We start from the raw sequence: 57,671 nt of genomic DNA on the forward strand, positions 1-57,671 counted from the left end.
GTGGGTTAGAAGTGCTTCCGGGGGCCGGTCTCACGGATTCAGGAAAAATACATCAAGCACCCGCTGCTGAGTTTTTTTTCCAGCTGAGCCCTGTAGTACGTCCACTTTTTATTGAGTTCGAAAAAAATCGTTTTAAGGGGATGGTGAATCAAACGATTTCTAATCTTACTGAACCGCAGCGAAATTTTTTGGAGCTTTTTTGGCAAGAGCCGATAATTCATGGCACAAGGGAAAGCCAAAATTCAATGCCTTACAAAATCTACCATGCTGGCTTGGGATTAGTCACTGTACTTGGACTTTCAAAATCAGAATGGCGAGAAGGTGGACACCTGTGCGAGCGATTTGCACTTAATAACTATGCAAAGTCGAGATTGGAAGATGAGGTTTATGGTATTCCTCCTGTTCGGATTGAAGTTGATCTGAACCTCGAATATGTAGAAGGTCCCGGTTCCTCAGGTGGTGGAGCGCGAGGTCGGATTTAACAATCACAGGCATCAGTATTGACCACTAGAGCGAATAGCCAATTTGATGCGAATAAAAAAATGGCAAAGGTGTGGCAGCCTGTCAGCGATAACAAATGGTTATCATGCGAATTATCATAGGGCTCACATTGGCCAAGCTCTACACCTTACATTCCTATTTGCGCTTCAAGCTTTTTTACATGGTACCGCACAGTTCCCGTGCTCATAGGCTGCATACGGCTTCTGCCAGCAAAGATAAAAGCCTCAGGGTCGATTCCCAACTGATCTACCTTCATTAAATGAGGCAGCGGCCCGAGGAGCTCGTAGCGCTCATCATCCACAGTAATGAACACCTTTCGGCTGGATTGCACAACGTGTGCACAGCGAAGCATAAGTACCTTTTTTAATGGCAACTGATAAAGCATTGAAATTGCTGCAGGCATTAAAGCTTTAGCTTCGCGCTCGTTCGGTGTTGAAACAAGCTTTTCCATTACTGCCTTAATTTTTTTAACGTGTTGCTTATTGCTTATCCCTTTATTTTTTTTCTCAGGTAACACGAGATTAACGGCGTATTTATCTTTGGCAAAGGTTCTGAAAACAGCTAAGGAAGCACAATGCCCTGGCTTTTTCTTAGCATGAGATACGATAGCTTCTTCGGGAAGTTCCTGAATGGAAGATACCTTGGCTGACATCAATAGCTCTATAGCTGCTCGCAGATAGTTCCTAACAGTCAAAGGTTTGATTGGTGTCTCTTTGTAAGTAACTCTCTCACTCAATTCTTTTGCATAGTCGACGACCTCACGATGCCAAGGCTGCTTCTCATAACATTGCAAAATATCATTAATCCTCTTATTTTCAATCGCTTGCTCTTTCTCTTCGTTATCCCACTCTATGCCTAGTTTTTCTACTAAGAAATTCACCACATGAAAAGAACGGCGAAGCTTTTCAGCTCCAAATAAATTGAATAAGTGTTGCTGATCAATATCTCTGACGGACAAAGTATTCCGTTCGAGTATGACCAAAAAACGCGCATAACTATCTATTCGCGTCGTCATATTTCCCGCTTGCCTAGGAAGCCTTTCCCAAGAGCAAAACTCAAGAAATAGCGCTCTACACCAAGAAGCTTCAAATAACTCAAGGTTCAGCATTATTCGTCGGTCTAAACGGCGTTTTAAAGAACAGTCTTGGCAAGGGGCGTTGCCACCACCGGGAGTATCTGCTCCACAGTCAGGACATGAGTGAGTTTTTGGATATGGCCCGCTGCAATCTCTACAAACAGCTCGTCCTTCAACATCATATTGATGGAGCTGACGATATTTCCGACAAACCGAGCAGGTTACAAATGCGCAGGCCTTCCTTTCGCATGCCTGGCAGATAATCTCTGAAAGTTCACCATTAGTGATGCGTGAATATCTGCTAGAAAGACATCCACAACGGGAACAGGTATGTTCCTCTCGCCCATGCGGAGCGCAGCTTTTGCAAAACGCAGCGTGACCAATAAGATAACCGGCTCTCGGCAGCGGCTTATCGCAGCGCGCGCAGACACGGTGCAGCCTGAGGCACTCACCGCAGACCGGGTTCTCTTCATACTTATGGGCTCGCACTGACTCGCCGCATTTAGTGCAAGTCTTCTTCTTAAACTCACGGGCATAACATGTCGAGCAGTAAGCGCTCCCTTTGTAGCGCCTTTGCGCCTTAAGCATGGATCGACCACAGTCATCACACTGCAAGTGGGGCTTATGACTCACAAAAATGGGTATCCTAAAAAACTTAATATATGTCGAGCTCTTTCCTGGCGGAACTGTACAAGCTCAGTTCGTCGGCACCGATTTAGACAAGGGCCTTTTGGCTGCTGATTCGTGCTGCGCGTTCTTCGTACCCCCACAGGCAGATATGACAACTGCTCAGCAAAAAAAGCAGGCATTATAGATTTTATGAATGTCCTCTGAGTTAGACCAAGCACACTTGAACCTTCTTGGAATGACGATGGCCAATCAAGAAGCCAATATGCCAAGGTTTCCAAAATTGCAGTCCTATAGGCAACACGCTGATGCTCATACAAGCAACGCTGATTTGAAGGACGATGGAAGGGTTTCAAGTCGTAATGATGCCTCAGTCGATCATGCTGTAGCGAATTAGCGAGCACGCCTGCCATTACCCGAATGACACTCAGAGCTTCCGGACTGGTGGACGCTTGTGGGAGCAAGTTAGTCGGAGTTCCATTCGCTAATTTCAGTAGCTGGGATTGAAGAGCTAACACTAATGGAGAACAGCACAAGGTTGGTAACTTGCGAGAAAGAAGCGACACCCCACATACCGTACAGCGATCCATTCTTTGCACGGTACTTAGATGTGGCATCAATGGCGCATCACAACGTGGGCAAGCATCGCTCATCATGGCGCCATGGTAAGGACAAACAACCATAAACCCTAAACGCCAGTCACGATAATAGATGGCCCCATAATCCTTGAAGCATTCGGAACAATATTGGAGGCCGTGCTGGGTACGTACCTTGTTAGATATCCCCGCTGACAGAAGAAAGGGGACATTTCCCTGACGATGAATTTTTACCAAACTCTGCTCAATTGAACGTAATGTCATCCTTTCGACTGACGCAACATCAAAACCTGAGTGGCGCGACACGGTATAGAGCAGCTCATCACTGGCACTACGATCAATGTCACGGCTCCAGATAGGAATAGATGGAGCCCAGTAATTAGCAAACCGATAGGGGGTCAGGCCGTGAGCAAAGGCGCTACGCATCAACCACGAAGTAAACAGCTCATTCTTAGCTGGTGATAGCATGATCGCCCAGCTTCCTCTGATCACAGTTTAAGCGCCTCCTTGCCATAATCAGAGAGTTTAACCCAGCCGATGTTATCAAGAAGCTTAGCGTCTATATGCTCTTTACCATCTCGGATCGCTTTAACGGTCGCTCTTTTAAGCACGGTCGCTACGCCGCCGATGGTGCCCCCACTCATACTATGTAGCTTTATCGCGATATCCTGACTAGACAGCTGAGAGGGCTCAGCTAATGGCAGTAAGCGTTCAAAGCTGGCCAAGAGGCGCAAGAAGCTAACATCTAACTGCCATCGAGGTAGTGCCAGCGGCTCAAAGCGACTTGAGAGTTGAGTATCGGTGTGCAGCGCGAGAATGGAGTCACGCGTACCGACGGCTACAAGCGGAAGCTGTAGCTTATTGCTCAATCTTTTAAGCATTCCTAGAAAATGCCTCTGTTGTCTTGCACTTCCATGTAGCACATTGTGGATTTCATCAATAATGAGCATCCTGGCTTGTACGTAAGTTAATACCGAAATAGCTTGGTTCTCCTTACGCTGCACGGGATCCGTATCTCTGTGGGCTATCTTTAATGACAGAAGTAACTCAGTCCAAAAACGCCCCTCATTTGGTTCGGAGGGCATTTCCATAACAATGACAGGTGCTAATGGCTCTCCAGAGGGAAGAATCTTCACAGGATGCTTTTCTCTGAAACGGTCGATTAATGTACTTTTTCCATTCCCGCTTTCTCCGACCAGCAACGTGTTGGGCATCCGCTGTACACGGGGATGTGCTAATTGATCCTCAAGCCGGGTCATGATTTCTTTGGCCCTAGGATAGGAAATCCAATGGTTTTGCTGAGCGAAATAAATGCGGTCTTCCGTCGTCCAGGTGAGTGTCTCAGCAATCTCTGGCTTGAGGTGATCAAAATGGGCCATATTCATTCCCTAGGCATCGTCATCGAATGGTTCTATAGGCAGTGCGAATATATCAATCTCACTTTGCACCTCTGTTTGAGGTGGAGCAGGAAAAACACTCTTAGCAGGCGCTTGTGTTTCAACAGATTCCGTTTTCTTGGCGAGTTTCTTCGTCGTATTGATACGAGCCATCTGACGTCTTGCTTGCTTCGTTTTCGTGACGGCCTGTTCAACACGATGACGCATCTTGAGAATGGTCTCAAAAATCACATCCTCATCAACATGCCGCAGTCCTTCCTCTCGAATGCGGCGAGTTGCTTCCCGTAACTCCCACACACTAATCGCTGGTCGAGTAGGATTCCGATAAGGAACCATGTAATAGATCTCACTTTCAGGGTCGTAGAAATAGACTTTACTGATATCGCGTGGATCACGACGGATAGTAAATGAACGAGCCTTCGTTTGATTTTCGGGGTCTTTTGAACCAATCCAAGGGTTCAACACTTCATGGTAGTAATTAATTTCATCCAGCTGGACGCCGTAGCGCTGCACAGTGCGTGAATAAAGAGGAAGGAAGTCTAACTTCAAACGCGTGGGGTCAGTTGGTATAGGCGGCATCCCCAAGCCCGGCTGTGTTGAGTCTCCTAATATACCGAGTTGCCACTTGCGCATTGGTGGCATGTTCAATTCAGAATGCTTGCGACGGTGATACACCCCAACAATAAATTCAACTAAATGCTGCTCAAACTCACGAAGGGTGAGCGCTGATTCTTTTTCTGAGTCATATCCTTTCCGTTGCTCAACGTTGGAAAATGTTGTGCCAGGTAAGGTGTGTATCTCATTTGCAGCAGTACCCATATAACGCTCTATATGTCCGCCGTAGTGGGGAAGCTTTACCGGACGTAATTGCAGGTCGATACCGTATTGTTCACAAGCCCGGCGCAGCATTTTCCCCCGGAATTCTTTCGCGTTATCAGCATGCAGAACACGCATTTTCCCCCAGACTGGCCACTCTTGCCCCACCCCCAGGTTTGCAAGATATTCATGCTTAGGCAACATGGCATTGGAGACACACAAACCCACTGAGATAGCACTGGGCTTTTCCATGCTAACCGCAATCCCCACCACCATTCGTGAAAAGACATCAATAGCCAGAGTTATCCACGGTCGGCCAAGCGCCAGACGATGCTCTTCATCAACTAAGATGACGTCAGCAGGCGTATGATCTATTTGAACAACAGCAAGAGGGAAATCCGCATTTGGAAACTCTCCCCTGATAGGAGCAAAGGTGTCACGCGCCTTATCTCGTAGCCCGCGGCGTCTCATCGTTTCACGTGTCGAAATCTGTTTTATGCGGTTACGGATTGTATTGGAGTGAGGAGGAAGTAAACCGGCCTGTTTGCAATGAGCTTTGACAGTGATAATTACGTCACTGGGCTTATATCGTTGACGACTTAGATATAAGTCATTGATCGCCCCTTCGATTATTGCCTCGACTTTCTTATCGAGCTTTTTCGTACCTGGCTTGCGGCCTCGCGGGGCTGGTATCAATGCTGAAATATGGCCAGCCTCGTGATAGTCCTTAACCCATTGGTATAAAGTGGCAACGTGAACACCGGCTTCTTCTGCTAACTGCTCTGCCTTTGCACGAGTACGAAATGGATCGTCAAGTAGAGGACGGATTGCTGCAAACCGCTGCTGAGCAACTTGCCAGTCTTCGTCTTCGATCTCGGATAAATCCTTTCCTTCAGCAACACCACCTTCTCCAAGCTCTATATCCGTTACGGGACGAAGCTGATGCGCAGACAGACGGTGCACCTCTCCAGTGTCGGTATCTTTAGCAAGGAGGGTTGCTGTATCCAACAAGTGCGAAACTCTATAGGTACGACCATTGGCTGTTATCACAGACCCAGTAGTTACCGATAGAAAAGCGGGCTCTGTAGCCATAAGAAACCTTCTCCGTTAGTAATCCATATGGGGCTGGACATGTTTAATGGGCGTATGAGGTCAGCATGAACACGGCCTATAGCGATCATTTGCCATAAACAACTAAGCGCACACATACGCTTTTCCTCATTCGCATAAGCAGCTGTAAGTAGAATTTCAGGTGTTGTTTCACCGAGCACGGCAAGGGTTCTAGCCAAGTGAGTAGCGGTAGCCGAGTCCTCTGCCAAGTCCCTATAGGCCCTTAGAAATCGTGCATTGTTCAATAGGCCAGTGCCTCTAATCTCTCGCTCAGTCACAATGCGAAAGCCCCAACCTTGCTGCTTGCAATAGCGTATAGCTGCCTGAAATTTAGGCTTCATAATGTGCCAATTTTCTCTCAAATCTTCGCGATACTTAACCTCATACAGAATCGGCGCCGCTTCATCCGAGTAAGTCACGAGCATATCGGGCGTGTACTGACGCCTTTTTCGATCATCATCTTGATACTTAAGGGTTAGCGGCTGCTCACAAACCGTAGCGACCAACGGATCAAAATCGAGGATCATCAGGAAATCGCGCTCTAATGATGACTCAAAATTGCAAGTGCTTCCTCGTAAGAAAGAAACCTGCCCAGTAAGGCTCCTTCGGTTAGTTCCAATAACTCTAACAGGCCGATTCATATTCAGTCGCCTATATATTTGTGATTTTAACACCCAGTCGCTTATATTGGTGTCAATTAGTAGCGTATTTACTTGTCGAAAATAACGTAAGATATTGTTCCAGTATAGCATTAGTAGCTGTTTTTAGTGGAATTCACAGAGGCTCAAAGCCCAAACCTGGGGAAATCTCGCTTGCTCACCACGGTGTTCTATTTTTAGACGAGCTGCCGGAGTTTTCGCGCAACGTCTTAGAAGTGTTAAGGCAGCCACTGGAAACGGGGGAAATTCACCTCTCACGCGCCAGCCATGAACGCCGTTATCCAGCGCAGTTTCAACTCGTTGCCGCCATGAACCCCTGCCCCTGTGGACACTTGGGCGATCCGCGTCAGCGCTGCCAGTGCAGTTCCAGTCAGATTCAGCGCTATCAGGCACGGCTTTCTGGCCCGCTGCTAGACCGCATTGACCTGCAAGTGGAAGTGCCCGCCCTGCCGCCCGAGCAGCTTACCGCCCAAACTCAAGGCGAACCTTCCAGCGCCGTGCGCGAGCGAGTGATGGCCGCCCGAGAGCGCCAAATGGCGCGAGGCGCACTCAACAGCCAGCTAAGCGGCAAAGCCTTAGAAGCCGCCTGCGCGCTGAACGATGAAGAGCGCGCCTGGTTGGCAGGCGTGCTGGAAAAACTCAAGCTCTCTGCCCGTGCTTACCACCGCGTCCTGCGGGTCGCGCTTACCCTGGCCGATCTGCAAGGCGAACCCAAGCCTACCCAGCCGCACTTTATCGAGGCGATCGGCTACCGGCAGTTGGATAGGCTGTTGAAAGGTGCCTAGCGATGGTGATTGGCCATTACATCGACAAGCCGTTGGCATAGGGCGTCGAGCTTTCCACCCGTCGCTTCATCCTTGAGCGCGCCTGACTCGTTAAACGCACTGCCTGCCTTCGGCAATGATAGTGGCTGCGGCAGTACGGTCAAACTCAGATTGGCCAACAATTGCTGTCCAAGGGGCAATGCTCGAATACCGCCCAGCCCACCAGGGGATGCCGCTACCAGCGCAGCCCACTTACCGGCAAATAACTTGAGCCCCGGCGTATCCTGGTAGGGTCGTGACAGCCAGTCCAGTGTGTTTTTCAGCAGCGGTGTGATAAAGCCGTTGTACTCTGGCGAAGCGATCATCACTGCTTGGTGATCGGCCAGTATTTCGCGTAGCTTCAGTACATTATCAGGCATGCCCTGGGCTTCAATATCTTCATCGAACAGCGGGCAAGGGTAGTCTTTTAAATCGATAAAGGTAGCCTTTCCACCCAAGGCCTCAATGCGCTTGGCGGCAAGCTTCGCGAGCTGTTTGTTAAGCGAACCTTCACGGGCACTGCCCGCTAATACGAGAACTTTTGCTACTGATGATGCCATTACCATTTCCTCTTTATAAGAACGTGTTTGAAAGCCTCACCATTTAACATTTGTGTCTTTTGAGCAAGGCGTTTTTTGCTGATGAGCGGCTAGGCTCGATATGCAAGCTTGCCGCCATTAAAACGTCTGCACGCTGTCATTCAACTTTCACTATTACGGGTGAAAATTAGCAAAAGCTGAAACTGCTCTACTTTTTCTTCCTAAATAGTGAAACCGTGATGACTAAGCCGTTACTAGCGACCGCCCTATTCGCCTTTGTATTTACCAGTGCGGCGCACGCCCAGCAGGATTTTAGCGCCACATTGTCCGGCCATGCCCAGCTACCCGGCAGCAGCTTTGTGGCGGCGCCTTCCGGCGCCGCTGAGCACTACAACGTTTCAGGCCGTTTTACTGGCCCAGAGGGCCGTGCTGAGCAGTTGTATACCAACATGCAAGCCACCGGCTTAGCGCTACCCTTCCCCAGCCAGCCATTGCAGGGGTTTTCAGGTATTCGCTCGTTAGGCGATGATCGTTTCTTGGTATTAACCGATAACGGCTTTGGCTCCAAAGCCAACTCCTCTGACGTCATTCTGATGTTTAACATCATAAAGACTGACTGGGACACCGGGCGTGTCATCATCGAGGAGACCGTTCAACTATCGGACCCAAACCGCAAAGTGCCCTTCCCGATTATGAATGAAGCCACGCCTGGTCGCTTTTTAACCGGCGCTGATTTCGATATTGAATCGATACAGCCGGTGGGCGATAGCTACTGGATTGGCGATGAGTTCGGCCCCTGGATTATCCAGGTCGATAATCAGGGTGAAGTGCTGCAAGTGCTGGCCACTAACCCTAGTGGAACGCTGATGCGCTCACCAGACAATGCCTTTGCCCTCACCCCGAACCCTGGCGCGTCTCTCGCTGATGAGGTGGTAGTGTTTCGCTCCGGCGGCTATGAAGGCATGGCGCTCTCCGAAGACCAAACAACGCTCTATCCCTTGCTGGAAAAACCGATCTGGGACAGCAACGCCAACGCCCCGGAAACGATTGATGGCACCCCCGTGTTAAGAATGTTCGAGCTCGATACTGAAACCGGAGAATGGGGCGACACAACCCGCTACTACCCCTTGGAGTCTGCGGATCATGCGATTGGCGATTTCAACCTCATTGGCGGAACACGTGGCCTGATTATCGAGCGTGATAGTCGCCAGGGCGACCCGCGAGAAGCGTGGGCAGACAACCCCGCTGAGTTCAAACGTATCTACCTCATCGACCTCGACCGTACAGACGAGCAGGGAGTGCTTGAGAAAATCGCCTATATAGACCTGATGAACATCCAGGATCCAGATGGCATCGCGCCCCGCGGCACGATCAACGGCACCTTTAACTTTCCCTTCGTGACCATTGAGAATGTCGATCGCGTCGATGAGAGCACCATCGTGGTCGCCAATGACAACAACTACCCTTTCTCGATTGGCCGCCAGCAAGGACGCGCTGATGATAATGAGCTGATACTGCTCGATGTGGAGGACTTTCTGAACGCTCAGTAACGAAACTCAGTAGCGAAAATAGGCCTGAGGCAGGGCGCGCGCAAGCGCCCTAGCCTCAGCTTGCTCCTCCCAGTGCTTTAAACATTTACGTTATTGCCCACGCTCAACAACGTTGTCTACGAAACCATCCAGAGCTTCAAACAACACTTCACGAATGGGATCGGCCTCGTTAACTAAGTGGTGCCGTGCTTCTGGGTGGCGGTGGACCTCGGCATTGGGAAACTTCTCCTCCAACACCGCCAAATTCCACTCCCAATCGACGGTAAGATCTTGCTCACCCTGTAAAATAAGCGTCGGCAGCGGGTTAGGTTCCAACGCTAGCAAACGCGGCATCCAACGCCGCATCGCGGTTATCCAGGCGACGCTTAAGCGTTCCGGTTGCAGCGGGTCTTGGTCACGTAGGAACGCCGTAAACTGCTCATCGGTGGAGTTGGGGCGATACTTACGTGGTAGCTCCTTTAGAAAAGGGCTGGCAATCAGGTGCAGCCAACTAGACTGGCTCCAGCGCCAGGGGCGTACCAATGGCGCTAGCAGCACAATACCGGCCCAGCCTGCCGTTTCACGACGAGTGAGCGCGTCAGTCGCCAAGATGGCCGCCCCCGTACTCTGCCCAACACCTAGCCACGGCGTAGGGGCCATGCCCTGGCATTGTAATGTTGCCTGTAAATGCGCAAGGCAGTGCTGATAGTCGTCAAAATCGTCAATATCAGCGCGTGGGCCGCTGGAAAGACCGTGACCAGGAAGATCCCACAACACCACTCGCCACCCTTTGGCCAGCAGGCAGCCGAGCAAATGGCGGTAAAGGCCTAAATGGTCAAAGTAACCATGAATCACAAACGCAGTGCCCGTGGGCACAGGCGGGCTCCATACTTGGCACCACAGAGCAAAGCGTCCAGTATCAATAAATCCCGCGTGCACTTCGCTGGTATCGTTTAGTAGCGTTTCTAAACCGTAGTGGCGAAAATAGTCATGCACAGCGTCCGTTAGCGTGTCGCCCGGCCTAAGCTGGGAGAGCGATGACTCGCCTGCTGCTTGTCTAAACAAGCCTTCCAGGTGTTGGAAATTATGCATTAACGTCTCTCCGTGAACGCCACCTATCCATTGGCTGAATGATAGCGGAGACCACTACCGCTCTCATCATTTGGTCGAGCATTTTGCTGCTTTACGGCATCGGCTGTTTACATGCCCGCGCAGTTGTGGAAGTATTTTCCACAAATATACATTTACCCTGGCCGTGGCACGATAATATCCCACGGGCACCTTTACAGGAGAACCCCATGAGCGAGCGTATCACGCGTCACCGTTTACAGGTGTCAGCAGACCTGGACCGTTTCATCAATGAGCAGGCTTTACCGGGCACTGGTGTCGACGAAAGCACCTTTTGGGCTGGCATTGACGCCCTGTTCCATGATTTGACACCGAAAAATCGCCAGCTGCTTGAAGAGCGCGACACGCTCCAAGAAAAACTGGATGTCTGGCACCGTGAAAATCCGGGCCCGGTTAGCGATATGCCGGCTTACCGCAGCTTCATGAAAGAAGCTGGCTATCTGGTGGATGCACCCAACAGTGTTAAAACCACCACGGCCAATGTAGATCGTGAAGTGGCTGTTCAAGCAGGCCCGCAGTTGGTGGTGCCTGTGAGCAATGCCCGCTATGCACTGAACGCCGCTAATGCCCGCTGGGGTAGTTTGTACGATGCCCTATACGGCACCGATGCGATTTCAGAAGAAGATGGCGCTGAAAAAGGCACCAGTTTCAACCCGAAGCGTGGCCAAAAAGTTATCGCTTATGCCCGTGGTGTGCTTGATCGCGCTGCCCCACTGGCCACCGGCTCTCACCGCGATGCGGTGAAATACGCTATTCGTGATGGCCACTTGGTCGTTAGTCTGGAAGGCGGTCGTGAAACCGGCCTAAAAGATTCCGGCAAGCTGATCGGCTTTAACGGCGATGCATCCGCGCCTGAAGCAATCCTGCTTACTAACAACGGCCTGCACCTGGAAATCCAGATCGACGACAGCCACCCGATCGGTAAAACCGACCCCGCTCACGTGAAAGACGTGGTGGTGGAAGCGGCGCTGACCGCTATTATGGATTGTGAAGACTCCGTTGCTGCTGTCGACTCTGAAGATAAAGTCGGTGTTTACAGCAACTGGCTTGGCCTGATGAAGGGCGACCTGGAAGAGAGCATCGACAAAGGCGGCAAAACCTTCAAGCGGACGCTGCACGCCGATCGTACTTGGCAAACCACTGATGGCAGCACCGTTACACTGCCGGGTCGTTCGCTGATGTTCGTGCGTAACGTTGGCCATCTGATGACCACGCCTGCCGTCCTGGACGAAAATGGCAACGAACTGCCGGAAGGTATTCTGGATGCGGTAGTGACCTCGCTGCTGTCACTGCACGATCTGAAGAAAGACGCCGATCAGCCACGCAACTCCCGCGCTGGCTCAGTGTATATCGTGAAGCCGAAAATGCACGGGCCGAAAGAAGTGGCGTTCGCCAACGAACTGTTTGGTCGCGTTGAAGACATCCTGGGCATGAGCCGCGACACCCTGAAAATGGGCATCATGGATGAAGAGCGCCGCACTACTGTCAACTTGAAGGCGTGTATTGCTGAAGCGGCTTCTCGCGTTGTGTTCATCAACACCGGTTTCCTTGACCGCACCGGTGACGAAATGCACACCGCCATGGAAGCAGGCCCGATGGTTCGCAAAGGCGATATGAAGAGCGCTGCGTGGATCACTGCCTACGAGAAGAACAACGTGCAGGTAGGCTTAGCCTGTGGCCTGCGTGGTCGTGCTCAAATCGGTAAAGGTATGTGGGCGATGCCGGATCTGATGCATAGCATGCTAGAGCAAAAAATTGGTCACCCGAAAGCGGGTGCTAACACGGCATGGGTGCCTTCTCCAACGGCGGCTACGCTACATGCGCTTCACTACCACCAAGTCAACGTAGCGGACGTACAGCGCGAACTGGAAGCCCAAGGCGAACCCGACTTTTTAGATGACCTGCTCACCGTGCCAGTAGCCGAAAACGCCAACTGGTCGGATGAAGAGATTCAGCAAGAGTTGGATAACAACTGCCAGGGCATTCTGGGCTATGTGGTGCGCTGGGTTGAACATGGCGTGGGCTGCTCGAAAGTGCCGGACATTCATAACGTTGGCCTAATGGAAGACCGCGCTACGCTGCGTATTTCCAGCCAACATATCGCCAACTGGCTGCACCACGGCATTGTCGATGCGCCGCGAGTGGAAGAAACGCTTAAGCGTATGGCTAAAGTGGTTGATCAGCAGAACGCTGGCGACCCCACCTACACGGCCATGAGCGCCGACTTCGAAGGCTCAACCGCCTTTAAAGCAGCCTCTGACTTGGTGTTCAAAGGCCGCGTACAGCCTTCTGGCTACACCGAACCGCTACTTCACGCGTGGCGTCAGGTGCATAAGGCGAAGTAAACGCGCTTTGCGGTATCATCAGCCTCGAGGCGCATGCCTCGGGGCTTTTTTATAAAGGACAATAATAATGACCGTAATGACTGCCGAGCAGATTGAGCACTTTTTAGATGAGGTGTTTCCCCAGCGGATGGGCAGAATTGAAAGCGTTGGTGCGATGAGTGCCACCCTGCGACTAACCATCGGTGAGCAACACCTTCGCCCTGGCCCCAGGGTGTCTGGTCCGACCATGATGGGCTTTGCCGATGTGGCGTTGTATGTGGCCATTTTGGCGCAAATAGGCCCCGAAGCCATGGCGGTCACCAGTGACTTGAACTGCCATTTCTTACGCGCCGCTTCCGGCGAGCACGATATTGTTGCTCACGCCAAACTCATCAAGTTAGGCCGCCGTTTAGCGGTCGGCGAAGTGCAGATTTTCTCTGCCAGCGATGACACTAAACCGGTTGCGCATATTACCGCTAGCTACGCGCTGCCAGACAGCCCAACTGGCTAACCACCGCGCTAACGGCTGAGCAGCGCAGTGACGGCTAAGCCTAACCAGCCTGCCATCAGCAGCAAACCACCGATGGGCGTTACAATACCAACGCTAAGCCCTACTAGGGCCATTAGGTAAAGCGAGCCCGAAAATGCGGTGATACCCAACGCCCATAGCGCTAGCACGATGCGCTGCCCTGGCTGAGGGCACTGGCTGCGCCAAGCCAGTACCGCTAACATAGCCAACGTATGCCACGCTTGGTAACGCACGCCAGTTTCAACGATGTCGACCATGGCAGCAGTGGTACGCGATGCCAACCCGTGAGCCGCATAGGCCCCGAGTATCACCATTAATGCTCCTGAGAGTGCGACTAGGCACCACCAGGGTTTGTCTGCTCGCTGCATGCGTTACTCCTGTTTATAAATACTCGTTATAAATACTTGAGATAAGTACTCGACATACGCACTCGATATTTCACTGAGATGATTAACGTTGTCACATACCTTGAGCGGTGCGAAACCGCTACAATAGACAATGTTTTGCCTCACCGAATGGGACACTTACCGTTATGCCTACTCCTAATGAGTCGATACAACTGACGCTCAATGGCGAATCGCATACGCTGGCAGCTGGCCTTAGCGCCGCTGATCTAATTGAGCAATTAGGCCTGACCGGGCGCCGTATCGCTGTGGAAATTAACGAACAGATCGTGCCCAAAAGCCAGCTTGCTCAAACGCATTTAGCCAATGGCGACCAGATAGAAGTCGTTCACGCCATTGGCGGCGGCTAGCGTAGCCCATCACCGTTTTTGCTTTCAAAAGGAACCGCTATGACGCCACTGATTGATACACCGTTTACCGTTGCTGGACGCGAGTTCAGCTCCCGCCTGCTGGTGGGTACTGGCAAATACAAAGACTTTACCGAGACCGGCGCGGCCATTGCCCAAAGCGGCGCGGAAATTGTCACCTTTGCTGTGCGCCGCACCAACTTAGGCCAGGATGCCGACGCGCCTAACCTTCTCGATGTCATTTCCCCCCAGCGCTACACCTTGCTGCCCAACACCGCTGGCTGCTACAACGCCAAAGACGCTGTGCGCACCTGCCGCTTGGCGCGTGAGCTGCTAGACGGCCATAACCTGGTCAAGCTGGAAGTGCTCGGCGACGATCACACTCTCTACCCCAATGTGGTCGAGACGCTAAAAGCTGCTGAGACACTGCTGGCTGATGGCTTTGACGTCATGGTGTACACCAGTGATGACCCCATTGTGGCACGTGAACTAGAAGCTATGGGCTGCTGCGCCATCATGCCGCTAGGTTCGCTGATTGGCTCGGGGCATGGCATTCAAAACCCGCATAATGTACGCCTGATTGTTGAGCAAAGCAGTGTACCCGTGCTGGTCGATGCGGGCATCGGCACCGCTTCTGACGCCGCCATGGCAATGGAGCTAGGGTGTGACGGCGTGCTGCTCAACACGGCGATCGCTCACGCCCGCGACCCGCTGCGTATGGCTAACGCCATGAAGCTGGCCGTAGAAGCTGGCCGCGATGCCTTCTTAGCAGGCCGTATGCCACGCCGCCAGAGCGCCGATCCCTCTTCGCCTTTTGCAGGCCGAATTAACGGCTGATACAGAGACACCATGACCGATACGAACGACACCACGCCTGAAAGCAACAACACTGCTGGCGCTGAGAGCAACACCACAGGCCCTGAAAATGCTGATGCCCCGCTACACCGGCGGGGGATTAAGAGCTACGTGATTCGCGCAGGGCGCATGACCCCAGCGCAAAGCCGCGGTTTAGAAGACGTTTGGCCACGCTTAGGACTGACGATTGCCGATGGGCGTCAGGATCTGGACACCCTGTTTGGCCGCCAAGCACCGCGCGTGGTGGAAATTGGCTTTGGTATGGGCAACTCACTCATCGAGCAAGCCGAACGCCACCCAGATACCGACTTTATCGGTATCGAGGTTCACGCGCCGGGTGTGGGCAAGCTGCTGGATGAGGTAGATAAACGCGGCCTAACTAACCTGCGCGTTTACCGCGAAGATGCCTTAGCGGTGCTGGAGCAGTGTCTGCCTGAAGACTCATTAACCACGCTACAGCTCTTTTTCCCCGATCCATGGCCGAAAAAGAAGCACAACAAGCGGCGTATTGTGCAACCTGCGTTTGTTGAGCTGATTCGTACGCGCTTAAAACCTGGCGGCACCTTCCACCTGGCGACCGACTGGGAAGCCTATGCCGAGTGGATGGCTGAGGTTATGGACGCCGCACCCGGCTATACGAATACCGCCAGCGCCGACACAGCGCCCTACGTTCCACGCCCAGACTTTCGCCCGCTAACTAAGTTTGAAGCCCGCGGCGAGAAACTTGGCCACGGCGTATGGGATTTGATTTACCGCCGTGACGTTTAAACACAGCGACTAAAGATAGCTCAGCGTCGTTTACGTTCGCTTATCGTAAACGACGCGATGCAGCGTACCGCTACCGCTTTCAAAGGCATCAATATTCGCCAGTGTGGTCTCGGCGATATTGGTCAACGCCTCGGTGGTAAAAAATGCCTGATGTCCAGTGATCAGTACGTTGTGAAAGGTCGTCAGGCGCATGAACTGGTCATCATCGATCACTTTGTGCGATAGATCCTCGAAAAACAGCTGCTCCTCTTCTTCGTAAACATCTAGCCCTAAGCGGCCAATTTTGCCGCTTTTCAGACCAGCGATCACCGCTTGGGTGTCAACCACTCGCCCACGTCCGGTATTAATCAGCATCACACCCTGCTTCATTTGTGCAATGGCCGCGGCGTTAATCAGGTGATCAGTATCGGGTGTTAACGGGCAGTGCAGCGAGATAATATCTGCCTGAGCATAGAGCGACGCCAGCGGCACGTACTCCACAAACGGCTCGGCATTCGGATTTGGAAAAGGATCGCTGGCAACTACTCGGCAGCCAAAGCCATGCATGATATTGGCAAAGATCAAGCCAATCTGCCCAGTGCCAATCACGCCCACGGTTTTGCCATGCAGATCGAACCCCAGCAGTCCGTCTAGGGCAAAGTTGCCCTCGCGCACTCGGTTGTAAGCGCGATAGGTCATGCGGTTCAGGCTTAACACTAAGGCCACCGCGTGCTCTGCTACGGCATGAGGCGAATAAGCGGGCACCCGCACCACGGTAATTCCCAACCGTTCGGCCGTCGCCAAGTCAACATGGTTAAAGCCCGCCGAGCGCAGTGCTACCAATCGTATGCCGCTCGTGTGTAGCTGCTCTAAAACGTCCGCATACAGATGGTCATTTACAAAAGCGCATACAACTTCAAACCCTTTCGCGAGAGGCGCTGTATCGACGTTCAAGCGCGCATCAAAAAAGCTTAATTCGTGCCGATTCGAGGCATTAGCACGAGTAAGGAAGGTTTCGTCATAAGGCTTAGCGCTAAAAACGGCAACGCGCATGGCATGTCTCCTGGCTCTGGATAGATGATCAGCATAGGCAATTCGCCTATTGTCTGCCCAAACGTCACAAGAGGTATTCACCGAGATCAAAGAAAGATGCCGCTATAAAAAAAGAAAGCCGCTCCAGGGGAGCAGCAAAAGACCGTGACTAGCAAGGAAAGTGGAACCATGACAGGAAACTGGCGCTGATCTTTGAAATAGCGTCGTGGTTGCCAATGTTTCAGCAAACACGGTCACTAGAAAAAAAGAAAGCCGCTCCAAGGGAGCGGCAAAAGACCGTGACTAGCAAGGAAAGAGGAACCATGACAGGAAACTGGCGCTGATCTTTGAAATAGCGTCGTGGTTGCCAATGTTTCAGCAAACACGGTCACTAGAAAAAAAGAAAGCCGCTCCAAGGGAGCGGCAAAAGACCGTGACTAGCAATGAGAGGGAGAAACCATGACAGGAAACTGGCGGTTTCTGTCGTGGTTGCCAACGTCTCATTAAACGCTGACAATCACAATATAATCATTCTCATTTACCACGTCAACCTAAATGCGAATACTTTTTATTTATTTTTAAGACAGTTTTTTTACACTACCCCACCAGCTGCAACCAAACGGGCAACGTCAGCATCGCTAACAGCGTCTGGCCGGTAATAATTGCCGCCATAAGCTCTGCATCACCCCCCAACTGCCGAGCAAGAATGTAAGCAGATGTGGCGGTAGGCAGCGCTGCAAACAGCAGCGCCACATCACGGCTGATAGGGTCCAGCCCCACCAGCCACGCTAATAGCAGCACCACCGCAGGCATTAACAGCAGCTTGATGCTATTCGTCGCTATCACGCCACGATCAAGCCGTAGCAGTGCTGCGGGGCGCAGCGCCACGCCCACGGCAATGAGCCCTAACGGCAGCGCCGCACCTCCCAATAACCCTACGGTATCCTCGCTCCAACCGGGCAAGCCAACCCCCGAAAGATTGAGTCCGATACCTGCTAGACAGGACAAAATCAGCGGATTTTTAGCCAGTGCGAGGGCACTTTGGCCAAGGCTTCCACTGCCTAGCGTCCCTGCCGCGACAAAGCTTGCGACGCACATTACGTTCACCACCGGTACCATGAGTGCCACCGCCACAGCGGCGGTAGTCGCCCCCATGCTGCCATGCAGTGCCGCAGCGCCCGCGACACCCACGTAGGTGTTAAAACGCACGGCGCCTTGGAACACCGACGTGAACGCCGCAGGCGTTAAGCCAAGGTAACCACGACAGCGCCATAGCAACAGGCCCAAAACCCCCATCGTGCCGAGCAATACCAGCGCTATGCGCCCAACCGGTACTTGGCTGACATCAGCAGTAGCCAGCGTACCTATCAGCATGGCTGGAAATAGCACAAAGTAGATCAGACGCTCCATTTGCGGCCAGAACGTAGCACTTGGCCAACGGCCATAGCCAATGGCAGCGCCCAGTAAAATCAATAAAAACAGTGGCCCAAGTGCGCCAGTAATGCTCTCCATTGTTATTCCTTGTTAACTGCGACATCCCAGCACAGCGACATCCGTGCGATTACTGTTACCATGAAACTAACTTCCATCTTACGGCCTGCGTAGTGACCATTCTGCCATGAAGAACTTGCCTAAACCTGGCTACTTTACGGGTTTTCCAGCACTGAAAGTGCTTATCCTCATCACGGGCATCTCACTGGCCGCCTGCACGTGGTACGTGTTTGCCAATTGGCTGCGCGATGATGGTGATATTGCATGGTTTACACCAGATGCCAACTGCAACCTACACACCAGTACGTGCTCGGCAGTACTGGGCGATAAAGGCCGCCTAACACTCACCGTTGATGCCGATGGCCGTATCGATGCGCTGGATATTCTGCCACTGGATGTAGAAGTCGAGGGCCTCAACCCAAGCCATGTAACGGTCGACTTTATCGGGCGTGATATGGATATGGGCTTACACCGTTTTGGGTTAACCGCCTCTGCGCCCGGTCACTTTCATGGCCAAGGGCAAGTCGGTATCTGCACGCAAGACGTGATGCCCTGGCGAGCACGGGTTATCCTGGAAACACCGGAAGGCAAGCTGGGCAGTTGGTTCGACTTTGACGTGATTAGGAGTTAGTACGTATGGCCGCTAAACCAAACAATCGTAAAGCACTCTGGCTGGGACTAGTGCTAATACTTGTCTTGCTGACCATTTCGGCTATCGGCCTTTACCAGTTTGCTTTCCAGCCAGACAGCGATGACGTGACGGGGGGACCAATAGAAATGCCCTCTACTCAAGGTGATTTCTCTCTCGCCCAGCTAGATGAAGACGACATTGCGATTGTTTCATTTGGCTACACCTACTGCCCAGACGTTTGCCCAATGAATCAGGCTGTTAAACGTCAGGCATTGGCCCAGCTAAGCGATGCACAGCGCGAACGCGTGGTGCCGATAATGATAACGGTTGACCCTGAACGCGATACGCTGCCGCGCATGGAAGAGTATATGCAGTTCTTTGGTGATACGTTTATCGGCTTGGTGGGTAGTCAAGAGCAGCTTGCAGATGTAGCGGCACGCTATGGCGTGATTTGGCGGCGAGTGGAGGCGCCCGATTCAGCCATGGCCTACACCATTGACCATAGCGCTTCGCTTTTCTTGGTTAACCGCAACGGTGAGATTTTACAGAGAGTACTCTACTCCCCAGCACCGCACGGCTTAGTGTCAGCGCTGGAGAATGAGTTAGGTAGCTAGCCGAAATACACGGTGAAGTCTCTGGTTTTAGGATGTACTTGGAATTAAGGCGTGCTTTGTAGGTGTTCAAGCATCTCCATTAGCGCTCTGGCTTGAGTGCCATCACGCGTGTCATGCAGCGGGTTGAGCTGCCAAGTACTTTCGGCAAAGCCCCACCAATCCCAGCACCCCTGAGGATTAGCCATACTGCTTTCCGCCTGCGGGTATAGCACCACTTGACCATGGTCTGCTGCCCAACGGTTCAAACCACTGTGGCGTACAAACGTATCGCCAATGGCATCAACGCTCATTTGACAACCATGCAAGGCTATTGTGACAGGACACCCTCCCGCCTCACACGCCTCAGGAATAAACAGATATCCCACATCAGCCAAGCCTTTAACCGCGAACTCCGACTGATCAAAGGCAATCACTTCGCCCTCGCTAGCATTAGCCTCACGCTCAGGGTAAAGCCATGAGAGCATATCGCCAGCCACGTTCTCATCACAGGCAAGTACATGGCTACCACCGCCCTGGCGACAGTCGCCAAGTGCCTGGGGGCTAGCGTTGGCCTGCTTCGGCAGTTTGATGGGCCAGCCATGGCCTGTGTTCTCACTGCGCACGAAACGCAGCTGTTCTGAAGATGCCAGCCAGCGCTGCCACTGTTCTGCTAACAAACTCCCTAGCTCTGGAGAAACCGTGCCATCTTCATCACCGTGCCATACATAGGCACGCAGCTGGCTTAATGCGTCGCGCTCCCCCACCTGCTCAAGCGACTCGTAACGCTCGCGCCGACGGTCCAGCTCATCCAAGGAAGGCAACCCACGGCGGGTGCTCATGCACTGGTTAAGCGCCAAACTGAGCGCGCCCTGGGCACAGCTCCAAGGGCCCGCCGCTAATACACCTACACCACTAAAGCGCTCAGGCCAAGCAACCGCCAACTGTGCGGCCATGTAACCGCCAGAAGAGACACCTACCACGCTCGCGTGATCGCTCGCTGCGCTTAGTGCAGGTAAATCACCAGGCACGGTATCTGCTTCAGCGTGAACAGCCGTGCTGCCCAGCAGTAACAGCGCACCCAAAAAACAAGATGTAGAAGCGGCGGGACGTGTCATTTACTCTACGCCTAACAGTTCAACACGGAACGTCAGCATTTCATTTGGGCCAATAGGGCCTTGGCCGCCTTCACCATAAGCCAGCTCAGCAGGGATATATAGCATCCAGCTGTCGCCAACGCTCATCAGTTGAAGCGCTTCCTGCCAACCTTCAATGACTTGATTTACCTGGAAACTCACCGACTGACCACGCTCAAAGGAACTGTCGAATACGGTGCCATCTAGCAGCATGCCTTCATAGTTCACTTCAACGGTGTCTTCAGCGCCAGGCGTTGCGCCGTCACCGGACTCAAGCACTTCATACTGCAAGCCAGACTCAGTCACTTCAACTTCTTCACGCTCAGCGTTTTCCGCTAGGTAAGCTTGGCCTTCCTCTAGATTAAGCTGGGCAATTTCAGCGGCTTCTTGCTCGCGCTCTGCCATAGAACGCTCTTGGAAAGCGACCAGCGCCTCCATCATTTCTTCCTCGCTTAACGCCAACTCGTTGCCATCAAAGACATCGCGCATGCCGTCCGTAAATGTATCTAGATCGAGGTCTTCAATATCAGCCTGCATGCTCTCGCCTAGAGTGACGCCTAAGCTATAGGCAAGACGCTGTTCGTCGGTTTCAGGAGCCGCTGCCGCGAACGGAGCAACCAGTAACAAACTCGCCAAGGCGGTGGAAGAAAACAATACTTTCATGTAAAGAACCTTATCCAACGGCGCAACGCGCCAAATGTTTGAGTAGCTCAAAGACTAACACCCGCCATCTCAGGCTGCATTACCTGAGATGGCGGGTGTTAGTAAGACCGCTATTAAGTTCAGTAGTTTGGTGTCTTAAACGACCAATGTGGGACAGTGTGCCGCACCCGCCACGCGCTGGGAGACACTACCCAACAGCAGGTTTTTCTCGCCATTGGTTCCTTGAGCACCGATCACGATTAAATCGCACTCCCTCTTTCGGGCAAAGCGCACGATAGTTCGCGAGGGGCGGCCACCTTTCACAAACGCCCTTACTCGCGCACTGTCTGCGCCCATCTCTATGGCGTAGGCTTTAGCGTGTACAGCAATTTCCGTGGCGTACTCTTTTAGCGCATCATCAGGCAGATCCAGCTTATTCGGCCGCACCATAGAAAGCGATGCCTCCAATAAACTATGGTGCTTAAATACGCACAGCAAATAAAGCTCGGCACCGGTGAGCATATGCAGGCCAACCGCTTTCTCCAGTGCGTTAATCGCCCCTTTCGAGCCATCTACGGGAATTAAAATGCGATTAAACATCCGCGTTCTCCTTGTGACTGCTTAGCGGAAGGCAATATCACGCAAGAACAGCGCAATTTGCGGAAACATGATCAGCAGCGCCGCCGCTAAAATCAGCATAAAGATAAAGGGCGGTGTGCCTTTGATGACTTCCCAGTAAGGCCGCTTAAAGATCGCAATCGCGGTAAATATATCGCAGCCAAAGGGTGGGGTCGCCGAACCTATGGCTACCTGCAGCGTAATCAAAATACCTACCAGAACAGGATCCAGACCGGTCGCCGCAATCGCCGGAGCAAAAATTGGCGTAAGCACCAGAATGACCACAATCGGGTCAACAAACATGCAAGCGACAAAGAAAGAGATACAGATTGCAATCAGTACGCCTGTCGGCCCAGCCTCATTGACGCCTACCGCTTCCAAAATCATTTGTGGAATCTGCGCGAATGAAATTATCCAGGAGAACCCATTACCAACAGCGACCAATATAAACACCACTGCGGTAATTAAGCCGGTGGATTTAGCAATCGCATAAATATCGTTCATTTTGAGCGAACGGAATACCACAAACTCAAGCAATACGGCATAGAGCACACAGGCCGCAGCGGCTTCTGTCGGGCTAAAAATACCTCCGTAGATACCGCCAACGATAATGACTGGAAAGCCTAGCGGCCACAGTGCTTTCTGCACGGCTACGGCACGCTCTTTCCAGCTAGCGCGGGGTTCGGTAGGCACGCCTTTTACCACAGCGTAAACGATGCAATAAACTGAGAACATAAACAGGATCAGAAGCCCTGGCCCAATACCCGCAATAAACAGCTCGCCAATGGATGTTCCTGAAATAACCCCGTAGATGATCATGCCAATACTTGGGGGTATCAAAAAGGCAATATCACTCGCGTTGATAATCAGTGCCAGTGTAAATGGGTCGGAATAGCCCGCTTTCAGCATCTTGGGTCGCAGCGGTGAGCCCACCGCGACTACGGTTGCCTGGGTAGAACCAGAAACTGCGCCAAACAGCGTACAGGAGGCCGCCGTACTGACCGCAAGGCCGCCTTTGATATGACCGATAAAGGACATCACCATATCAATTAAGCGATTGGCCGACTGGCCACGCGTCATAATATCTGCCGCTAATATAAACATCGGCACCGCAATCAACGAAGCAGGCCGGATACCCGCCATCATCTGTTGAATCAGCGTATCCATTTGGCCGAAGCCGTTAAACATCATATAAAAGCCGATCACCGCTGCCGTGATCAGCGGGATCATCATAGGAAAGCCCAGCAGCAGCAGGGCAATCATGGTGACTACCATTATCGTCGTCATAGCGTTCCCCTAGAGTGCAAGCCCTGCTTTACACTTCTGTTTCGGTGTCTTTGTAACCATCAACTACCCCTGTCGAGAGATATACATCCCGAGAGGTAAGGTTTTTAATTGCCGTTAACAGGTACTGAATGCCCGTAATGAGAAAACCTACTGGTACCCAGATATAAATGATCCAAATAGGTAGCCCGAGTGACGGCAGCACGCGACCTTTGCTTTGAAGGTCGAGGATGTACACCACGGAGTAGTACAGCAGGAAGAACATGACGAGGGAGGTAAAGAACGAAATACCTATCATCAATGCCTTACGCCCCCCGACAGGCAAGGCATCGTAGATGGCTGACATACGAATATGACGACCGTGTCGAGCAGCGTAGCCGATACCCGCAAAGGTAATCATAATGATCAAAATACGGTTTAATTCCCCTGAAAACATAATGCTATTGCCAAATACAAAGCGGGCAATAACATTAGTGACCGTATTCAGCGCCATTAGCAAAACCCCCATCGCCAGTATGACTGACTCGATTTTGCTAATTGCAGTGTCGATCACGCCTAGTATGCCGGGCAAACCAGAGCTGTAATTCTTTTCGGATTCTTCTTCGGTCATGGCCGATCTCCTCTTATGCAGCGTGGCAGCTAACGATTAAAAACCTAGTGCCTCTTCTTTCACTGACCACCGAACGGAGCGTGTCCAGCCTTACTCATTTTGTAGCGTAACGGTTAATAACTCTTTCCGCTTCAACGCTGGATGTACGTAAATTTTTCTGTGTTTTACGCAAGGTTACGCGCTTTTTTTTGCTAGGTGGCTGTCAGCACCGGGTGTGCATATAAAAATAAAAAAGGGGCAGCGCTGGCTGCCCCCTAGGTGATTTACCGTTCAAAATGAGTGCACTAAACGGTAAATTACTCGTTAGTTACAGCTTCGAGATCAGCTTTAAACTGCTCCAGCAGCTCAGCACCTTTATCACCCGTCATTTCTAAGAAGGCTTCTTCAACTTGTGGAGCGCGGTCACGGAAAGCCTGGATTTGTTCTTCATCCAAACGAGTCACAGTGACTTCATCCGAAGCTTCTTGGATTTTAGCTAATGCCTCTTCGGCTAGCCCTTTAATGTGCTCGATTGTGTGATCATAGGCAGCATCAGACGCTTCCTGAACTAGCTCTTTGTCTTCATCGGACAAGCCTTCATAGAAGTCTTGGTTAGCCATCATGGCGGTAGTGAACCAGCCATGGCCTGTGAAGGTAAGGTGCGGTGATACTTCATATAAACCGCCAGACTCGATCCAGAAAATCGGATTTTCTTGACCATCGATAATGCCGGTTTGCAGACCACCATATACTTCGCCCCACGGTAGCGGCGTCGGTGTTGCACCAAAGGCATCATAAGTTTCTGAAAGCAATGGATTCGTCATGGTACGAATTTTCTTGTTATTCATATCTTCCGGCGAGCTGATCGGCTCGTCGGTGGTAATGACCATTTCACCTTCAGGGTACATCTTCAATAGCTCAAGGCCTTGCTCAGCGTAGAGCTCTGGGAACACCTCGTTGATGGCCTTACTCTCATCGAAGAAAGTCAGGACGGTTTCTTCATCTGTTGGTAGCAGGTAAGGGATAAAGAAGATTTGCGCTTCTGGGATCAGAGAACCCGTGAAACCAGGCGACTGGTTTACAAACTGAAGAATGCCGTTTTGGGTCTGCTCCATGATGTCATCAGATTCACCTAATTCACCAAAACGATAAACCTGAACGCTGTGATCGGAATTCTCTTCGATATATTCTTTGAATGCGTAAGCGAACACATCTTGGACATCGCCTTCGTACTCTTCGTGGGCGTAACGCCAGTTATCTGCTTGAGCGGCTGCGCTGAGACCAAATAGTAGTGCACCAACGCTCGCCGTCGTCATTAACTTAGTCGTTACTGAACGAGTCGAAATTAACTTGCTTGCCTTCATGCAGAGTTCCCCTAGCAGTGGTAAGCGCGCTATGCGAGTGCGCCAATATTTAATTTTTGTATAATGCGTGTCGCTCTTAAACGCTCTGTTAGTTGCCAGTGACTTTAGAGTAACTATTTATAAAACCATCATTCATAAAGCCTATCTTTTTGAATCCGTTTAGAAACAGTTACACAAGCAATAACAACCTTAAAACACGCGTTATTCAAAAATAGCTTAATTTCAGGCTAGCGCGGTCGCTCGTAGCGGTCAAGCCGTGTCGCAAGTATAGCAATCGCCTCTCTGACGTTCTCGCGCTCGGGTGACACAACTACTTGATCAAACGCAAGGCCATCAGAAAACAGCTTACTTTGCAGCCATTGTGCAACATCTTGCTTACTTATAGCGCAGTTTGTTAACCGCTGGTTAAGTTCAGACGTTTGCAATATCCAGTGCTGCCAGCGTTGAAGGTTCTCACGCTCAGCTTGAAGTTCGGCCTGCTGAAGTGTCTTTCGCAACTGGGCAATGCCCTCACTTTCTGCTGCTTGGGGCTTAAGATCACGACGCAACTGCCGCAAAACAGCGGTGACCGACTGCTGCCAACACTCCCGCACTTTGCGCTCCATTGACAGCGCACCAGGCGTTACCTGAAGACCGTAGTGGTAGAGCCAGCTATGCACTAGCAGCTCACACACATCCACCCCTGCTCTATCTTGCAGAACAAGGCATGCTTGCTCGACTCCGGGCTGGGCATAAAATGTCAGTGCAAAATCCCATAGTGGAGCCTGCTGTAAGCGCTGGAATCGGTTAGAATCGAACATTGATTTACCCACTTTTTCGGGAGAATGCATGATCGCACTGCGCCAAGTCGCCCTGCAACGGGGTACACAAACGCTACTCGATAACGCTGACCTTACGCTCCACAGCGGTATAAAGGCAGGCATTATCGGGGCAAACGGCGCCGGTAAGTCGAGCTTATTCAAACTTCTGCTAGGCGAGCTCGGCCCCGACCAGGGCGACGTTGAGATGAGCGGCGGCCAGCGGATAGCCCACATGGCCCAGGAAGTTGAAGCGCTGGATCGTCCCATTGTGGAGTACGTGCTGGATGGCGATTATGCGCTGCGACAAGCAGAGGCTGATCTACTCGCCGCGCGCGAAGCAGACGATGCGCATCGGGAAGCCGAGTTGCATGGGCTTATCGAAACCCTGGATGGCTACACGGCAGAATCGCGGGCATCGCAGCTGCTGGTAGGGCTCGGGTTTGTGCAAACGGATCTTAAGCGGCCTTTGTCAGATTTCTCCGGTGGCTGGCGTATGCGGGTGAACCTAGCCCGCACGCTGTTTATGCCTTCCGACTTACTACTGCTTGATGAGCCGACCAACCACCTGGATCTCGATGCCCTGCTTTGGCTAGAGCAGTGGCTAACCCGCTACCCAGGCACGTTACTGCTGATTTCTCATGACCGCGACTTTCTGGATGCCGTGTGTGATCACATTGTGCATATGCATCATCAAACGCTCGAGCTTTACCGCGGCAACTACTCTCGCTTTGAGCGCACGCGGGCTGAAAAACTCGCTCTGCAGCAAGCAGAAGCAGCCAAACAGCAGGCTCGCCGCGAAGAAATTGAGCGCTTTATAGCGCGTTTTCGCGCCCAGGCAACCAAAGCAAAGCAGGCGCAAAGTCGTGTAAAAATGCTGGAGCGTATGGGGGATATCGCTGTTGCTCATACAGATTCGCCTTTTCACTTCACGCTGCCTGCCGCAGATAAGACCTCACATCCGCTGCTTGTGCTTGACCAAGCGACCCTTGGCTATCGCAGCGAAGCAGGTGATGTCGCGCAGTTAGAGAAGGTCAACATTACGTTATTACCCGGTAGCCGCATCGGTCTGTTAGGCCCCAACGGCGCGGGCAAATCGACATTGATCAAATCACTGACCGGTGAACTGGCGCTGCTAGAGGGCAAGCGCGTGCCAGGCGAGCATTTAGCCATTGGCTATTTTGCCCAGCACCAGCTGGAAAGCTTGGACGTGACAACGACGCCATTTGTACATGTGCAACGGCTCTCTCCCACGGCCAGTGACCAGGAAATTCGCAATTTCCTAGGTGGCTTTGGCTTTAAAGGCGATGACGCCTTTGGCGAAGTTGGTACTTACTCTGGCGGTGAAAAAGCGCGCTTGGCACTCGCGCTAGTCGCCTGGCAGAAACCCAACCTGCTGCTGCTCGATGAGCCAACCAACCATTTGGACTTGGAAATGCGCGAGGCGCTCACCGAGGCGCTGGCAAGTTTTGAGGGCACGGTCATTCTGGTGTCTCACGACCGGCATTTATTGCGTGCCACGGTTGATGAATTCTGGCGGGTAGCCGACCATCGTGTTGAACCCTTTGATGGCGATCTCGATGACTATCGGGCATGGCTAAAGGCGCGCTTGGAAGAGGGCAGGCGCGATGCGCGTAGCGAAAAAAGCGAACGCCAAAGTCAGCAGCCTAGCGGTGACCGCAAAGCCGCTCGCAAGGCAGCAGCAGAACTACGCGAGAAGCTGCGACCACTGAAAAAAGCGCGCGATCAAGCTGAAAAAACTATGGAGAAAACCCAGCAGGCGCTTGAAGAAGTAGAGGCTATTTTGGCTGACCCGACGCTTTATACCGACAGCGCTCGTAAAGCAGAACTGACCGAAGCACTTGCCCAACAGGCGAAAATCAAAAGCCGCTTGGACACCAGCGAGCAGCAGTGGCTCGCCGCCGAGGAAGCGCTGGAAACAATGGAGGCAGAGTTATTAGCCAGCGAAGATGCCTAACCCTTGGCTAACCAATTCGGGCTGCTTTGAATCTAGTCGGATTAAGTCGCTTAGCTCTCAAGCATGAACGTTACCGGCCCATCGTTAACTAACGCCACTTGCATATCAGCGCCAAATTGGCCGGTTGCAACGTTGGGCCAGGCAGCGGATGCCTTAGCCACCAAATAGTCAAACAGGCGCTCGCCTTCAGCAGGTGGTGCCGCGCTAGAAAAGCTGGGGCGCAAACCTTTGCGAGTATCAGCGGCCAGCGTAAACTGTGATACCAGCAGTAAGCCCCCGTTAGCCTGCTGAAGGTTATGATTCATTTTGCCTTCTTGGTCACTGAAAACGCGGTAGTGCAGCAGCTTATGCAGTAGTTTTTCAGCATCGGCCTCACTGTCGCCCTTTTCAACGCCCACTAAAGCCAAAAGACCATGGTCAATGGCCCCCACCATCTTACCTTCGACCGCCACGCTGGCGTTTTTTACCCGCTGAATCAGTGCCTTCACACTTGCCTCTTGCGATGTGTCCCAAAGAAAATACAGTGTACTCGCTGGCACAGGCGTCAGACAAAACCCTTATTTGAATTAACCCTGGCCCAGTAGCGCATCGCGAAAACCATCGCTTAGAGGACGCTCGCCCAACCAAATACCAAACATAGCGCTGGCGAATTCAGCACTGTCATCTTCAAATACCACATCGCCATTAAGGGCGAGCTGCAGCGACTCCCCATCCCAGCTGAGTAGATAGCGATCACCAGGCGCTACAGCACGATAGCGCTGATTCAGCCGCTCTAGGTCCTCCTCAATCTGGCTAAACTCATAGAGTGTCAGCGACTCTTTTAGCGTTTTCTCAGTCGCTTCAGCAAAATCAGCCGCCTCAATGTCATGAAAATAAGCTAACTCAAGGCGACGAGGGACATCACTCAATGGCAGCGGCTCAGTTTCTCCCTCAAGCTGATAATAAGCTCCTGCATAGGCGGTCCAGATCATATAGCGGAACACACCACTACCCATTAACGCGTAGTGCTGACCATTAATTTCCACGACGCGCTCAAAGCGCTCTCCTCGTTCAGTCACACTATCTGCCAGCACACTGGGTGCCGATAAAAGTGTACCGACTGACAGCAGCGTGCCCAGTATTAAAGGGTGTTTGTGTACATATAGCATAGCGAAGCCTCTATTTTTCAGAACACTAACTATACATACACAAAACAAAAATAAAGGTTCCGTATAACAACTACCAGGAGCGACATAGCATGAGGTCGCAGTGAGGTTCGCCTAACAGCATTTCAGTCACTTGGCTGGTGTGCTGGGGCTGACCACGGCTTCCAATAATCACCAAATCGGGAGAGTGTCGCTTCATATAATCTTGAAGTACATCACAGGGCTGCCCTGGTTCGAGCACCAGCTCGATATCGGGGACACCGTCAAGATCGCGCATTAAACTCTCAATCTCGTTATCCAGCGTTCTGCGTAAACGTTCTACTTCGTGATCTCGCCACTGGGCAAAATTAGCCTGGGAGCCCAGCTCACGCTCACCAGGTAAGCTCCAGGCATGCAGTAGCGTCAACGTCGCTTCTGGAAAGCGAATGAGTGCCTCCCTGAGTGTTTGCCGAGCAGTCAGCGAAAAATCGATCGGCACCAGGATATGTTGCCAAGGCTGCGTCGGTAGATAAGAGGCGACCACCACCGGGCAAGGCGCACTTCTCATCACGCGCATCACAGTGGTTCCCAAAAGAAGATCTTTCTGACCGCGCTTACGGTGCATGCCCATAATAATTAACGAGGCATTACGCTCGTGGGCTTCTCGCACAATTTCAACATGCGGCTCCCCCACAACGGTTTGAATAAGCAGCGAAGGCGCTTCCAGCGCGTAATCTTCGCGCAGGTCGGTCAATGTGGCACTGATATCTTCGTTAACCGCGCTTTCAACGTCGTGAAGAACACGGTGGGGCAAGTAAGGGTCAAGGACGTGAAGAATGTCGAGCTGCGCCCCTTGGGCATAGGCCAGCCGAAGAGCGCGAGCAAACGCAGCGCGGTTATCCTGAGAAAGGTCCGTGGCAAACAGCAGCGTGCGAGACATGGCACAACTCCCTGGCCGATCAAGTCGGCACCGTCAGTAACACGTGAGATAGCCAAACAGGCAATGTTCAGCATGGTGTCCGTTGGCGCATACTGCAAGGTGTGACTTACTTTTTACACTGCTGCTCGGCACGTTTATGGCGCTAGGTCATTTACATCACCACCACGCATGAAAGTGGTGCACCGGCCCACGCCCATGACCGACACTTAGCCGCGTGCTTGCTTCTAATGCAGCATGTAGCCACAACTTGGCTTCACCAATCGCTTGCTTAGGTGCGTTTGGCGCCGCATCGGCGGGTAGTTTTGCTAGACACGCAGTGATCGCAGACGAGAGAGCACAGCCCGTGCCGTGCAGGTTGTCAGTGTCAATACGCGAAGCAGGAAGCCATGTGTGGCCGTCCGGGGTTGCCAGTAAGTCAGGACAGGTATCTCCGCGCAGGTGCCCACCTTTCAGCACCACATAAGGCGCGCCCAACTCAATTAGCGCTGGCAGCATCGCTTCCATGTCATCCAGCGAATTCGGTGACTCGGCATCTAACAGAACAGCAGCTTCAGGCAAATTGGGCGTAATTACGTCAGCCAACGGTACCAATATATCGCGCACGGCACGAATGCCTGCGTCATCGACCAGAATATCACCGCTTTTGGCCACCATTACCGGGTCCAGCACGATCCAGCGGGGGCGGTTTTGCCGCAATACGTCAGCGATTACTTCGGCAACCTCCCGGCTGGCGACCATGCCAATTTTAACGGCGTCTAATGCCACATCATTTATCAGGTTTTCTAACTGCTCGCGAATAGCGTGAGGCGAAACCGGATACACGGAAGCCACACCACAGGTATTTTGAGCGATGACAGCAGTGATGACATTGGTGCCGTAGACACCCAGCGCCGAAAAAGTTTTCAGATCACCCTGCAAGCCAGCACCACCAGAGGGGTCAGACCCTGCAATGGTCAGTACATTGCGAAGGCGGGAATCGTTGGACATGGTGTTCCTTAATTAACGGTTCAGTCGTGTTCTAAAATACCCAAATACAACGCCAAACAGGGCTTCTTAACCAAAACAATGGCCGCCTAAGAGGCAGCCATTGCGTGTTCAACGAGAGTAGTATGCTAATAGTATAGCTACATCGCTATTGAGCCGTTACTGCGTTGTGTCACCTTCTGGATTACGTGCGTTGTAGTATGCCTGCTCAGAAATCGCATGATAGTTTCCGACCTTATCCTGGAAGGTACGGTACGACTCATAAATCCGTGTGCCCAGCTCGCTTGATTCAGCCAATTCAGCAATAACGTCTTCTGAATGCTCACGGGCCTGAGCCAACACGTCGTCAGGAATACGGCGCAGTTCAACCTCATGCTCGTTGACCAACGTCTCCAACGCATCGTTATTACGCGCGGTGTATTCATCAAGCACGTTTGCATTAATATCGCGCACTGCGGTCGTCAAAATAGCCTGTAAATCAGCGGGCAATTCGGCTAAGGCTTCTTCGTTGACGATGGTTTCAAACATCACCGTCGGCTCGTGCCAGCCAGGATAGTAGTAATAATCGGCAGCCTGATGCAGACCGAACGCTAAATCATTATAGGGGCCAATCCATTCCGTCGCATCAATGGCACCTGACTGAAGTGATGTGAAGATTTCGCCACCCGGCATGTTAACAATCGCGACGCCCATACGGCTCATCACTTCACCACCTAAGCCTGGCATACGCATTTTCAGACCATCAAGGTCCTCAATCGAATTGATTTCCTTGTTATACCAGCCACCCATTTGCACGCCAGAAGCACCCGCCACCATGACATCCACACCAAAAGGCTCGTAAACTTCGTTCCACAACTCCATGCCACCGCCAAAATGCAGCCAGGCATTCATTTCCTGTGCGTTCATGCCAAACGGCACGGCAGCGAAGAACTGTGCTTCAGGGGCTTTGCCCTTCCAGTAATAAGAAGCAGAGTGGCCAAGCTCAGCAGTGCCGTCAGACACAGCATCAAAGACCTCAAACCCAGGTACCAACTGGCCAGCGCCAAACACTTCAATGGTCAGGCGACCATCGGACATCTCGTCCACCAGTTGCGCGAGCCGCTCAGGACCCTGCCCCACACCTGGGAAGTTCTTCGGCCAGGAAGTGACCATTTTCCAGCGGAAATTTTCTTGTGCCTGAGCTTGATTATCAAAACTTGAAACCACCAGCAAACTAGTGGATAGAGCGGTTGTCATCGCAATGGCGACAGGTAAAGCATTGGCTTTCATACATTAACCCTCTTGCTTCTATTATTACTGTTATAGGTAGGAGAAGGCCGCCTAGCCCAATTGGCTAGGCGGTTTGTTACAAGCCGTTAGTTTATGCAGCTTGGCTGCTTTTGATTAAGGTTGCCACTTAGTTGCGTTGATAGTCACGATAGTTTTCAACTCGCCACTAATCAAAAAGACGTAGCCTAAAATTGAGTCGGTAGCCATGTGGCCAGCTGCGGGAAAAACGTTAGCATCAGCAACATGCCAAGCTGCATCAGGATAAACGGGATAACCCCACGGTAAATTGCCGAGGTCGGTACCGAGGGTGGCGCTACGCCGCGCAGATAAAACAGCGCAAAGCCAAACGGCGGGGTTAAGAATGACGTTTGCAGGTTAATAGCGATCATGATGCCCAGCCAAATTGGGTCAAGCCCCATGGCCAGCAGAATCGGCCCAACGATGGGCACCACCACAAACGTGATTTCGATAAAGTCGAGAATAAAGCCAAGTAGGAAGATGACCAGCATTACGATAATGGTCGCCCCCACCACTCCACCAGGCATACCTTCGAACAAGTCGGTGACCATATGCTCGCCGCCGTAGGCCCGGAAGACCAACGAAAACAGTGCCGCACCAATCAAAATCATAAACACCATGGTCGTCACATGGGTAGTTGAACGCAGCACGTCTTTCAGCGTTGCCCAATCCAGTTGACGATAAGCAATGGCCAGCACCAGGGCACCAAAGGCACCGACAGCCGACGCTTCGGTAGGCGTTGCAAAGCCGCTTAAAATCGAGCCAAGCACTGCCACAATGAGCACCACGGGCGGTACTAAGCCTTTCAACAACAGCATCCCAAGGCCGGAAGTATGCCCAAGCTCCGCCATGAGCTCTTCACGGTCTGCGGCAGGCGCCATTTGCGGGCGCAACCACGCGACCAGGGCCACGTAAATCATATACATAACGACCAGGAGTAACCCCGGCACCAGCGCGCCCATAAACAGATCACCTACAGAGACCGTTTTAGGACTGAAAATACCCATCGAGAGCTGAGCCTGCTGGTAAGCGGACGACAGCACATCACCAAGCAGTACCAATGCAATGGAGGGCGGGATGATCTGGCCAAGCGTACCGGTCGCACAAATGGTGCCGGTCGCCAGCGAGGTGCTATAACCGCGCTTTAGCATGGTAGGTAGCGACATAAGCCCCATGGTAACCACGGTGGCCCCCACAATGCCGGTAGATGCTGCCATCAACATACCTACCAATGTCACTGAAATACCTAATCCGCCACGCATGGCACCAAACAGCAGCGCCATCGCATCGAGCAGTGTTTCAGCTACTTTGGACTTCTCCAATAAAACGCCCATTAAGACAAATAATGGCACTGCCAATAACGTTTGATTGGTCATAATGCCGTAAAGCCGGTTGGGCAACGCGGCGAGATAACCACTATCGAAATTGGCGTCTACGCCGATGGTCTCGAGGCCTAGGCCCATCCCCGCAAACAGTAGCGCGGTGCCTGCTAATGAAAGCGCTACAGGAAAGCCAAACATCAGCACGATGCAAATGGTGGCAAATAAAACAAGCGGCATAAATTCCAGCATCAAACGCGCTCCTCAAGGTGGTTGTCATCACCAACAGATGGGGGTATCCGGCCAGTAAATACATAGCCATTGCGCACTACCTCAATGACACCTTGCAGTATCATTAGCATGGCAAAGAGCGGTATTAACGTTTTCAGTGCAAAGACGGCTGGAATGCCACCATAATCGGAGGAGGTTTCCATAATACGCCAGGAGTTAGCGACGTAGCCCAAGCTGGAAGCAATGACAAAAACCATCACAGGCATCAACAGCGTGATAATACCCACGATGTTAACCAGCGCTTGGCGACGGGGCGTCATTCCACGATAGAAGATATCGACACGCACATGGCCATCGTGGCGAAAGGTATAGGCCGCAGCGAGCATAAAGACACTGGCGTGCATGTACATCACCAGCTCTTGCATAAAAATACTGTTAACGCTGAAAATATAACGAAGCAGTACAATCGCGAACTGAATCAACATCATAATGATGATCAGCCACGCAAGGCTACGTCCGAACCACTCCGAAGCGCGGTCCAGCGCAGCGATAAACGCAGGTAGTTGTGTTGTATCTGACATGGAAGTGTCTCGCGTAAAACGACTAAGGGGGTCAGCGCCCCAGACAATAGCGCATATACGCAGACAATGCAGCGCCCATAAACCGCCTAGCAAGCTTATTATTAAACGCTTTGGCGAATCGCCGCTAGGCAGGCGGGAGGTAACGGTAAATCGACAGCAATCGGTAAATGGTCAGAAAACAGATGGTCCAGTACATGGACATCTGCGACTTCAAGTGTCTGGGAAAGCAGGATGTGATCCAGGGCGCGCCGAGGCTGCCAGGATGGATAGCTAAGCAGCGGCTTAACCGGGTGAAGTGGCAACGAGGTACTAAAGCGTTCATGAGCATGAAGCTGGTCAGGCGTGCAGTTTAAATCACCCATGACTACCACATGGCGCAGCGGCTCGATAATATTGCTTAAATAATTTAGCTGACGCACACGCCCGCGCTGGCTCAGCGCCAAGTGGGCGACAAAGATATGCAGTGCATCTGGTCCCTCACCATAGCGTGCGTGAATTGCACCACGCCCTGGCAACATTCCTGGCAGACGGTGCTCTTCGATGTGGCTAGGCACGATACGTGACAATAGCCCATTACTGTGCTGAGCAAACTGCCCTAAATTACGATTTAGCTGCTGAAAGTAATGGGGAAAGCGTGCTTTAGCGGCAAGGTATTCAACTTGGTTTACGCGACCGGAACGAAAACTACCGCCATCAACCTCTTGCAGGCCCACCACATCAAATGGCTCTAGCACATTACCCATTTGCGCCAAGCGTTCCAGACGTTGAGGGTGAGGCAAAACATGCTGCCAACTACGCGTGAGGTAGTGGTGATACGCCGACGTTTGAATACCTACCTGCAAATTAAATGTCAGTAAGCGGATATGGCCACGTTCAACCAAAGACAACGCAGACGAGCCTACTTGCCCACCTGCGTGACCATGCTCTAACACCGTTATTGTGCACGCTCGTTACGCACGCGCTCGACAAGCGCATCCGCAATTTGCGGCATATTTTCCAAGCTACCTGCCGTGCTTGGCGACACAACGTAGCGGCCATCAACAATAAGCGCCGGCACACCCATTAAGCGCATTTCACGCATGCGGCTGTTGGCTTTATTGACTTCGCTACGAACGCCAAATGCCTTCAACGCCTGCTTAGCTTCTTCTTCACTGACACCGTAATTAGAGAAAAACTCGGCGATTTCATCCTCATCTGTCAGTGAGCGACCATCTTCATGAATGGCCTCAAAGAAATCAGCGTGCAGTTCATCTTCGATACCCAGAGATTCTGCTGCATAAAACGCCGTCGCATGAGTGTTCCAAGCACCACCCATGGTAGCCGGCATATGGACAATGCTAACGTCGTCTTCAAGCGTTTCGTACCACTCATTTACGGGTGTTTGCAGCCGATAGCAGTGCGGGCAGCCAAACCAAAACGCTTCGGTCACTTCAATTTGCCCCTCGTCGACCTGTGTCTCCACTGGCGACTCAAGCAGGGTGTAGTGCTGACCCTCGACCAACTCCTGAGCACTTACTGCCGCAGATAAACCTAAGCCAGCAATCGCGACCATTAACGTTTTCAACATAGCGAAAATTCTCCAAGAATGAGCGAGACTATGACTGCAGGACATGCATAGAGGTTCCCCATCTCTTTAATTACCAGTGAGATAGGGCACCTTTATTTATCATCAGCGACTAGTTCAAGCCTAATAGATAATTCGCTACAGCTTCCATGTCGTTATCACTCATTTTAGAAGCAATATCGCCCATAATGTTATTCGGGCTGTTAGCACGCTCACCGGAAGCAAAGTCTTGCAATGTAGACACCATATACTCTGTGTGCTGACCTGAAAGCGCTGGATATACCGCGCTGCCAATACCAGCCCCCGTAGGTGTATGACAAGCACTGCAAGCAGGAATACCTTTGGACATATCACCCGCCCGGTACAGCTCTTCACCGCGCGCTAAAAACTCTGAGTCTTCATCGTTGGTTTGGCCAAGATTTGCGTTTTGGCCTGCAAAGTGAGCCGCAACATCCCAAGCATCTTGATCAGAGAATGCATCAACTTGACCAGCCATGGTGGGAACCAAGCGGTTGCCGTCGCGAATATCCATGATTTGCTTGGCCAGATAGGACATCTGCTGCCCTGCCAGATTAGGGAAAGTACCCACTGCGCTGATACCTTGCTGACCATGACAGGCCGCACAGGTTTGAGCCAGTTCACGACCTGCCGCCGCATCCGCGTCAGCTTGGTGGTCGGTTTGAGCGTGTACGGTGCCAACGGCACCCATGGTAATTGCCAGGCTTGCCAGTAACTTTCTCATTGCTATTCCACTATGCCGTTTGATTATTGACTGGTACGCATCCCGGGCGCTGCCCAGGTTCAGCACTTTACCAGGGTCAGCTCCGCCAAAACGAACAACATGCCGTGTTGGTCGCTGCTGGCTAGAGCGCGATGGTACACTAGCGCCCCAGGTCGCAGTTATAAACCGCTTGCATTATAACGAATCACCCTAGCGGCGGGAATGCAAGTCCAGGTCTGCTTTTGGGGTAATTCGTCGCGGTACCGTCATTTACTCACGTTAACGTGGTGAAACGGGCCGTCTTATACGTCTGTTTTTCAGGATTAACACCATGTCTACTGCCAATGATCACCCAGTCGTTCGACTGAACTACCCCACAGCGCGTTTTATGATCAGCGCGCCAACGCTTGCTCTGTGTCCAGACGATACCGGCGCAGAAGTCGCGTTTGCTGGGCGCTCAAATGCGGGTAAATCAAGCGCGATTAACGCACTTACTCAACAAAATGCCCTTGCCCGCACCTCGCGTACGCCAGGCCGCACCCAGTTGATCAACTTTTTCAGCGTCATGAACGACGAATCGCGTCGCTTAGTCGACTTGCCAGGCTACGGCTACGCCAAAGTGTCTGAAGCGGTAAAACTAGAGTGGCAGCAGCACCTGTCTGACTATCTGCGTGGCCGCTTCAGCCTACGTGGCCTTGTACTGCTAATGGACGTGCGCCACCCGCTAACCGAGTTCGACCAAATGATGCTCAACTATGCAGATGAGCGCGAAATGCCTGTGCACATTCTGCTTACTAAGTCCGATAAATTAAAAAAAGGCCCTGCTAGTGCCGCGCTGCAAAAAGTCCGCTCTCGTCTTAAAGAGTGGGAAGACTTAGTCTCCGTTCAGCTTTTCTCATCGCTCAAGCGCGACGGTGTAGATACGCTTTCTCAAAAGCTCGACCAGTGGCTGCATACTTCTGAGTAAACCAAGGATCGCCGAACAAGCCAAGCTTTCCCGATTAAACGGAATCTTGCCAAACAAACTCAGTCTTCTTAAACAAGCCGCTTTTTCACGAGCGTCGCTCCAACCACTTGATCAACTCGGGCAATTCTTTCACGTGGGCAATGCGGTGGGTGCGTGCAGGCAAGGCTTGGTCGCCTTGCGCGGCGATCCATACGGCGTGCATGCCCAGTTGCTGTGCAGGTAATATGTCCTCTTGCCAGGAATCACCTACATGCATGGCGCGGTGCGGCACAACATTCAGGCGCTCCAGGGCGGTGAGAAACGGCCTAGGATCTGGTTTTGGCGCCAGTAATTCGCCTGCAGCAATAGCCACTGGAAAGTACGCCGCTAACGGCTGGCGTTTAAGGTGAATATTGCCATTGGTAATAGCGGCTAGCTGGTAACGTTCGCTCAACGCAGATAATAGCCCCGCGGCTTCGGGGTGCGGCGTTACTTGTACCCGCAGACGATGAAACTCATTCATAGCAGCGGCAGCCCATAGCAACGCACTGCTGCGTGCTAAGCCTTGGGCTTCCAGCTGTGCTTCTAACGCCCGCAAACGCAGCCAGGTAAAATCGCCACGCCGTTCTGGCACCCGCTTGGCCCACTCTTGGCGGCGCTCCAGATAATCGGCCAGCCCCTGCTGGTAACTTAGCGCTAATGGCGCTTCATGGCGTGCTTTGCGCCACGTTGCCAGCGCTTCAATTAGCCAACGATAGTGGCCCTCTTCCGTTTTTACCATCACGCCTTGGTTGTCCCATAGCGTATCGTCAAGATCAAACGTAATCGCTTGCAGAGAAGCCATGGTTAACTCCGTGTCGTGCGGCGTTTTGCGCGGGGGTGAGCGGCATCATAGCTTTCGGCCAAGTGCTGCCAATCCAGGCGGGTGTAGACTTGAGTAGTCGATAAATTAGCGTGGCCCAGCAATTCCTGCACCGCCCGCAGATCTTGGCTGGATTCCAATAAATGACTTGCAAACGAGTGACGCAGGCGATGGGGATGAAGGTGCTCAGGCAAACCACGCACAATAGAAAGTTGCGCCAAGCGCTTTTGAATACCACGGTGTCCCAGACGTTGCCCACGCTGACCAACAAATAACGCCATTTCGCCGGTTGCCGCTAGCTCAGACCGACACGACAACCACGCCTTAATCGCTTGATCCGCTCGCTGACCAACGGGCACTTGCCGGGGTTTACTGCCCTTCCCCATCACCCGCACATGCTGAGCATTTAAGTTATCTAAATCCAGCGCAGCAAGCTCCGCTAGGCGTAGACCGCTGGAGTAAAACAACTCGAGCATGGCTTGGTCACGTATTGCCAGCGGCGTGCCGTCGTGCGGCGTGTCTAAAAAGCGTGAGAGTGCATCCACATCAAGCGGTCTGGGCAAGTGGCTTGGCTGCTTTGGCGTGCGCAGTAGCCCCACCGGATTGTCGGCAAGCACGTGATGCTGCACAAGATAGTCAGCAAAACGTGATAGTGCAGCGCGGCGGCGGGCTAAACTTCTCGGCGCGAGGCCGCGACTGCGCTCCGCCCCCAAAAAGGCGCGTAGAAATGTAGTGTCTAACGTCGCTGCCTCGGTGACGCCGCGTTGCTCAGAAAAACGCTGCAGGGCGGTTAAATCCTGACGATACGCAGCCACGGTGGCAGGGCTTGCGTGGGTCGCAAGCTTACGTAAATACGCCTCGACCTGCGTCGTTAATGAGCTTGGGCTATCCATGGTGTTCTAGGCGCAGCAGTAGCCGTGCCACGATATCGCTCAGGTACTCTGTAAACAGCGTATCCATACTGGCGCGGTAACAGTCGGGGTCAGGACTTGCGAGCAGCAAATACCCCAGTTGCTCGCCCGCCGAAAGACGCGAAATGGCGCAAGAACCCGCGCGCCGGGGTGCTTTAGTATGTGGCAACAGACATTTCCAGTCGCTAACGCTGAGCTTGGCACAACGGCTGGTGCGCCCATCTAGCAGCGCAGCCAAACGAGCGCTGGCATGCTGGTCCAACACATGGCGTGGTGGTTGAGGCGGCGTTGGCTCCTCGTCACTCAATGAAGATGGGCACCATAGTGCCATTGCCGGCGTTTGAAAGTGCTCGCTTAACTGAATAGCAAGCGCTTGGGCCAAGGCATCACGATCTTCTGCTCCCACCAGACTGAGTAGCGTCTCACGCAGTCGACGGTATTGGGCTTCATTATGCCGTGCTGTTTCTAGCAGGTGCTCAAGCCGTCCCTCTGCTGTTTCAGCACGCTGACGTAAATCGATTACCAAGCGCTCTAGCAGCGATACCGCCCCATCAATGTGGGGGTGCGGTACCTTAAGTTGCTGCAGCAAGCCTTCACGACCAACAAAAAAATCGGGATGACGGGCCAGCCAAAACGCCACTTGATCAGGGTCGAGCGTTTTGCGCGGCTCGGGGGCTTGAGACATCGCCGTTCTCCTCGAATTAGTTGAGTGTGACACGACCGTCGAAGACGCGTGTAGCAGGGCCCACCATCACCAACGGCGCTTCGGGGTCGGGCCACTCAATGCTTAACTGACCACCCGGCAAATGAACGGTGACCGGGCTTTTCAATAACCCCTGGCGAATGCCACTAGCCACAGCAGCGCAGGCGCCGGTGCCACAAGCAAGCGTCTCGCCGCTGCCACGCTCATACACTCGCAGGCGAATTTCGCTGGGCGACACAACCTGCATAAATCCCACATTCACCCGCTTCGGAAAGCGAGGGTGAGACTCAAGCAACGGACCAAGATGCTCAACCGGTGCACTATCAACACTTTCCACCTGCAGCACAGCATGGGGATTGCCCATCGAGACAACTCCCAGCTCCAGCGTATCACCGTCGACCTCGACAGTGTGTAAGGGTTGATCCCCCGGTGCTTCAAACGGCAACGTGGCGGGATTAAAGCGCGGTCTCCCCATATCAACGCGCACCATACCGTCGTGCTGAACATTAAGTACCAGTGACCCACCGGCCGTTTCCACATGAATTTCATGCTTATGTGTCAGGCGCTGGTCGCGAACAAAACGTGCAAAGCAGCGCGCGCCATTGCCGCAATTTTCAACTTCGCTGCCATCCGCATTAAAAATACGGTAGCGAAAGTCCATCTCTGGATCACGGGGCGGCTCAACCACCAATAATTGGTCGAAGCCAATGCCAAAGCGCCGGTCTGCTAGCTGGCGAATCTGCTCATCACGCAGACGCGCTCGCTGAGTCACCAGATCCACCACCATAAAATCATTACCCAGACCATGCATTTTGGTGAAGTGCAACAGCATCAGCGCTCCCCTTCCGGCAGCAGAGCTTCACCGGCCCACAGGCTTTCCAGGCTTTCCCGAGCGCGGACCACATGATAGCTACTGCCATCGACCATCACTTCCGGAGGGCGTGGACGGCTATTGTAATTTGACGCCATCACAAAGCCGTAAGCACCCGCTGATCGAACGGCCAGTAAATCGCCCTCAGCAATTGCCAAATCGCGCTCTTTACCGAGGAAATCGCCGGTTTCACAGACAGGACCGACCACATCATAGACCGCACGCTCACGCTGCTGGCGGGTATCCACCGGCACAATCGCCTGCCATGCCTGGTACAACGCAGGGCGGATCAGGTCATTCATGGCGGCATCAACAATCGCGAAATTTTTGGTTTCGCCGGGTTTTAAGAACTCTACACGGGTCAGCATTAAACCTGCGTTAGCGGCAATAGAGCGGCCAGGCTCAAATAGCAAAGTAAGCGCTTCACCGCCCTCCCAGCGAGAAAGGCGTGCCAGCAATTGACTCGCATAATCAAACGGCTGAGGTGGCTTTTCATCACGATAAGGCACACCTAGCCCGCCACCTAAATCCAAATGGTCAATCTCGATGCCGCGCTCACGCAACCGCTCCATCAACATTAACAGCCGCTCAAGAGCATCTAAAAAGGGTGCCGTTTCAGTGAGCTGAGAGCCAATATGGCAGTCTAGCCCGGTGACACGCAAGTTGGGTAAGCTGTCAGCCAGCGTGTAAACATCCAGCGCTTCGTCGACTGGAATACCGAACTTATTGTCTTTCAGCCCAGTGGAAATATAGGGATGGGTACCAGCATCCACATCTGGGTTTACCCGCAGCGATACCGGTGCCACCTTGCCCAGTTCCGCCGCAACAGCGTTTAATCGCTCAAGCTCGGGACGGGATTCAACATTGAAGCACTTAATGCCAACGTCTAGCGCACGGGCCATTTCATGAGGCTGCTTGGCAACGCCTGAAAACACGACTTTTTTCGGATCACCACCCGCTTTCAGCACGCGTTCAAGCTCACCAATCGAAACAATATCAAACCCAGCGCCCAAGCGAGCAAGCAAACCCAACACGGCCAAATTAGAGTTAGCCTTCACCGCATAACAAATTAAATGGGGATGACCACCCAGGGCTTCGGTATAAGCACGAAAATGGCGCTCTAACGTCGCTTTCGAATAAACATAACAGGGCGTGCCCAGTTCAGCGGCGACCTGGGTAAGCGGGACGTCTTCGGCATAAAGCACGCCATCGCGGTAGTTAAAGTGATCCATTACCCCTCCTGCTCGGCAGCCGAACCATGGGTGTCTTCATCAGGCAAATAGAGCGGCCCTTTCTGGCCGCAACCCACTAATAGCAGCGCGATCATCAGCACCGCACTCAAGGTGGTAACACAGCGTTTCATGCATCACCTTTAAGCGCAGCTAACGCCTCGCGGGCACGGCTGGCAGCGGCGCGCACCTGATCAGGCGCGGTGCCACCGATATGGTTACGGGCGGCCACAGAGCCTTCTAATGTAAGCACCTCGAACACATCCTGCTCAATCGTGGCAGAGAACTGCTGCAATTCTTCAAGGGTCATTTCAGACAGATCTTTCTTAGTCTTCAAACCGTAAGCCACCGATTGACCGACAATTTCATGGGCATCGCGGAAGGCGACGCCCTTGCGAACCAAGTAATCAGCAAGGTCCGTGGCGGTTGAGAATCCACGTCGTGCGGCTTCATACATGCTGTCTTTTTTCGGCTCGATAGCAGGCACCATGTCAGCAAAGGCTTTTAAGCAGTCGCGCACGGTATCAACGGCATCAAACAGCGGCTCTTTGTCTTCCTGGTTGTCCTTGTTGTAGGCCAGGGGCTGAGACTTCATCAGCGTTAACAGCGCCATTAAATGACCATACACACGGCCCGTTTTACCGCGAACCAGTTCGGGAACATCAGGGTTTTTCTTCTGCGGCATAATCGAAGAGCCGGTGCAGAAGCGGTCAGGCAGGTCGATAAAATCAAATTGAGCGCTGGTCCATAGCACCAGCTCTTCACTCATCCGCGATAGATGCATTAGCAGAATGCTGGCAAAGCTGGTGAATTCGATAGCGAAGTCACGATCAGAGACGGCGTCCAGCGAGTTTTCTGCCGGGCGATCAAAGCCGAGTAATTCAGCAGTGACATGGCGGTCGATGGGGTACGTGGTACCCGCTAGCGCCGCGGCGCCAAGAGGCATCACGTTCACCCGCTTGCGGCAGTCCAGTAAGCGCTCGTGGTCACGGGTTAGCATCTCTTGCCATGCCAATAGATGGTGGCCAAAGGTCACCGGCTGTGCCGTTTGCAAATGAGTGAAGCCGGGCATAATGGTATCGGCTTCACGGTCAGCAAGCTCAATCATGCCTTCGCGCAGACGCACCAGCTCCGCTTCGATCACATCGATCTCATCACGCATGAACAAGCGAATATCGGTCGCTACTTGGTCGTTACGTGAGCGGCCGGTGTGCAATTTTTTGCCGGTAATACCAATTTTGTCGGTCAACCGCGCTTCGATATTCATGTGTACATCTTCAAGCGGGACCGACCAGTTAAACTCGCCTCGCTCGATTTCACCCTGAATCTCGGTGAGACCATTGATAATGGTGTCACGCTCTTCATCGGTCAGTACACCGACTCGCGCTAGCATGGTGGCGTGGGCAATCGAGCCCTGAATATCCTGGCGCGCCAGGCGTTGGTCGAAAGTCACAGACGCGGTGAAGCGTGCGACAAAAGCATCGGTGGGCTCGCTAAAGCGACCGCCCCAAGACTGGTTCGTAGCTTGGCTCATCGGAGGCATATCCTGCTGACAAAACTGAAGGAGTCGTTAAAAACTAAAGTCATCGTTATCAGAAAGTGTACCAGAGTCGCCGCACTCAGCGGCATGCCGTTTTATAGTCGTTTTTCATGTCGGCGAGGTCTCAGCGTCACTAAACGGATAAGGAGATTCGTGTAATAAGCTACGTATGGCTGAAAATGGCATCGGACGAGCAAAGTAGAAGCCCTGAAAATGCTTGCTATGGCGTGCGCTGAGATATGCATACTGCTCTGCCGTCTCTACGCCTTCGATTAATACCTCAAGACCCAGCTTGGCCGCCATGGTTACCACGCCATCGACAATCGCAGCATCCCGAGTGTCGTTGACCACGTCGCGCACAAATGATCGATCAATTTTAAGCTTGTTAATCGGCAAGTGTTTGAGATAGCTAAGACTGGAAAAGCCGGTTCCGAAATCATCCAGCGCAATATGCACACCCAGCGAACGCAGATCCTGCAATGTTTGTATGACATGCTCCGTACTGTCCATCAGTACGCCTTCGGTAAGCTCTAGCTCTAATAATTCGGGTGCCAAGCCTGTCTGCTCAAGCACCCGTTCAATAGATAACAAAAATCCCGCGCGCTGAAACTGCATGGGCGAAATATTCACCGCCATGGTAATAGGCACATTTGCGCTCGCGTTCAATCTGACAGCATCACGACACGCCCTCTCCAACACCCACTCACTGATCGGCATAATCTGTCCGGTATCTTCTGCCAAACTAATAAACTGGCCAGGAGCAATGTTGCCACGCTCAGGGTGATACCAGCGAATCAGCGCCTCTACGCCAGAAACTCGACCCGTGGAGCCATGTATTTGCGGTTGGTAATGCAGCTCAAATTGCGACTGTTCTATGGCTTGTTGCAACGCATGACGTAAATTAACCCGTTCAGAAACTTTACGATTTAGCTCATCGGTATACCACTGATAGGTATTACGCCCTTGCCGCTTGGCTTTATACATCGCCAGATCCGCCTGCTGTATAAGCTGGCGCGGTTCGCTAATCATTCCATCATCAGTGGCAATTCCTATACTGGCAGTAATACGTAGCTCGCTGCCTCGATACCAGTAGGGCGCAGAGAGACGAGCGAGCAGTCGCTCAACGACCTGCATGACATCTTTTTCATGGGCTAAATCAGGCAATAGAACGATAAACTCGTCTCCCCCAAAACGCGCCACGGTATCCCAAGGGCGCAGCTCTTCTTCAAGGCGCTTGGCGACCTCAATTAACATATAGTCGCCTACCTCGTGACCAAGCGTGTCATTAATCGGTTTAAAGTCATCTAAATCGACAAATAGCGCGGCTATATAGCGGTGATACCGCTTAGCCAGCTGGCAGCCCTGTGCCAGTCGCTGGTCGAGTAACAAGCGATTAGGCAAGCCTGTTAATGCATCGTGGCAAGCGTTATGTCGAAGCTGCGCTTGGTATTCGCGCTGGGCAGTAATGTCATTCTGTACACCAATGAAGTGCGTTACAGCGCCCGCAGTATCGCGCACAGGGGAAACATACAGATCATTCCAAAATGGCACTCCGTTACGACGGTAATTGCGCATCACGACATGAACGTCTTGCTGCGCTCGAATCCCTCTGCGCAGCTGATCCAGCGTGGTGGGATCCGTCTCTTCGCCCTGCAAAAAGCGGCAGTTTTGCCCTATCACCGTACCCCGAGAGTAGCCGGTAATTCGCTCAAAAGCCGTGTTCACATAAACTATTGGCAAATCATGCCGCTGAGCATCAACAATGATGACACCATTGATACTCGATTCAACGCTCCTCTCTAGCAGTGTAAGCTGCCGTTCTGTCGCTTTGCGCTCAGTGATATCTTGGGTTGAGCCCTGAACCTGAACAACGTGCCCCTGTTCGTCTCGTACGGCTTTTCCAATCACTCTTACCCATCGCCTTACTTCTTGTCGAGTGATGATCTCTAGCTCTTCATCAAAGCTGATACCGTGCTCGCAACAGGCTTCAAAAACCTCACGGATACGCTGCCGGAAGCTCGGCGCATAGAAGTCAATTGCCTCCTCAACAGTGGGTTGAAACCCGGGCGAAACGCCATGCAGGCGACACACCTCGTTCGACCAAATAGGCAGTCTTTCGGACATATCAACATACCAGCCACCAATCAGCGCTGTCTCGCCAACTATTTGGAAGAGCCTCTGATTACGGATGAGCTGTTTCTCGATGGCTTTTCGTCGCGAAATATCACGGGCGACTACGTAAATGACCCCTTCCCCCACCACAGCGGTCACTTCTAGCCACACCATTTGTCCCTCAGCCGTCAGCGCTCGAACATCAAACGGAGGTACTCTCTTTTGGGACTGGAGACACGCCAATGCTTCCTCGACAACCGGGATATCGCGACGGTCCACTACCTTGCTGCATGGCTTGCCTATCCATGCGCTAGCGGAATAGCCCAGCAAGGTTTCAAACATAGGATTGACGTTAAGTAAAATGCCTGCGAAATCAATACTAAAGAATAAGTCTTGTGATAATAAAAAAAACTGGTCTAACTTGCCTTGAGATTTAGCAAGGGGCATGGCATTACCTAAATATGTGGTTTGCCTGACAACACTGGCCTTAAATTCAGCCGGTTATTTTTACTGTGTGGCTGGGTGCTTTATGATGAGACTTATCATAGTTCGTCGCGACCTGTAAGCGACAAAGGGAGAACCACGTGTCATCCATCACTAAACTGCGCATTGCCACGCGTAAAAGCCAGCTTGCCATGTGGCAAGCCGAGCACGTCCGCGACCGCTTGATGGCGGCACACAGCGGCCTGGAAGTCGAACTTATTGCGCTCTCCACTAAGGGCGATAAAATTCTCGACACACCGCTTTCCAAGATTGGCGGTAAAGGGCTCTTTGTGAAAGAGCTAGAAGATGCCATGCTCGATGGGCGTGCAGATATCGCCGTTCATTCAATGAAAGATGTTCCTATGCACTTTCCCGAAGGGCTCGGTCTTTCTGTCATTTTGGAAGGCGCCGATCCGACCGATGCGTTTGTTTCTAACCACTATACCAGCATCGACGAGCTACCAGAGGGTGCTCGTATCGGTACCGCTAGTCTGCGTCGTGGCTTGCAAATACGTGAAGCGCGCCCTGATCTGCAGATTCTTAATCTACGCGGAAACGTACAGACTCGCTTAGCCAAATTAGATGCGGGCGAATTTGATGCCATTATTCTCGCCACCTCTGGCTTGAAACGCTTAGGTCTCGATGAACGAATTGCCCAAGCACTGCCGCCTGAAATATGCCTTCCTGCCTGTGGCCAAGGGGCACTAGGCATCGAGTGTCGCCTCCATGACCCCGAGCTAATCGGCTTATTAGCCCCGCTGGATGACCCCGACACTGCCACCCGTGTACGTGCCGAACGCGCCATGAACACCCGTCTTGAAGGCGGTTGCCAAGTGCCTATCGCAGGCCATGCCGTGCTTGATAAGGCAGGCGATACTATTTGGCTGCGCGGTTTGGTTGGCAACCCAGAAGGTACAGAGGTACTGCGTGCAGAAGGCAGCGGTTCCATTCATGAGCCCGAAGCCCTGGGTATCCGAATCGCCGAGGATCTGCTGGATCAAGGGGCAGGCGATATATTAGCCGAGGTGTATGGCCGCAACGTATGAGTCAACCGGTACTGATCTGCCGCCCCGGTGAGCGGGGTGAGGCCCTAGCAGACTCGCTGCGTGCTAAGGGAGCTTCTGTAGAGCACCTCAATGTTATGCGCTTAGAGCCGCTGCCCGAGGACCACGTTCAACGTAGCGTGTGGTTAGATATTGATCAGTACCATAAAATAGTGGTGGTCAGCCCCTTTGCCGCTTACTGTTTAAGCGAGGCGCTTGATCGCTATTGGCCACAGCTGCCTGTGGGCATTGATTACTATAGCGTAGGCCGTGCGACGGCAAGCATGCTCTTTGAACAACTGGGTGTGCGTGTCCATATTCCTTCGCCTGACTACGGAGAAGACACGAGCGAGGCGCTGTTGTCACTAGCCTCACTCAAAACGCTTACGCATCAGCGTATATTGCTAGTGGCTGGTGAAGGTGGTCGCTCATTATTAGCCGATACATTGAGCGCACGTGGGGCCAACGTGACCCGCATAGCCGTGTATCGACGTGTATATCAAGCGCCAACGCCTGCCCTGCAACAACGTCTATTAACCGGCGATTATCGAGCGTTAATCGCTACCAGCGGCGAACTGCTTCAACATCTGGCAAGATGGTGTGAACAAGCAGCGTTGAACCAACCGCTAATCGTTTCCAGTCACCGTTTAGCTAAACTGGCCGGTAAACTGGGTTTTCGTGACCTCAAGGTGGCGTCGGGAGCAACACCAGCTGCACTGGCAGCGGCGTTGGGTCGGTCCTGCAACCCGAAGGGTGCCGATGTCGATCAAGGAACTTAATAAGGGCTAGCGACAGATGAGCAAACAACCAAATGATCAGGAAGGCGTACACAACGCGTCTGCCGATACAACTCAAAACGACGCTAAACCGAGCGACACCTCCGCGTCAGCCGCGTCGGGCGGCGAAACGTCAACAGCAGGCAATACGGCAGCATCTTCTTACGCCGCTAAAAACAGCCGCTCGCGTCGCCGTAATAAAGCGGGCTCTAGCGCGCCCAGTGCCAGCACCGCCTCAGCGAACGTCAATAATGACCAAGCCTCGCCCCAACCAAGCGACGCGCCCAAACAGACAGCTGATGCTAAATCTTCTGCAGATACTAAATCTTCGGCAGACACTAAGCCGTCAGCAGGTACCAAGCAGACGGCAAGCGCCAAGCCAACGAGCAGTGGCAATAGCACGTCTAGCAATAGCGCGTCTGGCAATGCTGCGCATGTCCCGCCCTCTTCTAAGAACAGCACCACGAACAGTGGTGGTGGCAAAGGCAGTGGTATCGCCATTGCATTGGTGATTATCCTGGCACTTGCCGTCGCGTTTGCTGCTTGGCAAGGCTGGCAACGCTTGGATAACCAGCAGCAGCGTATAGACGAGCTCGCCCAACTGACACAAAGCAGTGCCTCGCAACAGGCAGTTAGCAACCTAACATCGCGCATTGAGAGCAGCGAAGCCGAGCGCACCCAAGCGCTGAATAGCACGATGAGCGAACTGCGTAGCGAGCTGGACAGCTACCGTGGCGAGGTCAACAGCACATTAGACAACGTGCTAGCTCAGCTTTCTCAAGAGCAGGAGACCGACGAGCGAGACTGGCTTCACGCTGAAGCCGCCTACCTGCTACGGTTAGCCAACCAGCGCCTGCAACTGGAAGGTGACGTTGGAGGTGCTGCCGCCCTGCTGCGTACCGCCGATGCTCGCTTGGTCGATGCCGACAACCCTGCATTAACGCCAGTACGTCGTGAAATTGCTAACGAACTTGCCGCCCTGGACGCCGTACCACAGGTTGATCGCACAGGTATTTATCTTGCATTGAACGCTCAGCAAGAGCGTATTGCTGGCCTACGCCTGTCACAAGAGATCGAAGAGCGCGCCGTTACCTCTAGCATTGAACAGCCGCCCACGGGCACTTTCCAACGTCAATTGGCTCGCTTTGGGGAAGAGCTAAAAGATCTTGTGGTGATTCGTCAGCACGACGAAGCGTTAGAAACACTGATTACACCCGAGCAAGAGTCCTATCTGCGTCAAAGCCTACGCCTGATTCTTGAACAGTCTCAGCTGGCACTGCTTAAAGAAGAGCAAGCGCTTTTTGAGGCAAGCATCGATAAGGCACTGGCGCTGCTCAACGGCTACTACGATACCGAACGAGAAGAGACGCAAAGCGTTATTGCTCGCCTGCAAGAACTGAAGCAAACCCAGGTGCAGCCTGAGTTACCAGACATCAGTGCTTCGCAACAGGCACTAGCGGGCTTTATTGAAAACCGCTTTGAGTCGCGTCGCCAAGGTGGAGGTGATGCATGAGAAAGCTAATTCTCTTAATTGTTGCCGGCTTAGCGGTCGGCGCACTGTTCGGGCACCTGATGATGTCGGTGCCAGGCTACTGGTTAATACGCGTTGGTGACACCTCGGTACAAACGTCGTTTTGGTTCGGCTTGGTGCTGCTACTGGGTGCCTTCATCGTTTTGCACTTTGCATTACGCCTGCTCAGCGGCATTATTCGTCCGGTCGGGCGTTTTCGCACCTGGAATAGCCGTGCCCGCAATCGTCGTGCCATGAAACGCACCGTGCGCGGCTTGGTGGCCTTAACCGAAGGCCGTTGGAAAAAAGCCGAGAAAACGCTGGTGCGAGCGGCTGACGATTCCAGCACACCTCTTGTGAACTACCTCTCTGCGGCACTGGCGGCGCATTACCAAGGTCACCACGAAATGTCTCAGGAGCATTTAAATCAGGCTCAGCTCACTACCGAAGGGGCTGATACGGCGATTGGCCTGATGCAAGCTCAACTGATGATTGATCGTCAGCAGCCTGAAGAGGCGCTGGCCATTCTGAATCGTCTGGATAAGAAGCTGCCCAACCACCCGCAAGTCCTCAAGCTGCTTAAGCAAGTGCACTTAAGCGTTAACGATTGGGAAGGCTTACGCCAGTTAATACCCCGTTTGGCAGCGCAAAAGCTGATCACTCAGCAAGAACGTGAGCAACTGGAATTCAAAGCATACCGTGAATTGATTATTTTTGAGGCAAAAAACCCCACGAATATCGAGCGTGTACGCGGGCTATGGGCCGATATGCCGGACTATCTACGCGGCAATACCGAGCTAATCGTGCTCTATACCGAGGCGCTTTTACAGGCCAACGAAGAGCCTATTGCTGAGCGCTTGCTTAATCACTCACTGGACAACCACTGGGATGCGCGCTTAGTAAAACGCTACGGCCTACTAAACGTAGACGCTGCGCGCCAGCTAGCAAAAGCGGAAAAATGGCTGCAAGAACGCCCCAACGATCCCGAACTATTGCTGACCTGTGGCCGACTATCGCTGCGTACTGGTAAGTGGGAAAAAGCACTGGAGTACTTTGAAGCCAGTCAACGTCAACGCCCCAGCGGTGAAGTATGCGCCGAGCTTGCTCGCCTCTATGCAAGCCTTGGCGAACACAACAAGAGCCAGCTCTACTACCGGCATAGTGTCGATATGCTCGCTAAATCACTGCCCTCGCTTCCACAGCCAAGCGATGCCAATGACAGCAAACAAAGTGAGCTCAAAAAAGGCGTTAAACAAAGCGCTTAACGTCGTTAGCAAGCCGCTAATGAAAAAGGGTGCCCATCATGGGCACCCTTTTTCTTTACGTGTTAACGCGTTTTTTTTGCCAAATCTGACGGTGTTTCAACCGCGTCATCAGCAGCTAACTCAGACGTACAATGGTAAAGAACCGAGCAGCTTGCGCTGATCAAGCAGAAAACGCTCTCTTAACATCAAGTGGTTTTGAGGTGATTGCTACGAGTAGGCAGGCACAAATAGATCAGCGATTGGCGCTGTTGCCCCAAGTGTGCATCAGTTCGTTGGAAGGCCAGGTTTCGTCTAGCAATTTAACGGCTGTCTCATGACCTGCTACTGGCAACCCTGTCGGGTCGAGCACCCCGATCTGCACCAGTAGCGAAGCCTGATCCCAGTAAATATGTTCATGATAGAGCTTGTCGCCGCGGAACTTGACGATGGCGACGAGCGGGATTTCCACATACTTACCGGTGGGCGCAATCCCTGGTAGCAACCAGTCGATCTCGCGATCGTGGGTAAAGCAGAACAATGTTTCATCAACGATTTGAGTCGCCCCGATAGTGCGTGATAGAGGAATCAGGGTAGTGTCGGCGGGATTACTGTCGACGAAGTGATGCTTGTAGAAGCGATAGAGCTGCCGATACCCCACCCCGCCCGTGAGCGTCGGGATATGGTTGACATAGGGCTGTTCCACCATGGTGGCCATGGTGTCGTCCACGTTGCGGGTAGAAAACTCATACTCGCAATGCTTATCCCACAGCGCCGAGAGATCGTAATGAGGCCCTATCACATTGCGAAAAGCCGTCACCGAGCGCTGGTGGGCCATGAGCGCTGAGGGCTTGTGGTAGTGCTCTGAATGAGGGCGGGCAAAGGCATGATCCACACCCGGGTATAGATACAGCTCGATATTATCCTGCTCGCCCAGGGAAGCTTCTATCGCCTCGCGGGCGGCGGCGGGACAATATTCATCCTGTTCGGCGAAGTGCAGCACTAGAGTCCCACGGATGTTTTTTGCCTCGTCCAGATGGTTCTCGATTCCCATGCCGTAGTAACCCACCGCGGCATCTACATCACAACGACAAGCCGTCAAATAGGCCAGACGGGCACCGAGACAGAAGCCCAGGGCACCTACGGCACCACTGCACTCTGGACGCGACCGTAGGGTCTCGACAGCAGCGGCGATATCTTCAATACCGAGCTCCTGATCGAAGCCTTAAAATAAACCAAAGGCACGTTGCCAATCCTCCGGGGTATAGTCTAATTCAATGCTAGGCGCCTGACGCCAGAACAGATCCGGTGCCAGCACCACATAACCCTCTTCAGCGTAGTAATCGGCGATTTCACGGATGGTGGCATTAACACCGAATATTTCCTGTAGCAGCACAATCCCGGGGCCGCTGCCGGAGGCGGGAACGGCCAGATAACCAGTGAAGTTTCCGCTGCCATCCGCTGCCTTGATCTCGATAGAAGTGCCCATGTAGATACCTTTCGTTGTTGTTGGCGGGTCATTGCTAAAGTCCACGCCATCACCTTAGACAAGAAAGTAAGCACTTCACGATCCGCTAACTGCCATCTCTATCCGCTGAGTGCAGAAAGTAATTTGCCAAGAAATGAATCAAGAAAATCGCTATTTATACTGAAAGGACTTTCGACACTCCCCATTGATGCGGGCACATAACAACAATTGAGATCCTTATGACAACGCAACAATCACTACCCCGTTGGATGAAGCAAGCCCTGATGGAGGATCATCGGAACTTGGTATTCAGCTCGACTGCCGCAGAGGAAACACGCACAAACGTCGCCAATATCTTTAAGTCACATCATCTGGAACCGTTGAGTCACGGTGGCAAACTGTCTGCCCGCCTGCACTCAGTAGCGCTGGGCTGCGTCTCCTATAACCGCCTCGCCTATGGCGGAGCTGTGCGCATCGACCCTGAGCGGCTCGAGCACTTCTACCTGATTCAGATGCCCCTACAGGGACAAGCCCGGATTGACAACGACGGCGAACAGATCGACTCGGGACAGCTGCTGGCCTCAGTACTCAACCCCACGGCACGACTCAGGATGCACTATAGTGAAGATTGTGATCAGTTGATGCTACGTATCGAGCGTGAAGCACTAGAGCATGCCTGTAGCCGCTTTTTGGGACGCCCTCTACGCGCCCCTTTAAGTTTTCACCCCGTAATGTACTGGCGCGACACGCCCAGCTGGTTCAACCTAATCGGCTATATCACTCGGCTGCTCAAGGAGTCACCGGAGGCACACCAAGATCCGCTGATTTCCCCCCAGCTTGAGCAATTGATCATCCATACCCTGTTAACGACTCAGCCCCACAATTACAGCGATGCGCTGCGCCAAGGGGATAAACGCCTCGCCCCACGCCACGTCAAACGGGTGGAGGAGTATATCGAGGCCCATGCCCAAGAGCCGCTGACCCCGGCTCAGTTGGCGTCGGTGGCTGGTGTTAGCCTGAGAACCCTCTATGCCGGCTTCCGAGATTTTCGCCATCAGAGCCCCATGGAAACCTTACGCCAGGTGCGTTTAGAAAGAGTCCGGCAGGCGCTGCTAACCGACACCGACACGGCGACAATCACCGACATTGCCATGGGCTGGGGCTTTACTCATATGGGGCGCTTCAGCCTCAGTTATCGTCAGGTATTTGGCGAATCGCCCAGCGAGACACTACGAAGCCGGTGTCTCGTCGGCCGGTAGCGAGCAGAAAGTCTGCGGTTTTGTCTTTATTCAGGCGGCTAAAAGCAATACTTTTAGACGAATAGCCATTGCTTCACCAAAGTGGCAAAATAACAATACAAGTTCGCAATGCGCACTTAAAGACGACATGCGAACAAACCCTCGACCGCGCTACGGCCTCAAGGCCCCAAAATAATGATTACTGCGGCGAGGCTAGGAGGAAACATGACCGTACCTATGGCCCGACAACAAATCACCGCCGAGTTTCGTCATCCCGACTCGGCCTGCCGCTGGATGAGCCAAGTCAACGGCCCCCATCGTCTGGAAGTACCTCAACCGCGTCAGCTCAGCTTTCGCCATCAAGGAACCTGCCTAGGCAGTGTTTCGATCGGTACCATCGAATACGCCACTCGGGTAACCGTCGACATTGCCGATCTGACCCACAGCTACAGCATTAGTTTGCCCCTTCAGGGCACCCAGAGCATGGAGTATCAAGATAAAGCCTTCGACTCTGATACTGCCGTGGGAGCGATCATCTCGCCTAGCCAAACACTGCGCCTGAGCATGGACGAGCAATGCCAGAAGCGCCTTGTACGCCTCTCCCGCCAAGCCCTTGAACACAAGCTATCACAGCTGTTGCACCGCCATTTATCACAGCCAGTCATCTTTGAACCACGCATGCTTCTAAGCGGAACGGTGAAAGAGTGGTGGCAGATGGTAGCTAACCTGCAGGAAATGCTGCATGCCGAAGGTTCACTCTGCGATATTCCCGAGGTGTGGGGCAATTTCGAGAACTCACTGATTACCAGCCTGCTGTATACCCAGCCTCACAACTACACAAGCGAGCTACTCGGTCGCCAACAGGGGCGCCCTGCCTACCTGAGTGACTTAGAAGCGCTACTCCATGAGTCCTTGGATCGCTCCCTCGGCCTAGCCGAATTGGAACAAGCGGCTGGCGTCTCACGAGAACGGCTCTATCGAGACTTCCATACTCACTACGGAGTCTCTCCCATCGCCTACTTCCGCCAACTGCGTTTCGACTATGTGCGCCAGCGCCTGGAACGAGCCACCCCCAACGAAAGCGTATCGAGCATCGCCATGGATTGCGGCTTCCAGCAGTTGGGGCGCTTTTCACAGGAGTACAAGGTGCGTTTCAGCGAACTGCCCTCGGAAACCCTAAAGCGCTCGGCCACTGTACTGTTACAATAAAAGCCCCTGCCTTACCAGTGCCAAGCACAGATACTTATCTACGATAATGAAACCGCCAAAAAAGATGGTTTATTTTGCATATAAATCATCTTTTAGCACATAGCATGGTAAAGAGTCACAGCGGTTTCAATAACCATGAGACATCATTTTTATTATCAATAACAGAACCCACCAATCGTTGGCTACATAGTGGTTCTAACTGACCAAAGCTCAGGAAAAAACTTCAAATCCAATGCCTTTTTAAGATAAGACACACCCGTTGTTCCTCCCGTCCCCGCTTTATAGCCAATAATTCTTTCTACCGTTTTCATATGACTAAAGCGCCACTTGTGGAAATTGTATTCGGTATCAATCAACTTCTCGGCTAGCTCATACAGATCCCAATACTGGTTAGTATCGCGATAAATATCAGCCCAAACGGCCTCTACTTCGGGTGAAGCCACATACGGCTCAGACCAATCTCGGTTAATCACTTTTTCGGGAAGAGAAAAGCCGCGTCGACTCAATAATTTAAGACAACAATCATAAAGGCTGGGTGCGTTTAAAACATTCGTCAGGTGTTGATAGTTTTTAGGATGCGAGCGATGCACTTCAACCAGCCCTGGATGTTTATTTCCCAGCAAGAATTCCAGCTCGCGGTACTGATACGATTGAAATCCAGAACTTTGACCGAGACTATCACGGAAGGAAATATAATCTGCTGGCGTCATGGTAACTAATACCTCCCAAGCCTGAATCATTTGCTCTTGGATGCGTGCTACCCGAGTCAACATCTTTAGAGCTGGCCGCAGCTCGTCGACCATAATATTATTAGCGGCCGCATGGGCTTCATGAAGACACTGTTTAAGCCATAATTCAGAGACTTGGTGAATAATAACAAACAGCATCCCATCGTGTACGTCAGAGCGTGGGCGCTGGCAAGATAACAGGGGCTCTAAGTCCAGATATTGCCCATAACTGATATCCTGATTCCAGTGAACATTTCTTTCGCCTTTCAAGCTTAACGCGCTTTGGCTAGCGTTTTTATTATCATGATCGCTCATAGTCACTCCATTTAAGATATTTATAGCTTTTATTCACCCTCCACGGGGCTGTTTTAAACAATCTCATACTATTAATTGTTTAAGAAGAAACTAGCATTTAAATACTCGATAATTTCGAAGTAATCGCCCCCCCCCCCTCTCGACCACGGTCAGCCCAATGGAAGGCATCCGTGATATTGCCAGTCAGGTAGCCATGAATAGTTTGAAGGTGGGCGGCCCCCTTAAGGTCACACCTTGAGGGGGCTCTGCTACTTAAAGGTTGTACATCCGTTTTCTAGAGGAGTGCCAGCGTCAGCCAGGGCTGCCAAGCTAACAACACCAAGGTCACAAGACTCGCCAGCAGGAATGGCAACAATGCCAGGAAGATACGCATAGGCGGCACCCCCGTCATGGAAGAGGCAATAAACAGTCCTGCACCCACTGGCGGCGTCAGAAGTCCCAGCACTAACGTCAGACAGACCACCACACCAAACTGGTAGGGAGTAATATCAAACTGCTGGGTGGCAATCGGCAGCAGGATGGGGACTACCAGGATCAGCGCAGCGATACCATCGATGATCATTCCCACCAGTAGCAACACCCCCACCAGCAACAGCAGAAAAATAAAGGGGTCGGTGGTCAAAGCAGCGATCCAGGCGGCAGCCATTTGCGGCAGTTGCTCGTAGACGACCACCCAGCCGAAGACTCCAGCAGCAGCGATCAACATGATCACCAGACCGGCATTGATAGCGGTGCGTTTGAGTATCTCGGGCAGCATGGCGACTTTCAAATCACGATAGAGATAGCGCCCTAATAGCAACGCCACCAGCGAGGCGAGCGCCGCCGATTCGGTGGGAGTCGCTAAGCCCAGCAGAATACCGCCGATGATAATCAGCGGTATCGACATGGCTGGCAGGCCCATCTTCAGCGCTTTTATTGCTTCTTGTCGACTCAGCCACTCTCCCTTGGGGTATTGCTGTACCAACCCCATGATGGCGATAGTCAGAAAGAAGGTGCCGCCTAGCAGTAGGCCCGGCAAGATACCGGCGATAAACATATCCGCAATGGGCACCTGGGCCATCACGCCGAACAGCACGAACAGCATCGAGGGCGGGATGATGGGTGACAGCAAGCCGCCAGCAGCGGTAATGGCCGCACTATAGGGCTTGTCATAGCCCTCCCGTTCCATGGCTGGCACCATAGCCCGAGACATGATGGCGATCTGCGAGGCGGCAGAACCGATAATCGCTGCCATCATCATGTTGGCAACCAGATTGATGTAGGCCAAGCCACCGCGAAAACCACCCACCAGCAGCCGTGCCAGGTCGATCAATCGGCGAGTTACCCCACCTTCGTTCATCAACTCTCCGGCCAGCATAAAGAGTGGAATGGCCAGCAGCCCATAGCTCTCGATGGCCGCGAATAACTGCTGAGGATAGGACTCAAAGAGCACGGTATTACCCGATACCAATATATAGAACAGGGCGGTAAGTGCCAGCACCAGGGCAATGGGCACCGCCCCCAGCAGTAGCACAGCAAAGACAGCGACAGTCATCGGGCCACCTCCTCTTGAGTGGTGTGGGATGCCGGACGACCAAGATTGCACAGCGATTGGCAT

Annotated in this window: 55 protein-coding genes and 2 pseudogenes (1 of these 57 running past the window's edge); 18 read left to right on the forward strand and 39 right to left on the reverse strand. The window is 52.6% G+C overall.

All coding sequences use genetic code 11. The features are described 5' to 3' along the window. The coding region (locus INT21_RS07835; RefSeq protein ID WP_193085029.1) for a hypothetical protein at positions 1-482 on the forward strand (482 nt) is incomplete at its 5' end. A gap of 146 nt (positions 483-628) precedes the next feature. Here INT21_RS07835 and INT21_RS07840 read toward each other — a convergent pair. From INT21_RS07840 to INT21_RS07860, 5 genes are all read right to left on the reverse strand, one after another. Continuing rightward, positions 629-1,516, reverse strand: a complete 888-nt coding sequence (locus INT21_RS07840) for a hypothetical protein (protein WP_096277095.1) — start codon at positions 1,514-1,516, stop codon at positions 629-631. A gap of 689 nt (positions 1,517-2,205) precedes the next feature. Next, on the reverse strand, positions 2,206-3,267 hold the full coding sequence (locus INT21_RS20735) for a TniQ family protein (RefSeq protein ID WP_192524527.1): 1,062 nt from the start codon (positions 3,265-3,267) through the stop codon (positions 2,206-2,208). Between the two features lie 20 nt (positions 3,268-3,287). Continuing rightward, positions 3,288-4,178 (reverse strand): TniB family NTP-binding protein, encoded by an 891-nt coding sequence (locus tag INT21_RS07850; protein ID WP_176483352.1) that lies wholly within the window; start codon positions 4,176-4,178, stop codon positions 3,288-3,290. A gap of 9 nt (positions 4,179-4,187) precedes the next feature. Next, positions 4,188-6,023, reverse strand: a complete 1,836-nt coding sequence (locus tag INT21_RS07855; RefSeq protein ID WP_192526910.1) for a Mu transposase C-terminal domain-containing protein — start codon at positions 6,021-6,023, stop codon at positions 4,188-4,190. A gap of 50 nt (positions 6,024-6,073) precedes the next feature. Continuing rightward, on the reverse strand, positions 6,074-6,763 hold the full coding sequence (locus INT21_RS07860; RefSeq protein ID WP_217990263.1) for a TnsA endonuclease N-terminal domain-containing protein: 690 nt from the start codon (positions 6,761-6,763) through the stop codon (positions 6,074-6,076). Between the two features lie 140 nt (positions 6,764-6,903). Here INT21_RS07860 and INT21_RS07865 point away from each other — a divergent pair. Then, positions 6,904-7,566, forward strand: a pseudogene (locus tag INT21_RS07865) (ATP-binding protein); the annotation flags it as partial. On the opposite strand, the gene INT21_RS07870 reads toward INT21_RS07865, so the two are convergent. After that, positions 7,563-8,144 (reverse strand): NADPH-dependent FMN reductase, encoded by a 582-nt coding sequence (locus INT21_RS07870; RefSeq protein WP_193059364.1) that lies wholly within the window; start codon positions 8,142-8,144, stop codon positions 7,563-7,565. The pseudogene INT21_RS07865 and the gene INT21_RS07870 sit on opposite strands and share 4 nt — an antisense overlap. 218 nt (positions 8,145-8,362) lie before the next feature. On the opposite strand from INT21_RS07870, the gene INT21_RS07875 reads away from it, so the two are divergent. Continuing rightward, complete coding sequence (locus tag INT21_RS07875; RefSeq protein ID WP_226916902.1) at positions 8,363-9,673, forward strand: esterase-like activity of phytase family protein; 1,311 nt, start codon at positions 8,363-8,365, stop codon at positions 9,671-9,673. 90 nt (positions 9,674-9,763) lie between these two features. On the opposite strand, the gene INT21_RS07880 is transcribed toward INT21_RS07875, so the two are convergent. Next, complete coding sequence (locus tag INT21_RS07880; RefSeq protein WP_193059362.1) at positions 9,764-10,744, reverse strand: alpha/beta hydrolase; 981 nt, start codon at positions 10,742-10,744, stop codon at positions 9,764-9,766. A 206-nt stretch (positions 10,745-10,950) separates the two neighbouring features. On the opposite strand from INT21_RS07880, the gene INT21_RS07885 reads away from it, so the two are divergent. Further along, positions 10,951-13,125, forward strand: a complete 2,175-nt coding sequence (locus INT21_RS07885) for a malate synthase G (protein ID WP_193085030.1) — start codon at positions 10,951-10,953, stop codon at positions 13,123-13,125. Positions 13,126-13,192: 67 nt separating this feature from the next. Beyond that, the gene (locus INT21_RS07890; RefSeq protein WP_038479517.1) at positions 13,193-13,615 is read left to right on the forward strand and encodes a PaaI family thioesterase; all 423 of its coding nucleotides are present in this window, start codon (positions 13,193-13,195) and stop codon (positions 13,613-13,615) included. A gap of 8 nt (positions 13,616-13,623) precedes the next feature. Here the strand turns inward: INT21_RS07890 and INT21_RS07895 are convergent, their stop codons facing one another. After that, entirely contained in the window at positions 13,624-14,001 is a 378-nt protein-coding gene (locus INT21_RS07895) for a DUF423 domain-containing protein (RefSeq protein WP_083007660.1), read from the reverse strand. A gap of 164 nt (positions 14,002-14,165) precedes the next feature. On the opposite strand from INT21_RS07895, the gene thiS reads away from it, so the two are divergent. From thiS to trmB, 3 genes are read left to right on the forward strand one after another with little or no spacing between them, the layout of a single operon-like run. Continuing rightward, positions 14,166-14,387, forward strand: coding sequence for a sulfur carrier protein ThiS (thiS, locus tag INT21_RS07900; protein WP_009723207.1), 222 nt, complete (start codon positions 14,166-14,168; stop codon positions 14,385-14,387). Positions 14,388-14,426: 39 nt separating this feature from the next. Beyond that, complete coding sequence (locus INT21_RS07905) at positions 14,427-15,221, forward strand: thiazole synthase (RefSeq protein ID WP_193059360.1); 795 nt, start codon at positions 14,427-14,429, stop codon at positions 15,219-15,221. A gap of 12 nt (positions 15,222-15,233) precedes the next feature. Continuing rightward, positions 15,234-16,007, forward strand: coding sequence for a tRNA (guanosine(46)-N7)-methyltransferase TrmB (gene trmB / locus INT21_RS07910; protein WP_193059359.1), 774 nt, complete (start codon positions 15,234-15,236; stop codon positions 16,005-16,007). A gap of 30 nt (positions 16,008-16,037) precedes the next feature. Here trmB and INT21_RS07915 read toward each other — a convergent pair whose 3' ends face one another. Together INT21_RS07915 and INT21_RS07920 are read right to left on the reverse strand one after the other, a co-directional pair. Continuing rightward, positions 16,038-17,039 carry a 2-hydroxyacid dehydrogenase gene (locus INT21_RS07915; RefSeq protein WP_193059358.1) on the reverse strand — a complete coding sequence of 334 codons (1,002 nt, stop codon included), beginning with the start codon at positions 17,037-17,039 and terminating at the stop codon, positions 16,038-16,040. A 576-nt stretch (positions 17,040-17,615) separates the two neighbouring features. Next, positions 17,616-18,530, reverse strand: coding sequence for an AEC family transporter (locus INT21_RS07920; RefSeq protein ID WP_193059357.1), 915 nt, complete (start codon positions 18,528-18,530; stop codon positions 17,616-17,618). Positions 18,531-18,636: 106 nt separating this feature from the next. On the opposite strand from INT21_RS07920, the gene INT21_RS07925 reads away from it, so the two are divergent. Then, positions 18,637-19,140, forward strand: coding sequence for a hypothetical protein (locus INT21_RS07925; protein ID WP_193059356.1), 504 nt, complete (start codon positions 18,637-18,639; stop codon positions 19,138-19,140). A gap of 5 nt (positions 19,141-19,145) precedes the next feature. Then, a complete protein-coding gene (locus tag INT21_RS07930) occupies positions 19,146-19,754 on the forward strand; it encodes an SCO family protein (RefSeq protein ID WP_089040263.1) in 609 nt (202 codons plus the stop codon). A gap of 44 nt (positions 19,755-19,798) precedes the next feature. Here the strand turns inward: INT21_RS07930 and INT21_RS07935 are convergent, their stop codons facing one another. The 7 genes from INT21_RS07935 to INT21_RS07965 form a co-directional block, all read right to left on the reverse strand. Beyond that, on the reverse strand, positions 19,799-20,848 hold the full coding sequence (locus INT21_RS07935; RefSeq protein ID WP_193059355.1) for a PHB depolymerase family esterase: 1,050 nt from the start codon (positions 20,846-20,848) through the stop codon (positions 19,799-19,801). After that, positions 20,849-21,529 (reverse strand): FKBP-type peptidyl-prolyl cis-trans isomerase, encoded by a 681-nt coding sequence (locus INT21_RS07940; protein WP_193059354.1) that lies wholly within the window; start codon positions 21,527-21,529, stop codon positions 20,849-20,851. 135 nt (positions 21,530-21,664) lie between these two features. Further along, the gene (locus tag INT21_RS07945; protein WP_089040260.1) at positions 21,665-22,108 is read right to left on the reverse strand and encodes a universal stress protein; all 444 of its coding nucleotides are present in this window, start codon (positions 22,106-22,108) and stop codon (positions 21,665-21,667) included. A gap of 21 nt (positions 22,109-22,129) precedes the next feature. Then, entirely contained in the window at positions 22,130-23,413 is a 1,284-nt protein-coding gene (locus tag INT21_RS07950) for a TRAP transporter large permease (protein WP_089040259.1), read from the reverse strand. A 28-nt stretch (positions 23,414-23,441) separates the two neighbouring features. Next, positions 23,442-24,020, reverse strand: a complete 579-nt coding sequence (locus INT21_RS07955; RefSeq protein WP_089040258.1) for a TRAP transporter small permease — start codon at positions 24,018-24,020, stop codon at positions 23,442-23,444. A gap of 296 nt (positions 24,021-24,316) precedes the next feature. Next, entirely contained in the window at positions 24,317-25,363 is a 1,047-nt protein-coding gene (locus INT21_RS07960) for a TRAP transporter substrate-binding protein (protein ID WP_089040257.1), read from the reverse strand. 227 nt (positions 25,364-25,590) lie between these two features. Continuing rightward, entirely contained in the window at positions 25,591-26,193 is a 603-nt protein-coding gene (locus INT21_RS07965; RefSeq protein ID WP_226912818.1) for a TIGR02444 family protein, read from the reverse strand. Here INT21_RS07965 and INT21_RS07970 point away from each other — a divergent pair. Beyond that, complete coding sequence (locus tag INT21_RS07970; RefSeq protein ID WP_193059353.1) at positions 26,192-28,138, forward strand: ATP-binding cassette domain-containing protein; 1,947 nt, start codon at positions 26,192-26,194, stop codon at positions 28,136-28,138. The genes INT21_RS07965 and INT21_RS07970 overlap by 2 nt on opposite strands. 50 nt (positions 28,139-28,188) lie before the next feature. Here the strand turns inward: INT21_RS07970 and dtd are convergent, their stop codons facing one another. The 10 genes from dtd to INT21_RS08020 form a co-directional block, all read right to left on the reverse strand. Then, a complete protein-coding gene (dtd, locus tag INT21_RS07975; protein WP_193059352.1) occupies positions 28,189-28,626 on the reverse strand; it encodes a D-aminoacyl-tRNA deacylase in 438 nt (145 codons plus the stop codon). A gap of 78 nt (positions 28,627-28,704) precedes the next feature. Continuing rightward, positions 28,705-29,286 carry a chalcone isomerase family protein gene (locus INT21_RS07980; protein ID WP_193059351.1) on the reverse strand — a complete coding sequence of 194 codons (582 nt, stop codon included), beginning with the start codon at positions 29,284-29,286 and terminating at the stop codon, positions 28,705-28,707. A 70-nt stretch (positions 29,287-29,356) separates the two neighbouring features. Continuing rightward, positions 29,357-30,202 carry a universal stress protein gene (locus INT21_RS07985; protein WP_193059350.1) on the reverse strand — a complete coding sequence of 282 codons (846 nt, stop codon included), beginning with the start codon at positions 30,200-30,202 and terminating at the stop codon, positions 29,357-29,359. Positions 30,203-30,358: 156 nt separating this feature from the next. Then, the gene (gene thiD / locus INT21_RS07990) at positions 30,359-31,189 is read right to left on the reverse strand and encodes a bifunctional hydroxymethylpyrimidine kinase/phosphomethylpyrimidine kinase (RefSeq protein WP_193059349.1); all 831 of its coding nucleotides are present in this window, start codon (positions 31,187-31,189) and stop codon (positions 30,359-30,361) included. Positions 31,190-31,345: 156 nt separating this feature from the next. Further along, positions 31,346-32,455: a TRAP transporter substrate-binding protein gene (locus tag INT21_RS07995; RefSeq protein WP_089040251.1), complete on the reverse strand. Its 1,110-nt coding sequence runs from the start codon at positions 32,453-32,455 to the stop codon at positions 31,346-31,348. Positions 32,456-32,640: 185 nt separating this feature from the next. Next, positions 32,641-34,044: a TRAP transporter large permease gene (locus INT21_RS08000; protein ID WP_120386047.1), complete on the reverse strand. Its 1,404-nt coding sequence runs from the start codon at positions 34,042-34,044 to the stop codon at positions 32,641-32,643. After that, the gene (locus INT21_RS08005) at positions 34,044-34,604 is read right to left on the reverse strand and encodes a TRAP transporter small permease subunit (protein ID WP_089040249.1); all 561 of its coding nucleotides are present in this window, start codon (positions 34,602-34,604) and stop codon (positions 34,044-34,046) included. The genes INT21_RS08000 and INT21_RS08005 overlap by 1 nt, the downstream gene beginning before the upstream one ends. Before the next feature lie 101 nt (positions 34,605-34,705). Beyond that, positions 34,706-35,536, reverse strand: coding sequence for an endonuclease/exonuclease/phosphatase family protein (locus INT21_RS08010; RefSeq protein WP_193059348.1), 831 nt, complete (start codon positions 35,534-35,536; stop codon positions 34,706-34,708). Between the two features lie 2 nt (positions 35,537-35,538). Then, positions 35,539-36,171 carry a thiol:disulfide interchange protein DsbA/DsbL gene (locus tag INT21_RS08015; protein WP_038479582.1) on the reverse strand — a complete coding sequence of 211 codons (633 nt, stop codon included), beginning with the start codon at positions 36,169-36,171 and terminating at the stop codon, positions 35,539-35,541. 109 nt (positions 36,172-36,280) lie between these two features. Next, complete coding sequence (locus INT21_RS08020) at positions 36,281-36,910, reverse strand: c-type cytochrome (protein ID WP_089040247.1); 630 nt, start codon at positions 36,908-36,910, stop codon at positions 36,281-36,283. Positions 36,911-37,220: 310 nt separating this feature from the next. On the opposite strand from INT21_RS08020, the gene yihA reads away from it, so the two are divergent. Further along, positions 37,221-37,856 (forward strand): ribosome biogenesis GTP-binding protein YihA/YsxC, encoded by a 636-nt coding sequence (yihA, locus tag INT21_RS08025; protein WP_193085031.1) that lies wholly within the window; start codon positions 37,221-37,223, stop codon positions 37,854-37,856. Between the two features lie 85 nt (positions 37,857-37,941). Here the strand turns inward: yihA and INT21_RS08030 are convergent, their stop codons facing one another. The 8 genes from INT21_RS08030 to INT21_RS08065 all read right to left on the reverse strand — a co-directional run bounded on the left by INT21_RS08030 (position 37,942) and on the right by INT21_RS08065 (position 46,510). Next, the gene (locus INT21_RS08030) at positions 37,942-38,679 is read right to left on the reverse strand and encodes an HAD family hydrolase (protein ID WP_193059347.1); all 738 of its coding nucleotides are present in this window, start codon (positions 38,677-38,679) and stop codon (positions 37,942-37,944) included. 2 nt (positions 38,680-38,681) lie between these two features. Next, positions 38,682-39,590, reverse strand: a complete 909-nt coding sequence (locus INT21_RS08035; RefSeq protein WP_193059346.1) for a tyrosine recombinase XerC — start codon at positions 39,588-39,590, stop codon at positions 38,682-38,684. Further along, positions 39,583-40,293 carry a DUF484 family protein gene (locus INT21_RS08040; RefSeq protein WP_125753020.1) on the reverse strand — a complete coding sequence of 237 codons (711 nt, stop codon included), beginning with the start codon at positions 40,291-40,293 and terminating at the stop codon, positions 39,583-39,585. Before INT21_RS08040 ends, INT21_RS08035 begins: the two co-directional genes overlap by 8 nt. A gap of 16 nt (positions 40,294-40,309) precedes the next feature. Continuing rightward, on the reverse strand, positions 40,310-41,143 hold the full coding sequence (gene dapF, locus INT21_RS08045) for a diaminopimelate epimerase (RefSeq protein ID WP_089040243.1): 834 nt from the start codon (positions 41,141-41,143) through the stop codon (positions 40,310-40,312). Beyond that, complete coding sequence (lysA, locus tag INT21_RS08050) at positions 41,143-42,414, reverse strand: diaminopimelate decarboxylase (protein WP_089040242.1); 1,272 nt, start codon at positions 42,412-42,414, stop codon at positions 41,143-41,145. Before lysA ends, dapF begins: the two co-directional genes overlap by 1 nt. Beyond that, positions 42,414-42,545, reverse strand: coding sequence for an LPS translocon maturation chaperone LptM (lptM, locus tag INT21_RS08055; protein WP_089040241.1), 132 nt, complete (start codon positions 42,543-42,545; stop codon positions 42,414-42,416). The genes lysA and lptM overlap by 1 nt, the downstream gene beginning before the upstream one ends. Continuing rightward, positions 42,542-43,945, reverse strand: a complete 1,404-nt coding sequence (gene argH / locus INT21_RS08060; protein ID WP_193059345.1) for an argininosuccinate lyase — start codon at positions 43,943-43,945, stop codon at positions 42,542-42,544. The genes lptM and argH overlap by 4 nt, the downstream gene beginning before the upstream one ends. A gap of 114 nt (positions 43,946-44,059) precedes the next feature. Further along, positions 44,060-46,510, reverse strand: coding sequence for a sensor domain-containing protein (locus INT21_RS08065; RefSeq protein ID WP_193059344.1), 2,451 nt, complete (start codon positions 46,508-46,510; stop codon positions 44,060-44,062). A gap of 137 nt (positions 46,511-46,647) precedes the next feature. Between INT21_RS08065 and hemC the strand changes: the two genes are divergently transcribed. From hemC to INT21_RS08085, 4 genes are read left to right on the forward strand one after another with little or no spacing between them, the layout of a single operon-like run. Next, positions 46,648-47,592 carry a hydroxymethylbilane synthase gene (gene hemC, locus INT21_RS08070; RefSeq protein WP_089040238.1) on the forward strand — a complete coding sequence of 315 codons (945 nt, stop codon included), beginning with the start codon at positions 46,648-46,650 and terminating at the stop codon, positions 47,590-47,592. Beyond that, positions 47,589-48,368, forward strand: a complete 780-nt coding sequence (locus INT21_RS08075; RefSeq protein WP_193059343.1) for a uroporphyrinogen-III synthase — start codon at positions 47,589-47,591, stop codon at positions 48,366-48,368. Before hemC ends, INT21_RS08075 begins: the two co-directional genes overlap by 4 nt. A 16-nt stretch (positions 48,369-48,384) precedes the next feature. Further along, entirely contained in the window at positions 48,385-49,878 is a 1,494-nt protein-coding gene (locus INT21_RS08080) for a uroporphyrinogen-III C-methyltransferase (RefSeq protein WP_193059342.1), read from the forward strand. After that, on the forward strand, positions 49,875-51,140 hold the full coding sequence (locus INT21_RS08085; protein WP_193059341.1) for a heme biosynthesis HemY N-terminal domain-containing protein: 1,266 nt from the start codon (positions 49,875-49,877) through the stop codon (positions 51,138-51,140). The genes INT21_RS08080 and INT21_RS08085 overlap by 4 nt, the downstream gene beginning before the upstream one ends. A gap of 232 nt (positions 51,141-51,372) precedes the next feature. On the opposite strand, the pseudogene INT21_RS08090 reads toward INT21_RS08085, so the two are convergent. Further along, a pseudogene (locus INT21_RS08090) lies at positions 51,373-52,605 on the reverse strand (dienelactone hydrolase family protein). A 218-nt stretch (positions 52,606-52,823) separates the two neighbouring features. On the opposite strand from INT21_RS08090, the gene INT21_RS08095 reads away from it, so the two are divergent. Both INT21_RS08095 and INT21_RS08100 read left to right on the forward strand, forming a co-directional pair. Further along, positions 52,824-53,843, forward strand: coding sequence for an AraC family transcriptional regulator (locus INT21_RS08095; RefSeq protein ID WP_193059339.1), 1,020 nt, complete (start codon positions 52,824-52,826; stop codon positions 53,841-53,843). Between the two features lie 204 nt (positions 53,844-54,047). Continuing rightward, positions 54,048-55,031, forward strand: coding sequence for an AraC family transcriptional regulator (locus tag INT21_RS08100; protein WP_193059338.1), 984 nt, complete (start codon positions 54,048-54,050; stop codon positions 55,029-55,031). 182 nt (positions 55,032-55,213) lie between these two features. On the opposite strand, the gene kynA is transcribed toward INT21_RS08100, so the two are convergent. The 3 genes from kynA to INT21_RS08115 all read right to left on the reverse strand — a co-directional run. Next, on the reverse strand, positions 55,214-56,074 hold the full coding sequence (gene kynA, locus INT21_RS08105; RefSeq protein WP_193059918.1) for a tryptophan 2,3-dioxygenase: 861 nt from the start codon (positions 56,072-56,074) through the stop codon (positions 55,214-55,216). A gap of 274 nt (positions 56,075-56,348) precedes the next feature. After that, positions 56,349-57,608, reverse strand: a complete 1,260-nt coding sequence (locus INT21_RS08110) for a TRAP transporter large permease (RefSeq protein ID WP_193085032.1) — start codon at positions 57,606-57,608, stop codon at positions 56,349-56,351. After that, a protein-coding gene (locus tag INT21_RS08115; protein ID WP_193059608.1) for a TRAP transporter small permease crosses the window boundary here: on the reverse strand, positions 57,605-57,671 show its final stretch. Its footprint extends 500 nt past the window's final position; 67 of the gene's 567 nt are visible here — the last part of the coding sequence; its start codon lies beyond the right edge, outside the window; the stop codon is at positions 57,605-57,607. Before INT21_RS08115 ends, INT21_RS08110 begins: the two co-directional genes overlap by 4 nt.

The sequence above is a fragment of the Halomonas sp. 3F2F genome (genome assembly GCF_014897805.1).
GTDB lineage: Bacteria > Pseudomonadota > Gammaproteobacteria > Pseudomonadales > Halomonadaceae > Vreelandella.

Coding starts and splice junctions, on each gene's coding strand:
- INT21_RS07840 (WP_096277095.1), bottom strand. CDS start 1,516: ATGACGACGCGAATAGATAGTTATGCGCGTTTTTTGGTCATACTCGAA.
- INT21_RS20735 (WP_192524527.1), bottom strand. CDS start 3,267: ATGCTATCACCAGCTAAGAATGAGCTGTTTACTTCGTGGTTGATGCGT.
- INT21_RS07850 (WP_176483352.1), bottom strand. CDS start 4,178: ATGGCCCATTTTGATCACCTCAAGCCAGAGATTGCTGAGACACTCACC.
- INT21_RS07860 (WP_217990263.1), bottom strand. CDS start 6,763: ATGAATCGGCCTGTTAGAGTTATTGGAACTAACCGAAGGAGCCTTACT.
- INT21_RS07870 (WP_193059364.1), bottom strand. CDS start 8,144: ATGGCATCATCAGTAGCAAAAGTTCTCGTATTAGCGGGCAGTGCCCGT.
- INT21_RS07875 (WP_226916902.1), top strand. CDS start 8,363: ATGACTAAGCCGTTACTAGCGACCGCCCTATTCGCCTTTGTATTTACC.
- INT21_RS07880 (WP_193059362.1), bottom strand. CDS start 10,744: ATGCATAATTTCCAACACCTGGAAGGCTTGTTTAGACAAGCAGCAGGC.
- INT21_RS07885 (WP_193085030.1), top strand. CDS start 10,951: ATGAGCGAGCGTATCACGCGTCACCGTTTACAGGTGTCAGCAGACCTG.
- INT21_RS07890 (WP_038479517.1), top strand. CDS start 13,193: ATGACCGTAATGACTGCCGAGCAGATTGAGCACTTTTTAGATGAGGTG.
- INT21_RS07895 (WP_083007660.1), bottom strand. CDS start 14,001: ATGCAGCGAGCAGACAAACCCTGGTGGTGCCTAGTCGCACTCTCAGGA.
- thiS (WP_009723207.1), top strand. CDS start 14,166: ATGCCTACTCCTAATGAGTCGATACAACTGACGCTCAATGGCGAATCG.
- INT21_RS07905 (WP_193059360.1), top strand. CDS start 14,427: ATGACGCCACTGATTGATACACCGTTTACCGTTGCTGGACGCGAGTTC.
- trmB (WP_193059359.1), top strand. CDS start 15,234: ATGACCGATACGAACGACACCACGCCTGAAAGCAACAACACTGCTGGC.
- INT21_RS07915 (WP_193059358.1), bottom strand. CDS start 17,039: ATGCGCGTTGCCGTTTTTAGCGCTAAGCCTTATGACGAAACCTTCCTT.
- INT21_RS07920 (WP_193059357.1), bottom strand. CDS start 18,530: ATGGAGAGCATTACTGGCGCACTTGGGCCACTGTTTTTATTGATTTTA.
- INT21_RS07925 (WP_193059356.1), top strand. CDS start 18,637: ATGAAGAACTTGCCTAAACCTGGCTACTTTACGGGTTTTCCAGCACTG.
- INT21_RS07930 (WP_089040263.1), top strand. CDS start 19,146: ATGGCCGCTAAACCAAACAATCGTAAAGCACTCTGGCTGGGACTAGTG.
- INT21_RS07935 (WP_193059355.1), bottom strand. CDS start 20,848: ATGACACGTCCCGCCGCTTCTACATCTTGTTTTTTGGGTGCGCTGTTA.
- INT21_RS07940 (WP_193059354.1), bottom strand. CDS start 21,529: ATGAAAGTATTGTTTTCTTCCACCGCCTTGGCGAGTTTGTTACTGGTT.
- INT21_RS07945 (WP_089040260.1), bottom strand. CDS start 22,108: ATGTTTAATCGCATTTTAATTCCCGTAGATGGCTCGAAAGGGGCGATT.
- INT21_RS07950 (WP_089040259.1), bottom strand. CDS start 23,413: ATGACGACGATAATGGTAGTCACCATGATTGCCCTGCTGCTGCTGGGC.
- INT21_RS07955 (WP_089040258.1), bottom strand. CDS start 24,020: ATGACCGAAGAAGAATCCGAAAAGAATTACAGCTCTGGTTTGCCCGGC.
- INT21_RS07960 (WP_089040257.1), bottom strand. CDS start 25,363: ATGAAGGCAAGCAAGTTAATTTCGACTCGTTCAGTAACGACTAAGTTA.
- INT21_RS07970 (WP_193059353.1), top strand. CDS start 26,192: ATGATCGCACTGCGCCAAGTCGCCCTGCAACGGGGTACACAAACGCTA.
- INT21_RS07965 (WP_226912818.1), bottom strand. CDS start 26,193: ATGCATTCTCCCGAAAAAGTGGGTAAATCAATGTTCGATTCTAACCGA.
- INT21_RS07980 (WP_193059351.1), bottom strand. CDS start 29,286: ATGCTATATGTACACAAACACCCTTTAATACTGGGCACGCTGCTGTCA.
- INT21_RS07985 (WP_193059350.1), bottom strand. CDS start 30,202: ATGTCTCGCACGCTGCTGTTTGCCACGGACCTTTCTCAGGATAACCGC.
- thiD (WP_193059349.1), bottom strand. CDS start 31,189: ATGTCCAACGATTCCCGCCTTCGCAATGTACTGACCATTGCAGGGTCT.
- INT21_RS07995 (WP_089040251.1), bottom strand. CDS start 32,455: ATGAAAGCCAATGCTTTACCTGTCGCCATTGCGATGACAACCGCTCTA.
- INT21_RS08000 (WP_120386047.1), bottom strand. CDS start 34,044: ATGCTGGAATTTATGCCGCTTGTTTTATTTGCCACCATTTGCATCGTG.
- INT21_RS08005 (WP_089040249.1), bottom strand. CDS start 34,604: ATGTCAGATACAACACAACTACCTGCGTTTATCGCTGCGCTGGACCGC.
- INT21_RS08015 (WP_038479582.1), bottom strand. CDS start 36,171: ATGTTGAAAACGTTAATGGTCGCGATTGCTGGCTTAGGTTTATCTGCG.
- INT21_RS08020 (WP_089040247.1), bottom strand. CDS start 36,910: ATGAGAAAGTTACTGGCAAGCCTGGCAATTACCATGGGTGCCGTTGGC.
- yihA (WP_193085031.1), top strand. CDS start 37,221: ATGTCTACTGCCAATGATCACCCAGTCGTTCGACTGAACTACCCCACA.
- INT21_RS08030 (WP_193059347.1), bottom strand. CDS start 38,679: ATGGCTTCTCTGCAAGCGATTACGTTTGATCTTGACGATACGCTATGG.
- INT21_RS08035 (WP_193059346.1), bottom strand. CDS start 39,590: ATGGATAGCCCAAGCTCATTAACGACGCAGGTCGAGGCGTATTTACGT.
- INT21_RS08040 (WP_125753020.1), bottom strand. CDS start 40,293: ATGTCTCAAGCCCCCGAGCCGCGCAAAACGCTCGACCCTGATCAAGTG.
- dapF (WP_089040243.1), bottom strand. CDS start 41,143: ATGCTGTTGCACTTCACCAAAATGCATGGTCTGGGTAATGATTTTATG.
- lysA (WP_089040242.1), bottom strand. CDS start 42,414: ATGGATCACTTTAACTACCGCGATGGCGTGCTTTATGCCGAAGACGTC.
- lptM (WP_089040241.1), bottom strand. CDS start 42,545: ATGAAACGCTGTGTTACCACCTTGAGTGCGGTGCTGATGATCGCGCTG.
- argH (WP_193059345.1), bottom strand. CDS start 43,945: ATGAGCCAAGCTACGAACCAGTCTTGGGGCGGTCGCTTTAGCGAGCCC.
- INT21_RS08065 (WP_193059344.1), bottom strand. CDS start 46,510: ATGCCCCTTGCTAAATCTCAAGGCAAGTTAGACCAGTTTTTTTTATTA.
- INT21_RS08075 (WP_193059343.1), top strand. CDS start 47,589: ATGAGTCAACCGGTACTGATCTGCCGCCCCGGTGAGCGGGGTGAGGCC.
- INT21_RS08080 (WP_193059342.1), top strand. CDS start 48,385: ATGAGCAAACAACCAAATGATCAGGAAGGCGTACACAACGCGTCTGCC.
- INT21_RS08085 (WP_193059341.1), top strand. CDS start 49,875: ATGAGAAAGCTAATTCTCTTAATTGTTGCCGGCTTAGCGGTCGGCGCA.
- INT21_RS08095 (WP_193059339.1), top strand. CDS start 52,824: ATGACAACGCAACAATCACTACCCCGTTGGATGAAGCAAGCCCTGATG.
- INT21_RS08100 (WP_193059338.1), top strand. CDS start 54,048: ATGACCGTACCTATGGCCCGACAACAAATCACCGCCGAGTTTCGTCAT.
- kynA (WP_193059918.1), bottom strand. CDS start 56,074: ATGAGCGATCATGATAATAAAAACGCTAGCCAAAGCGCGTTAAGCTTG.
- INT21_RS08110 (WP_193085032.1), bottom strand. CDS start 57,608: ATGACTGTCGCTGTCTTTGCTGTGCTACTGCTGGGGGCGGTGCCCATT.